This is a genomic window from Capnocytophaga leadbetteri (assembly GCF_003054025.1).
GTDB lineage: Bacteria > Bacteroidota > Bacteroidia > Flavobacteriales > Flavobacteriaceae > Capnocytophaga > Capnocytophaga leadbetteri.
Window position 1 is genome coordinate 1 of the sequence record NZ_QBKG01000016.1, and the last position, 44,440, is coordinate 44,440.

40 protein-coding genes and 2 tRNA genes are annotated in these 44,440 nt (G+C 39.7%); 4 read left to right on the forward strand and 38 right to left on the reverse strand.

Annotated features, from left to right (window positions below; translation table 11 throughout):
* Positions 1 to 1,157: 1,157 nt before the first annotated feature.
* From C8P65_RS10100 to C8P65_RS10150, 11 genes are all read right to left on the reverse strand, one after another.
* A complete protein-coding gene (locus C8P65_RS10100) occupies positions 1,158 to 1,484 on the reverse strand; it encodes a hypothetical protein (RefSeq protein WP_107782695.1) in 327 nt (108 codons plus the stop codon).
* A gap of 12 nt (positions 1,485 to 1,496) precedes the next feature.
* A complete protein-coding gene (locus tag C8P65_RS12010) occupies positions 1,497 to 1,943 on the reverse strand; it encodes a hypothetical protein (protein WP_146162932.1) in 447 nt (148 codons plus the stop codon).
* A 524-nt stretch (positions 1,944 to 2,467) separates the two neighbouring features.
* Positions 2,468 to 2,653 carry a hypothetical protein gene (locus tag C8P65_RS10110; RefSeq protein ID WP_107782697.1) on the reverse strand — a complete coding sequence of 62 codons (186 nt, stop codon included), beginning with the start codon at positions 2,651 to 2,653 and terminating at the stop codon, positions 2,468 to 2,470.
* Positions 2,654 to 2,660: 7 nt separating this feature from the next.
* Positions 2,661 to 3,617 (reverse strand): hypothetical protein, encoded by a 957-nt coding sequence (locus tag C8P65_RS10115; protein WP_107782698.1) that lies wholly within the window; start codon positions 3,615 to 3,617, stop codon positions 2,661 to 2,663.
* Positions 3,618 to 3,732: 115 nt separating this feature from the next.
* On the reverse strand, positions 3,733 to 4,053 hold the full coding sequence (locus C8P65_RS10120) for a helix-turn-helix domain-containing protein (RefSeq protein WP_107782699.1): 321 nt from the start codon (positions 4,051 to 4,053) through the stop codon (positions 3,733 to 3,735).
* A gap of 21 nt (positions 4,054 to 4,074) precedes the next feature.
* Positions 4,075 to 4,281 (reverse strand): hypothetical protein, encoded by a 207-nt coding sequence (locus C8P65_RS10125; RefSeq protein WP_107782700.1) that lies wholly within the window; start codon positions 4,279 to 4,281, stop codon positions 4,075 to 4,077.
* 35 nt (positions 4,282 to 4,316) lie between these two features.
* Positions 4,317 to 4,622, reverse strand: coding sequence for a hypothetical protein (locus tag C8P65_RS10130; RefSeq protein WP_107782701.1), 306 nt, complete (start codon positions 4,620 to 4,622; stop codon positions 4,317 to 4,319).
* 12 nt (positions 4,623 to 4,634) lie between these two features.
* Positions 4,635 to 4,931, reverse strand: coding sequence for a hypothetical protein (locus C8P65_RS10135; RefSeq protein WP_107782702.1), 297 nt, complete (start codon positions 4,929 to 4,931; stop codon positions 4,635 to 4,637).
* Between the two features lie 138 nt (positions 4,932 to 5,069).
* Positions 5,070 to 5,264: an SH3 domain-containing protein gene (locus C8P65_RS10140; protein WP_107782703.1), complete on the reverse strand. Its 195-nt coding sequence runs from the start codon at positions 5,262 to 5,264 to the stop codon at positions 5,070 to 5,072.
* Positions 5,261 to 5,461, reverse strand: a complete 201-nt coding sequence (locus tag C8P65_RS10145; protein WP_107782704.1) for a hypothetical protein — start codon at positions 5,459 to 5,461, stop codon at positions 5,261 to 5,263. Before C8P65_RS10145 ends, C8P65_RS10140 begins: the two co-directional genes overlap by 4 nt.
* 125 nt (positions 5,462 to 5,586) lie before the next feature.
* Positions 5,587 to 6,432: a hypothetical protein gene (locus C8P65_RS10150; RefSeq protein WP_107782705.1), complete on the reverse strand. Its 846-nt coding sequence runs from the start codon at positions 6,430 to 6,432 to the stop codon at positions 5,587 to 5,589.
* Positions 6,433 to 6,613: 181 nt separating this feature from the next.
* Between C8P65_RS10150 and C8P65_RS10155 the strand changes: the two genes are divergently transcribed.
* Positions 6,614 to 6,814, forward strand: coding sequence for a hypothetical protein (locus tag C8P65_RS10155; RefSeq protein WP_107782706.1), 201 nt, complete (start codon positions 6,614 to 6,616; stop codon positions 6,812 to 6,814).
* Between the two features lie 543 nt (positions 6,815 to 7,357).
* On the opposite strand, the gene uvrA is transcribed toward C8P65_RS10155, so the two are convergent.
* The 12 genes from uvrA to C8P65_RS10210 all read right to left on the reverse strand — a co-directional run bounded on the left by uvrA (position 7,358) and on the right by C8P65_RS10210 (position 22,909).
* Positions 7,358 to 10,117 carry an excinuclease ABC subunit UvrA gene (uvrA, locus tag C8P65_RS10160; RefSeq protein ID WP_107782707.1) on the reverse strand — a complete coding sequence of 920 codons (2,760 nt, stop codon included), beginning with the start codon at positions 10,115 to 10,117 and terminating at the stop codon, positions 7,358 to 7,360.
* 167 nt (positions 10,118 to 10,284) lie between these two features.
* Positions 10,285 to 10,358 (reverse strand) — tRNA-Asp (locus tag C8P65_RS10165).
* Positions 10,359 to 10,496: 138 nt separating this feature from the next.
* Positions 10,497 to 11,840, reverse strand: coding sequence for a dGTP triphosphohydrolase (gene dgt, locus C8P65_RS10170; RefSeq protein WP_107782708.1), 1,344 nt, complete (start codon positions 11,838 to 11,840; stop codon positions 10,497 to 10,499).
* A 196-nt stretch (positions 11,841 to 12,036) separates the two neighbouring features.
* A complete protein-coding gene (locus C8P65_RS10175; RefSeq protein ID WP_107782709.1) occupies positions 12,037 to 12,708 on the reverse strand; it encodes a hypothetical protein in 672 nt (223 codons plus the stop codon).
* A gap of 86 nt (positions 12,709 to 12,794) precedes the next feature.
* Complete coding sequence (gene proS / locus C8P65_RS10180; protein ID WP_107782710.1) at positions 12,795 to 14,273, reverse strand: proline--tRNA ligase; 1,479 nt, start codon at positions 14,271 to 14,273, stop codon at positions 12,795 to 12,797.
* Between the two features lie 3 nt (positions 14,274 to 14,276).
* A complete protein-coding gene (locus tag C8P65_RS10185) occupies positions 14,277 to 15,929 on the reverse strand; it encodes a S41 family peptidase (RefSeq protein WP_107782711.1) in 1,653 nt (550 codons plus the stop codon).
* Between the two features lie 10 nt (positions 15,930 to 15,939).
* Positions 15,940 to 17,949, reverse strand: a complete 2,010-nt coding sequence (locus tag C8P65_RS10190; protein ID WP_107782712.1) for a protein-disulfide reductase DsbD family protein — start codon at positions 17,947 to 17,949, stop codon at positions 15,940 to 15,942.
* A gap of 420 nt (positions 17,950 to 18,369) precedes the next feature.
* Positions 18,370 to 19,587 carry an RsmB/NOP family class I SAM-dependent RNA methyltransferase gene (locus C8P65_RS10195; protein ID WP_107782713.1) on the reverse strand — a complete coding sequence of 406 codons (1,218 nt, stop codon included), beginning with the start codon at positions 19,585 to 19,587 and terminating at the stop codon, positions 18,370 to 18,372.
* A gap of 153 nt (positions 19,588 to 19,740) precedes the next feature.
* On the reverse strand, positions 19,741 to 21,342 hold the full coding sequence (locus tag C8P65_RS10200; RefSeq protein WP_107782714.1) for an OmpP1/FadL family transporter: 1,602 nt from the start codon (positions 21,340 to 21,342) through the stop codon (positions 19,741 to 19,743).
* Between the two features lie 15 nt (positions 21,343 to 21,357).
* On the reverse strand, positions 21,358 to 22,413 hold the full coding sequence (locus C8P65_RS10205; protein WP_107782715.1) for a hypothetical protein: 1,056 nt from the start codon (positions 22,411 to 22,413) through the stop codon (positions 21,358 to 21,360).
* Positions 22,414 to 22,470: 57 nt separating this feature from the next.
* Positions 22,471 to 22,617, reverse strand: coding sequence for a hypothetical protein (locus C8P65_RS12115; protein ID WP_170069103.1), 147 nt, complete (start codon positions 22,615 to 22,617; stop codon positions 22,471 to 22,473).
* Entirely contained in the window at positions 22,601 to 22,909 is a 309-nt protein-coding gene (locus C8P65_RS10210; RefSeq protein ID WP_107782716.1) for a DUF4286 family protein, read from the reverse strand. Before C8P65_RS10210 ends, C8P65_RS12115 begins: the two co-directional genes overlap by 17 nt.
* 70 nt (positions 22,910 to 22,979) lie before the next feature.
* Between C8P65_RS10210 and C8P65_RS10215 the strand changes: the two genes are divergently transcribed.
* Both C8P65_RS10215 and C8P65_RS10220 read left to right on the forward strand, forming a co-directional pair.
* Positions 22,980 to 23,237 carry a hypothetical protein gene (locus C8P65_RS10215; protein ID WP_009389210.1) on the forward strand — a complete coding sequence of 86 codons (258 nt, stop codon included), beginning with the start codon at positions 22,980 to 22,982 and terminating at the stop codon, positions 23,235 to 23,237.
* Between the two features lie 69 nt (positions 23,238 to 23,306).
* Positions 23,307 to 23,380: transfer RNA gene (locus C8P65_RS10220), tRNA-Thr, on the forward strand.
* Positions 23,381 to 23,447: 67 nt separating this feature from the next.
* Here the strand turns inward: C8P65_RS10220 and mltG are convergent.
* From mltG to C8P65_RS10295, 15 genes are all read right to left on the reverse strand, one after another.
* Positions 23,448 to 24,473 (reverse strand): endolytic transglycosylase MltG, encoded by a 1,026-nt coding sequence (gene mltG, locus C8P65_RS10225; protein ID WP_107782717.1) that lies wholly within the window; start codon positions 24,471 to 24,473, stop codon positions 23,448 to 23,450.
* Positions 24,474 to 24,501: 28 nt separating this feature from the next.
* Positions 24,502 to 24,933 (reverse strand): HXXEE domain-containing protein, encoded by a 432-nt coding sequence (locus C8P65_RS10230; protein WP_107782718.1) that lies wholly within the window; start codon positions 24,931 to 24,933, stop codon positions 24,502 to 24,504.
* A 147-nt stretch (positions 24,934 to 25,080) separates the two neighbouring features.
* Positions 25,081 to 27,324, reverse strand: a complete 2,244-nt coding sequence (locus C8P65_RS10235) for a polyribonucleotide nucleotidyltransferase (RefSeq protein ID WP_107782719.1) — start codon at positions 27,322 to 27,324, stop codon at positions 25,081 to 25,083.
* Positions 27,325 to 27,439: 115 nt separating this feature from the next.
* On the reverse strand, positions 27,440 to 27,709 hold the full coding sequence (rpsO, locus tag C8P65_RS10240; RefSeq protein ID WP_009733893.1) for a 30S ribosomal protein S15: 270 nt from the start codon (positions 27,707 to 27,709) through the stop codon (positions 27,440 to 27,442).
* Between the two features lie 119 nt (positions 27,710 to 27,828).
* Entirely contained in the window at positions 27,829 to 29,634 is a 1,806-nt protein-coding gene (typA, locus tag C8P65_RS10245; protein ID WP_107782720.1) for a translational GTPase TypA, read from the reverse strand.
* Between the two features lie 102 nt (positions 29,635 to 29,736).
* Complete coding sequence (locus C8P65_RS10250) at positions 29,737 to 29,865, reverse strand: FeoB-associated Cys-rich membrane protein (RefSeq protein ID WP_107782721.1); 129 nt, start codon at positions 29,863 to 29,865, stop codon at positions 29,737 to 29,739.
* A 4-nt stretch (positions 29,866 to 29,869) separates the two neighbouring features.
* Positions 29,870 to 30,562, reverse strand: a complete 693-nt coding sequence (locus C8P65_RS10255) for an SIMPL domain-containing protein (protein WP_107782722.1) — start codon at positions 30,560 to 30,562, stop codon at positions 29,870 to 29,872.
* A 21-nt stretch (positions 30,563 to 30,583) separates the two neighbouring features.
* Complete coding sequence (locus C8P65_RS10260) at positions 30,584 to 32,626, reverse strand: HD family phosphohydrolase (protein WP_107782723.1); 2,043 nt, start codon at positions 32,624 to 32,626, stop codon at positions 30,584 to 30,586.
* Between the two features lie 41 nt (positions 32,627 to 32,667).
* On the reverse strand, positions 32,668 to 33,702 hold the full coding sequence (locus tag C8P65_RS10265; protein WP_107782724.1) for an OmpA family protein: 1,035 nt from the start codon (positions 33,700 to 33,702) through the stop codon (positions 32,668 to 32,670).
* Between the two features lie 82 nt (positions 33,703 to 33,784).
* On the reverse strand, positions 33,785 to 33,994 hold the full coding sequence (gene yidD / locus C8P65_RS10270) for a membrane protein insertion efficiency factor YidD (RefSeq protein WP_009733887.1): 210 nt from the start codon (positions 33,992 to 33,994) through the stop codon (positions 33,785 to 33,787).
* Positions 33,994 to 34,800, reverse strand: a complete 807-nt coding sequence (locus C8P65_RS10275; protein ID WP_009733886.1) for an enoyl-ACP reductase FabI — start codon at positions 34,798 to 34,800, stop codon at positions 33,994 to 33,996. Before C8P65_RS10275 ends, yidD begins: the two co-directional genes overlap by 1 nt.
* Positions 34,801 to 34,846: 46 nt before the next feature.
* Positions 34,847 to 35,260: a type II toxin-antitoxin system VapC family toxin gene (locus tag C8P65_RS10280; protein WP_107782725.1), complete on the reverse strand. Its 414-nt coding sequence runs from the start codon at positions 35,258 to 35,260 to the stop codon at positions 34,847 to 34,849.
* Complete coding sequence (locus C8P65_RS10285) at positions 35,241 to 35,489, reverse strand: hypothetical protein (RefSeq protein WP_107782726.1); 249 nt, start codon at positions 35,487 to 35,489, stop codon at positions 35,241 to 35,243. Before C8P65_RS10285 ends, C8P65_RS10280 begins: the two co-directional genes overlap by 20 nt.
* A 29-nt stretch (positions 35,490 to 35,518) precedes the next feature.
* Complete coding sequence (rocD, locus tag C8P65_RS10290; RefSeq protein WP_107782727.1) at positions 35,519 to 36,763, reverse strand: ornithine--oxo-acid transaminase; 1,245 nt, start codon at positions 36,761 to 36,763, stop codon at positions 35,519 to 35,521.
* A gap of 40 nt (positions 36,764 to 36,803) precedes the next feature.
* Positions 36,804 to 38,042, reverse strand: coding sequence for a sulfate adenylyltransferase subunit 1 (locus C8P65_RS10295; RefSeq protein ID WP_107782729.1), 1,239 nt, complete (start codon positions 38,040 to 38,042; stop codon positions 36,804 to 36,806).
* 393 nt (positions 38,043 to 38,435) lie between these two features.
* Here C8P65_RS10295 and C8P65_RS10300 point away from each other — a divergent pair.
* Positions 38,436 to 44,440, forward strand: a 6,005-nt coding sequence (locus C8P65_RS10300; protein WP_107782728.1) for a hypothetical protein, incomplete at its 3' end; no start/stop codon positions are given.

Genomic DNA, 44,440 nt, shown 5'->3' on the forward strand with positions numbered 1-44,440 from the left:
AAGTACCTGCTTCATTACAGGTTCCTGCTTGCTGATGCTTGGTTCTTTTGCCCTTGGTTGGTGATGCTTGTTGCTACTTGCTTCATTACAGGTTCGTGCTTGCTGGTGTGGTACTGATACCCTACGAACGAACCCGTATCGAAGTGCTTACTGGTGCTTGGTTGCGGTTTTTTGGTTTTTGGGTATCAATATTACTGTAAGTTATTATGCAAAACGCTGTATAATGCTTATTTTCAATAATTTATAAAACGTTTTATTTTTTGGGTATCAAAATAGTATCAAAAAACCGCTTTTTTGCCAAAAAAATACATTTTTGCACCCCTACCAAAATGAAAAATATACAGCTGGTTTAAATACAAAAATGAAAGCCCAATTTTAGGGACTTTCATTTTTAACTCTCTGAATAAAACCAAAATTAAACTATTTTTAAAATAAATATAAGCGTTGCGGTTTATTCTTATGCTGCTTTTTGTTTGCTGATTACGTTATACAAGTACTTAACGCCCGTTTTTTGCTTTCTGAATTACGGTATAATTACGGTAAATTACGGTATTTTGTTTTTGAGGTACGGGGCTAAATGTTTCAAAAACTCCTTAAAATACAGGGCTTTTAGCGGTTTTTTGGTTGCTGGTGTATAAGTATATGTTTTTTCTAAAAAACACACGAAAAAGCGGCACAAGTTAAAAAACTTATACCGCTTTTTGGGGCTTTCGCTTTGCGTGGAAAAATATATCGATGTAGGAATTTTTTTTGCAAAAGCGGGGGGAGATTGCACGCCCCCCGCTTATAAAGATATAACTTTATTAATTATTGACGCTGCAAAGATACGCTTTTTATTTGTTTTAATGGTAATTAATAGCATAAAAAACGGGCAAAAAGTCAATTCTGATGCATTTAACGGTAGTTATTAGTCAATTTTTCGGTAATTAATAGGACATTATTTGCATATTTTTGTATCATTTACGACATTTTGACAGGTATATTTTAAAACCTGTCATTTTGTCATATCTTTTTGACTGTCAGAATAATAGAATTAAAATAAGCCCGTTTTTAACTTTGTTTTTATCCTTTTGGTGTATATATACCCCCTAACACGAAAAAGCGCAAAAAAACGCCCTTTGTTTATACTTTTGGGCGTTTTTGCGTTGTGGTGCTTTTTAGCTTTGCGCTTCATTTATACTGTTATCATTGCTGCTATTACGTTTTTCCTTTTTGGGTGTAGGCATATGGTTTATTTTAGGTTCTGAATTATATTTTTGCGCCTTTTCCTTTGCTTGTATTACTGCTTCTATACGTTCCTCGCTGGTGTTATAAAGGGGCTCAATAATACTGTAAATTTGTGCCTCTACTGTAACCCTTTGTGCTTCGTACATTTCTAAATTTTGGCGTGCTTCTAATATCTCAAAATCTAAAGCATTTACCCTTTTGCCCAAACGTTGTGCTTCGTTGGTTCGTTTGTCTAAAAAATTAATCCAATGTTTCATACTAAAAAATATTTATTTGTTATTAGTTTCGTTACTTAGTTCCTCAATGCGTTTATATAGTTCCTTTGTGTGCTGTATATAGTCTTTGTACATTTTGCTGTATATCTCTCTTTTGCTGGGCTTTCTTAGTGGTATGTGTTTATTTATCCCGTGCTTCTTATAATAGGCGTTTAGCTTCCTAATAGTGTCCCGCTTGGTTGGAGGTTTTGGCGGTTTAATGTATGTTTGTACCTGTAATTTACCTGCTTCAAAATCCTGCTTTATTTCCTCTACAAGCAAACGGAGGTATTTATTTATTAGCTTATTACCTTTGTGCCCGCTGTTTAAATACCGCTTTCCTGCTTCTACTTTGCTGATAAAAGGTAATGTATAAATATATGCTTCAAAGGTTGGCTTTTCTTTTTCTGATACTACACGCTCTATAAATTTGCGCTTCCTTACTATATCGCTTAAATGCATTCTAAAATCTATCTTTGTGATGCTGAACTTTGTTGGAATGCCAAAATACAAGCTAATACAGAAAATTAAATCTTTTTTTGCTGGTGGAGGTATTTGCGGTGTGTTTTTCCTTATGTTTGCACTTCTTAGTATCTTATGCAAAGTTGTTTTACTTATCCCATACTTTGGTTTTATATATTCGTTAAGGGCTTTCCCTATTGTTATTCCCTTGTACTCCCTTATAAGCTGTTTATAATACTTTAAAATTTCCTTATTACGTTGCTGGGTACGGGTGTTTTTTTGGGTGCTTTTGCGGGTGTTTTTTTGACTAATTTTTAGTCTAATTTTTTTTGCCTTTCTTGTCATAATGTAATTTATTGATTATTAGATATTTATATTATAATGCTGTCATTCTGACAGTGGACGACAAGCTGCCTAACTTTAAAAAAGGCGGTATTTAATGCGCCTTTTGCTGTAGTTTGCGTGTCAAAATTAGTCATTCTTTTAAAAATGATTTTATAACTAATTGATTTACTTAATATTACTTACTTTGCCCACTGGGCATTTTCTATAAGTTTATAATCATTATAAAATTCTTTTGAAAACCAATCTCTAATAAACTCCCTACGTGTTCTGTACTCTCTTGGCGTTAAATCCTGTTCTTTTATCATTTGCATAGCTTTTTTAGTGCCTAATATTAGGATAACGCCTGCAAGTTCTTTTTTTATCATTGAACTTTTACCTTTGCCAATGTATTTTACTTTTAGGTGTGGCGGTAATACCTGCATTTGTAACATTTTCATTTCTTATATTATTTTCTTCTTTTGTTAGTTTATATTCTTTGTATAATTCTTTTGAAAACCAATCTCTAATGAACTCCCTACGTGTTCTGTATTCTTTTGGCGTTAAATCTTGCTCTTTTATCATTTGCATTGCTTTTTCAGTGCCTAATGTTATGATAACGCCTGCAAGTTCTTTTTTTATGGTTGAGCTCTTGCCCGTGCCTATATATTCTACTTTTGGGGCTGGTTGTAGTTCTTGTATTTCCTTATAAAAATCCTCTTCTAAACGCTTTAAATTTTCGTTGGTGATAAACTCCTGTAACGGTATATCCTGCCTTTTATAAATAGTTTCGTATCGTGTTAAGTTCTTAACGCCTGTTAGTGTTTGGCGCTTTTCTTTTAGTTCGTGTAGTTTGTCGTACATACGAAAAATACGCTTTTTGTCTTTGTCTGTTTCAGTTGTTTTTAAACTTTCTTTTTTAAAACGCGGGTGAAAATATAGCTTTTTACCATTGAGCGTTTGAAAGCGTTCTAAAATCTTATGTGTAGGCTCTTCTGTTTCGTGGTTTATACCTATCTCAAAATAATATACTTGTAATTCTATTCCTTTAAGCCCGTAATACTCCAATATTTTTGTAATGCTTTGTTGTGCCTGCTGCATCGTGATATTGTTGTAATTAGTTAGTTTGCCTGTTGCTTCAAAATTAAAAAATTTATGTACTGACCCTGATACAGTTAATGCCCCCCTTGTGTCTATCTGAATGAAAAAACCGCCGTTAAAATTCTTTGTATCGCCGTTATCATAGTAAATAGCCCCGTTTTTAGTATTTTTCTTTAGCCTTGATTTTGAGGCTATTTGCTTTAATTCTTTATCAGTAATGTTTTTTTTCTTTAAAGTTATTTTGTCAATCATTTTTTTTGTTATACTTTTGCAAAAACATTTAGGGGGTATTCCTCCAATTATGTTTTAATTATTTTAGCAAGAAGCCCCCACCTAATTAGGTGGGGGCTTCACCTTTTTTATTATTTTAGCAAGAAGCCCCCGTTTTTGGAATGTAGTATTTTGAACTACCTATTTTTTCATTATTTTCTATATATTGTTCTATTTCGGAGCGTTTAAATAGAACTTTTTTGCCTTTGCCGTCTGGCTGTATCTTTTTGATAAAGCCGTCTCTTACTAAGTCTTCTAACTTGTTACGGCTACATTTTAACAGCATTTGCACCTCTTTATGTGTTAGCATTTCCTGCCCTCTACGTGCCCGCAAATCCTTAATCATTACTTCTAATTTATCCATTTTTTTAAGGATATGCTCTAAGGTCTGATTTTGTACAATTGATATATTTTCCATTTTCACTAAGGTTTTAAGGTTTTATGCCTTTCCTACTTTGTTTATATACAAATGTGGCTCTTTTTCCTCCTGCCCTATGATTGTAAGAACGTGGTTTAAAAACGTTTCTAACTCATAGATTTTTAACGCTAAAATTTGCTGCGTTACTTCCTCTGTTTTTTGGCTTTCCTTTACCATTGTAGGTATAAGTGAAAGCATTTTTTTTACTGCTTGTTTCTCTACATTCATTTTAAACGTGTTTTAAAAGGTTTTTAAATTCTGTTTTATTTGTGTGCTGGTTCGTGGTTTAAAGCGTTATGTGTATGGCTTCTGATTAGGTTTAATGCTTCGGTTTCGTCGTGGATAATTAGCTGTTCGGCTAATCTCAAAACGTTGTACACGTCCCACGTGTTGCAGTCTATTTCGTTTTTATTACCTATCTCAAACAAAGCTGACATACATAATTTTAATAGTGATTTTGCCGTCTCTGAAAGTTCTGTGTAATCACTAAATGTTACCCGTGCTTCGCCTTTTTTGTTTAGCGTTACCATTGGTTCTTGGAGGTTTTCCAAATTTAATTCGTTGTACATACTTCTTTGTTTTTAGTTTATTGCTTTGCCAAATTTAATTTTTTCTAATACTTCAAAATCACCATAAGGTATTAACTTATCCGCAAGGTCAATAAGGTTGTATAAATCTATGTAGTTACTTTCGTTGCTGGAGTTACTCTCAATTGCTAATAAAGTATCTTTGCAAGCGTTTAATATTGCTTTGACACTGCAAAATAAATCCATATAACCTGTGAATTTTACAGGGCGTTCACCCTCTTGGGTAAATGCTTTTAACCATTCCTCTTTAAACTCTTTTAGCTGGTTTTTGTCTTGTTCGTTTGCTTGCATACTCTAATTTTTTAGTTTAACGATTTGTAACACTACCAAACCAAAAATAATTAGCTGGTACTTAATTTTTTGCACATTGCAAAAGCTGTCTAACACGATGGTTTTCTTTAAAAAAAATCTTTGCATATTGTTTTAAATTTATTGGTTTAACATTATCATACCTGCACGAACTGAAAAACGTTGCCCGCTTTTGTTTTCTACAATATAAACAGGCTTATGCTCTTCGCTGATTATCTTCAAAGGCTCACCTTTGCGGGCTTTTAAATCTTTGCGCAAATGCCCGTATATATCCTTTTTGGCTATGGCAGTGCCTGTAACTTGTAGCGTGCTCATTGTAATAACTCTTTAATGCGTTCTGTAGCTTGTTTTTGGCGTTCGTGGTACGAACTTAATAACTTTTCAATAGCTTCTAATACTAAGGTTTCTTTTTGCTTGTCACTACCTTTGCCTTTTGCATAATATCGCACAGCGTTATAACTTATATTTGTAGCTTTAGCGACTTCTTTAAATAATCCTTTTGGGTACTTCATATTTGTCGTTTAATTATTGTTATTTTGTCGATGCAAAACTACAAAAATATTTTTTACAAACAACAAAAAAGCGCAAAAAAAAAGACTTAAATTTATTAAGTCTTTGATTTTCAGAAAAATATTTTTTACTCAATTTTATATTTTTCTATAAAATTAGGGTCTGATATAATATTTTTCAACTCTTCTAATTGATATTTTTTTGCTTCTTGTTCCAAATTAATCCCCGCAATCTGGCTTTCTCTTATTATCTCTTTATCCCTTAACACAAAATTTACATACTCTTTTTTTATCTTATCAAAATCTAAAAACCATTCAAAAAGTGTTGTATCATAATAGCCCGTTTTTGCTTCTCTTTTTTCTGCAAATCTACTGTAACAAAAGTCTAAAAATATTGTTCTTTTTCCTCTTTCTGATATATTGTTAAATAAAAATTTGTTCTTTGGAAATCCGTCTAATAACGGGCTATCTTTTAAAATTTCTATTATATAAAACTTATTATCTTCATAATCTTTAAAGTTAAAAATATCGTCTAATTTCTTTTCTAATTCCTTACTTATAATATCATCTACATACCTGAATATAACAGGTATAAATGCAGAAGAATAAAAATTTATATATGAATTTAATAAGTTAAGATTTTGGTTTTTACTTGAATATGAATAAGAATAATCAAAATTTAAAAATTTCTTTGATACAGTATTATTTTCAGTATCTTTTTCAAACTTTTCTACGATTTTGTAAATTAAATTTAGTTCGTAATTTAGCCCCGCCTTTATAATTTTACTATATGTTTTATTATTAAAGTCCTCTTCTGTTACCCTATTAAAAAGCCTTAATATTATAGTTTCTTTCCTTATGGTCATTCTGTTAAAGATAATCATAAAAAAAATAGGGTATGTATCATTTCCTCTTTCGTCCTTTTTTGGTGCTACTCTTGTATTAAGATAATGTTTTACTGTTATTTTTCCCATCGCAAATATATTTTTAAGTAGGGTACAAAGGTACAAAAATTAGTCAAAATTAGTCAAAACGTGTCAAAAAATATTTTTTTTGCGGGCTGGTAGGTTGGTTTGTGGTCTGTATTAGCCCCGTGCCTTGCTGGTTCGTGATTTATTTTATACATTTGCACACTACAAATATTTTCTTTTTCGTATGCAACAAACACGTAAAAACGAACGCAAAAACCGCCTGCAAGAACGTAATATGAAAGTACGTACCCTTTTTAATGAATTAGTTAAAAAATACCCTCAATGGCGTTTAAATGCAGTTATAGATGAGGTTTCGGAAAGGGTGTTTTTGTCGCCCCGTACCATTGAGGCTATTTTATCTAATGAGGGTATTTATAAAGATTGATAATTTTATGTTAGTGTAGTTTTTTATTGTACTTGGGACAAGCATTTTTATAATGTTTGTCCCTTTGCTTTTTCTTGCTGATGCTTGTGTCCTACTTGCTGGTCTCTTTATTTTGCTGCAAAGCCCCTAACACTCTTTTTTGCTTATTAAAGCATCGAAAAAACTGCTGTTTTTTCAAATACCCTGTTCGCTGCTTTTCGTGCCTTGTTGCGGCTGCTTTGCGTTTGGTTCGTGGTGCTGATTTGTATCTTTGTTTGGTATTACTTCCTTACAGGTGCTTGTGGTTTTACATTTTACGCCTATTTTGGTGTAAAATCTGATTATCAATAAAATAGCTATAAATATAACTTTTACTTATAAACTCCTTTAAAATTATAAGAAAAAAGTATTAAACTTTTTTAGTGTTATAAGTTGTTGTAAATCAGTAAAATACGTATTTTGTTACCCTTTTGATACCGAAAAAACTTTAATCATCTTAAATCATTGATACATAGGCAGTTACTTACTAATGCAAAATAATTGTCAATTAGCAACAAACATTTGTCATTTGTCATTAGCTAAGGCGCTACCTGTATAGCTTTCTTTGCATTTGGCTATCTCTTCGGGGGTACCTTTTGCTATTATAGAACCTCCTTTTTCGCCTCCTTCTAAGCCCAAATCTATTATGTAGTCGGCACATTTTATCATCTCTAAGTTGTGCTCAATCACTATTACCGAATGCCCTTTTTCTATCAGTGCTTGTAGCGAGTCTAAGAGCTTGCGTATATCGTGAAAATGCAAGCCTGTCGTAGGTTCGTCAAAGATAAAAAGCACCTTTTCTTTGCTCTCCGATTTTGATAAAAACGAGGCTAATTTTATGCGTTGCGCTTCCCCACCCGATAAGGTAGAAGATGATTGCCCTAAGGTTACGTACCCCAAACCTACATCTTGTAGAGGTTTGAGTTTCTCTGCTATTTTTGTTTGCTTATGAGCAGCAAAGAAAGCCACGGCATCGTCAATAGTAGTGTTCAGCAGGTCATCTATGTTTTTCCCTTCGTAAGTTATTTCTAACACTTCTTTTTTGAAGCGCTTACCGCCACAGGCTTCGCAGGTTAGGTGCACATCTGCCATAAACTGCATTTCTATGGTCACCTCTCCTTCGCCTTTGCACACCTCGCAGCGTCCTCCATCTACGTTGAAAGAAAAATGCTTAGCCGAAAAGTTACGCATCTTAGCCAATTTTTGGTTAGCGTAAAGGTTGCGAATGTCGTCATATACTTTTAGATAGGTGATAGGGTTAGAGCGACTCGATTTGCCTATAGGGTTTTGGTCTACAAACTCTACGCTTTGCAGTTGCTTGTATTTGCCTTCTATGCGGGTGAATTGCCCTATTTTTTCGTTGCTGGCATTTAGCTCTTTTTGCATAGCAGGATAGAGCAGCTTCTTTATCAAGGTCGATTTGCCACTACCCGATACTCCTGTTACTACGGTCAGCATATCCAGCGGAAAACTCACATCTATATTTTTCAAGTTGTTCTCGCGGCAACCGATTAAACTGATGTAGTGGGGCGAGGTGCGCCTTTTCTTAGGCGGTTCAATGCTTAAGCGTCCGCTGAGGTATTTCCCTGTTAGAGTATCAGCTTTTAGCAGTTGTTCATAAGTGCCAGCAGCTACTACTTCCCCTCCGTGGGTACCTGCTTCAGGCCCTATGTCTATAATGTAGTCAGCGGCTTTCATTATGTCGGCATCGTGCTCTACTACTATCACCGTATTGCCTAAGTCGCGCAGCGATTTCAGTACTTTTATAAGCCTATGAGTGTCGCGTGGGTGTAGTCCTATACTCGGCTCGTCGAGTATGTACATCGAGCCGACCAAACTACTGCCCAATGAGGTTGCTAAGTTAATACGCTGACTCTCACCTCCCGATAGCGTGTTCGATTTGCGGTTTAGCGTTAAGTACCCCAAACCTACATCGCTTAAGAACTGTAGCCTGCTGTTGATTTCTATCAGTAGCCGTTTAGCTACTTCTTGTTCATAGGGCGAAAGGGTTAATTCTCTAAAAAATGCTTGTAGCTTTTCTATAGAAATTTCTACCAAATCCGAGATGCTTTTTCCTTGTATTTTCACGTAGTTAGCCTCCTTCCGAAGTCGTCTGCCGTGGCAGCTGTGGCAACGTGTTTTTCCGCGATAGCGCGCTAATAATACTCGGTTTTGTATCTTGTAGCTCTTTTCTTCTAATTCTTTAAAAAAGTCTGTCAGCCCTGTGAAGTATTTATTGCCGTCCCATACTAATTGTCGTTGTTCGGCACTGAGTTCATACCAAGGTTTGTGTATCGGGAAGTCGAATTTGTAAGCGTTGTTTACCAACTGGTCGCGAAACCAACTCATTGTTTCGCCGCGCCAAGGGTAGATGGCGTTTTCGTATACCGATAGCCCTGTGTTGGGTACGATAAGGTCTTCGTCGAGCCCTATCGTATCACCATAGCCATCGCATTCGGGACAAGCCCCGTAAGGATTGTTAAAGCTAAAAAGATGCACATTCGGTTCTAAGAAAGTGATACCGTCCATCTCAAAGCGGTTGCTGAAGTGTTTTAGTACTTCCGATTCCACTTCTTGTAGCATACATTCGCCTTTTCCTTCAAAGAAAGCGGTTTCTACAGCATCTGCCAATCGGTGCTGAAAATCCTCGTTGTGCTGCACCACTATCCGGTCGACTACTAACTGAAATTTGCCTAATTTCTTAGGTAGATTGTCTTCCTCTAATCGTATCACTTCTCCTTGGTGCAATATACGCGCATAGCCCTGCTGTAGTAGCAATTTTAGTACTTGTTCTACAGTGCGGTCTTTAGGGATACTAATAGGGGCTAATAGCAGCAGCTTAGTGCCGTCAGGGTAGGCGAGGGCAGTCTCTACCACATCAGTTACAGTGTGTTTTTTCACTTCGTTGCCCGAGATAGGGGAGTAGGTCTTACCGATACGGGCAAAGAGTAATTTTAGGTAGTCGTATATTTCTGTTGAAGTACCTACCGTAGAGCGTGGGTTAGAAGTATTGACTTTTTGCTCAATAGCGATAGCGGGCGCAATCCCGATGATGTTGTCTACTTTAGGTTTGTCAAGTCGTCCTAAAAACTGACGTGCGTATGATGATAGGCTTTCCACATAGCGGCGCTGCCCTTCAGCATAGAGGGTGTCAAAAGCTAAGCTCGATTTGCCAGACCCCGATAGCCCTGTTATTACTACCAATTGGTTGCGAGGGATACCTACCGTTATATCTTTAAGGTTATGTAGTTTGGCTCCTTTTATAAGTATTTCTTTACTCTTCATTGTCATCGTAATGATTCGGGCGACAAAGGTACGGATAATTTGCTAATTCACAATTTATAATTAGTACAAAAAATAAAAGCTCTCCTTACAAAGGAAAGCTTTCATTGGTTTACTATAAACCCGTGTAAAAATATTTACACAAAACAACACAACTAAATCTTATGAAGCGGTCTGGACGGGACTCGAACCCGCGACCCCATGCGTGACAGGCATGTATTCTAACCAGCTGAACTACCAGACCTTTAGTGATGTGCAATTCATTTCTTCATTGCGGTTGCAAAAGTACAACAATTTTTATTACCTGCAAATTTTTCGGCAAAAAAATTACAACTTTTTTTTAATTTTATTTTATTACTGCTGATTATCAGTATTTTATAAATTATATATTTTTAGCGCTACTCGCCGTTTTTAGGTGCAATTCTACCGCTTTACTGTCTGTCAAACTCGCTATATAGCAGGTGATGCCCATCACTTTGTCGTAAATACTGCCTTTTTTCTGATACTTTTCGGGCAATTTTTTTAGCAATAATTTATCAAAAGAGGTCTCTCTTTCGTTTTCGAAGTTGATAATAGCAGTAAAAAAGATGTCTAAAAGATGCTGCAAAATCACATACCCTTGCACTTCTTTCTCTACTACCTCGTCCGATTGGTAGATATGCTCCACACTACAGTCTATTACATCGGTTATTTGGTGGCGGTATTTGCTGAGCCTCAATAGCGATTGGTGGAAGTTGCCGTTTAGTATAGCGTCTTCATTTTCTATAAAAATCTCGGTAGCATCTTGCACTAAAGCACCTATAGCCACAGCTCTCAGATAGGCTATGCGCTCTTCTTTGGTCTGTAGTTTAGCGTATTTGTCGCGGTGTATTCTATCCGATATGATGCCCCCCATATATTCTAAGGCTACCTCTTCGCTGATAAGTCCTAAATTGATACCATCTTCAAAGTCGATAATAGTATAGCATATATCATCGGCGGCCTCTACTAAGAAAGCCAGCGGGTGACGTGCGTATCGCAATTCGCCTTGTTGGCTGTTAGAGATAAGCCCTAAAGTATCGGCTACTTCCTTAAAAAATGCTTTATCACCCTGAAAAAAGCCGTATTTCTTGTCAGCTATATTTTTAGTAGGTTGAATGGGTAGCGATTCTTTAGGATATTTGGTAAAAGCTCCTAGCGTAGCGTAAGTTAGGCGTAACCCTCCTTCAACCCCCAACCGCGATTCGTTTACGATTCTAAAACCATTAGCATTCCCCTCAAAATTACATAGGTCAGCATACTCAGCCTCTGTGAGCAGATGTTTAATAGCAGTGCCTTTTTTAAACTGAAAAAACTCACCTATAGCCTTTTCGCCACTATGTCCAAAGGGTGGATTGCCGATGTCGTGTGCTACCGAAGCGGCTGCGATAATAGCGCCAAAATCGTTGGTTTGGTAGCCTAAATCACGTAGATGAGGGTACTTCGTTAGCAGATGCTTTCCTACGGCACGCCCTAAGCTCCGCCCTACTACCGATACCTCTATACTATGGGTCAGACGTGTGTGTACAAAGCCTGTTTTAGAAAGCGGAATCACCTGTGTTTTGTCTTGCAGACTCCTAAAGGCACTCGAAAAGACCACGCGATCGTAGTCCATATCAAAGCTCAAGCGCGTTTCGTCTTCATTAATACGCAGTCTTGTAGTAGTGTCGCCGTATTTATTAAGCGAAAGTAGTTTTTCCCAAATCATATTTTTTTATTTATAGTTATAGTCTATTAGAATTGGTTTGTGAAAATTGAAGTAAGCTATCCGAAAACTTTTTTCGTGTATATTGACAGTCACATCTCCCCCTTTGAAGGGGGCTGGGGGGATGTTAATAATTAGTAAAGGCTGAATCTATAAAGAATCAGCCCTAATTTTTTAAAAGTCTAACAGACAGTATCTATTAGAAGTATGCGTTAAGAGTTGCAGAAATAACTCCAAAACCATTTGCATTTCCAATGTTAAAGTTTATTCTATTGTTGCTGTCGTTGCTAGCATATTCTAAACCTACACCATAAGTGTATTGAGCACCAAGAGCTACTTTAGGGAAGATAAAGTATTCAACCCCTGCAAAACCTTGTGCACCAATTCCGAATCCGAATTGTTTTTTAGCAGGAGAAACTAAACCTACTAAACCATCTACACCGTAGTAACCTTGTAGGCGGGTAGTACCTTTTCTCCACTCTTTACCATAGCCAGCTACTAAACCAAATTGAGAAGTACCATCAACATCTTTTTGTTTTTCGAAGTTGAAGTTAAAGCTTGCTGTGTAGCGAGTTGCAGTGTTGTCAGTATCAAACTTTTTACCTACAAAAGTAATTACTGAAGCAGTAGAAGAAAATACTCCTTGCCCAAAGTTAAGAACGTTTTGTCCTTCAAAAAGATCTGCAGAACTGTTACGAGTGTTAGCATTAAAAGCATTGCCAATAAAGTCCAAAGCATTACCTGCATTGAATCCAATAGACCAATCTCCTTGTTTTGGAAGATATTGTTCTCCTTTAGAAGATACTAAATTTTGTGCTGATACAGCACCAAAAGCAAAAACTGCTACTAATGATAAAATGATTTTTTTCATCGTAATTATGTTTTTTTAATTATTATAAGGCAAAGGTATACTTTTTTAGCATAACCACCAAATTTTTTCAGTATTTTTTTTCTCTTTTAATAGGCTTTCGCAAACAAAACTCTTTTGTTTGAAGGCTTTCCAGAGTACATACACACACCGCTTTCTTCTTTGGCATCTAAAGGAATACATCTAATAGTAGCCTTAGTTTCTTCTTTTATTTTAGCTTCTGTTTCAGCAGTGCCGTCCCAGTGAGCTGCAAAAAAGCCGCCTTTGGTTTCTAACAGTTCTTTAAACTCTTCGTACGAGTTCACTTCTGTTATGTGGCTGTCGCGGTAGGCTAAAGCTCTTTTGTACAAATTCTCTTGTATTTCCTTCAATAATTGAGCAATGTGTGCTATGATGTCATCTCCGCTTACGGTTTCTTTAGTTAGGGTGTCGCGTCTCGCTACTTCAAAGGTGTTATTTTCTAAATCGCGTTGCCCTACAGCTAAGCGTACAGGTACGCCTTTTAGTTCGTATTCGTGGAACTTAAATCCTGGTGATTGAGTATCGCGGTCGTCAAACTTCACACTAATACCTTGCTTTCTGAGAGCCTCCATTAGCGGACTGATGCGCTCTCTTACGCTTTCTAATTGCGTGGCTCCTTTGTAGATAGGTACAATTACTACCTGTATAGGGGCTAAGTTAGGAGGCAATACCAAGCCGTTGTCATCGCTGTGGGTCATAATTAGGGCACCCATCAGGCGGGTCGATACCCCCCAAGAGCTTGCCCATACGTACTCTTGCTTACCGTCTTTGGTAGCGTATTTCACATCAAAAGCCTTAGCAAAGTTTTGTCCTAAGAAGTGCGAAGTACCGGCTTGTAGGGCTTTGCCGTCTTGCATCATCGCTTCTATACAATAGGTTTCGTCAGCACCAGCAAAACGCTCGGTTTCTGTTTTAAATCCTCTGATTACAGGCACTGCCATAAAGTTTTCTACAAAGTTGGCATATACATTCATCATTCTTTCCGATTCTTCTATAGCCTCTTCTTTAGTAGCGTGGGCAGTGTGTCCTTCTTGCCATAAAAATTCTGCTGTGCGCAGGAATAGGCGCGTGCGCATTTCCCAGCGAACCACGTTTGCCCATTGGTTGATAAGGATAGGTAGGTCGCGGTATGACTGTATCCAGTTTTTGTATGTACTCCAGATGATAGATTCTGAGGTAGGACGCACTATTAGCTCCTCTTCCAATTTTGCTTCAGGGTCTACTATTAGCTTCCCTTTTTCATTAGGGTCAGTTTTTAGTCGGTAGTGGGTTACTACCGCACATTCTTTAGCAAAACCTTCAGCGTTCTTTTCTTCTGCCTCAAAATAGCTTTTAGGTATAAATATAGGGAAATAAGCATTAGTATGCCCTGTTTCTTTAAACATTCTGTCGAGTTCGGCTTGCATTTTTTCCCATATAGCATAGCCGTAAGGCTTAATTACCATACAGCCGCGCACGCCAGAACTCTCTGCCAAATCGGCTTTTACTACCAATTCGTTATACCATTTCGAATAGTCTTCACTTCTTGATGTTAGATTCTTACTCATATATTATTTTGTACTCTTTTTATTAGTTTTTGTTGCTTGCTTCTTCACTGCTTTCTTAGTAGCAGAGGTGCTTTTGTGGTGGTAGTAGTGCAGGCATTCATCTATGTAAAAATCGTGCTGATTTCTAATAAGCCCCGCTACGTTATTGTTAAACCATATTTCAGCCAAGCTGGCTTTCAGGTGTTTAGCTATCTCATTGCTGTTCTTGCTAAAATTTAGGTTGATGCGCCTATTTTTTAAGAATTTAGCAAAGGCCATTAGCATCTCTTTCGGCACTTTATAGTCGGTTATAAAGTATGCCTTATGGGGCTTGCTGTTTAGCGATGGGTGACTGTCTAAATACTCAAACAGAAAGAAATTGGTCAGTCCTGAGCGCAGTACTTCATTTACTAAATAGCTTTCGGGCTTCATATCTATAGGCACATATACATCGGGGTAAATACCGCCACCGCCATATACTACTTTTCCCTTAGGGGTCGTAAATTTCAGCGAGTCAGGCACGGTAGCATTGTCTATCTGAAAGCTGCCTCGCTGGTGTCCCAAACCGTAAGGCTTCTGTATAGACCGCCCTGTAGGGGTGTAATAGCGCGCAGTGGTTAGCCGTACTGCCGACCCATCGGGTAAGGGCATTTCGCTTTGTACTAATCCTTTCCCAAAGGTGCGTCTACCTACTATCACGCCTCGGTCGTTGTCTTGTAGCGCTCCTGCTACTATCTCGCTGGCTGAGGCAGTGTTTTCATTTACCAATATAAACACGGGCTTATCTTCAAATAGCCCCCCTTCAGTAGAGTAGGTCTCTTCTATCTCTTTGCGGTTGTTTTTGGTAAACACTATCATTTTGTTTTTAGGCAAAAACTCATCAGCTATTTGTATGCCTACATTTAAGAAACCCCCGCTATTGTTGCGCAAGTCAAGTATAAGGCTGTTTACCCCTTCTTTTTCAAGAGCTTTAAGGGCGGTCGAAAATTCGTTGTAGGTAGTCTCGGCAAATCGGTTCATTCGTATATACCCCAGCGTATCGTTCACCTTGTAAAAGCAATCTATACTTTTTATAGGTATAAATTTCCGCTCAATAGGAATTCTGAAAATACTGTCTTTGCTCTTTCGGTATATGGTCAGGTCTACCCTCGAGTCCATTTCCCCCTTCAGTATATTCTTTATCTTATCGATGCTTAACCGTTTCTTAAAGAGGGTGTCTTTGTTAGCCATCAGTATGCGGTCGCCAAAACGGATACCTTTCTTCATAGCATCACTTCCTTCTATAGGTCTGATAACGGCTATCGTATCTTTATACATATAGAAACTGATGCCCACCCCTACAAATTTGCCACTCATTGTCTCGGCTACTTCTTGTATATCTGTTTTCGAGATGTAGGTAGAGTGGGGGTCTAACTTTCGCAATATACTATTGATGGTCAGGTCTACTATACTATCGGTATTTACATTATCCACATAATCCTCCTCTATATAGTCTATCAGCCGTCCGAGTTTTACCTTATAAGGGTTTTCGGGCACGGTGTCTATATCGCTGATAGGGAAGGGGAGGGGTGGTGGCGGTTTCGGAATGTAAAAATTAGCTAACTGCCGTCCCAAGATAATCCCTATCGCCAAGGTTATGCCGATAAGTGTGGGGAGTATGTAGAGTTTGTTTTTCATTTAAATGCTATTATTTGCCAAAGGCGGTGATACCTTTTCTGAGCCATTTGTAAAACTCATCAGCATCATCGGTATCGGGGGTATACCCTATAGGGGCTACTAAATTTTCGCCCTCGTGGTTCATCAGCACATAAAAAGGCTGTGTGTTGGCTTTGTATTTCAGAGTCTGAAACTCACTCCATTTCTGACCTATAGTCTTAATGAGTTTGCCTTCTCTTATTTGCGATGGTTTCACTTCACTCTCTGGTAGCGGACGTTTGTCATCTACGTATAGCGAGATAAGTACTACTTCGTTTTTGAGTATATCTAACACCTGTGGCTTAGGCCATACGTTTTGCTCCATACGGCGGCAGTTTACGCACGACCAGCCTGTGAAATCTAATAGTACCGGCTTATTTTGTTGTTTAGCGTAGGCCAATCCTTTCTCATAGTCGTCAAAGGTTATGATATTATGTGGCTTAAATAGGTGGGCTCCTTCAGGTAGCGCGCCTTCTTCTGCCCCAACGGCTCCTTTACCTACTCCATATGGCGATTCGCTGTAGTGTTGTGGGGGCGGGAAAGCGTTGATAAGGTTCAGAGGGGCACCCCATAACCCTGGTATCATATAGATAGTGAAACTTAAAGTCAGCAGCCCCAAAATGAGTCGCCCTACTGATATGCGGTCAGAAGCATCATCGTGTGGCAAACGTATTTTTCCAAATAAGTATAACGAAAGGGCGCCAAATATAGCTATCCAAATAGCGATAAATACTTCGCGTTCTATCCAGTGGTATTGTACCACTAAGTCAGCATTCGATAAGAATTTAAATGCTAAGGCCAATTCCAAAAAGCCCAATACTACTTTCACAGTGTTCATCCAACCACCCGATTTTGGCAGTGATTGCAACCACCCAGGGAAAGCCGCAAATAGTGCAAAAGGCAAGGCTATAGCTAATGAAAAACCAAACATTCCCATAATAGGGGCGATACCCCCTTGCGAGGCTGCTTGTACTAATAAAGAACCTACTATAGGCCCTGTGCACGAGAAAGATACAATGGCTAAGGCCAGTGCCATAAAGAAGATACCTACAAAACCACTGCGGTCGGCTTGGGCATCAATCTTAGTACTCCACGAGCTGGGTAGGGTAATTTCAAAAGCTCCTAAAAATGAGATAGAAAAAACTACTAAAATAAGGAAGAATATAAGGTTAAATAAAAAGCTACTTGAAAATGCGTTTAGCACATCAGCTCCAAAGATAGCAGTTACTACCGTGCCTAATAACACGTAAATCACGATAATAGAAATACCGTAAGTTATCGCATTTCTGATGCCCTTAGCCTTTGTTTTACTTTGTTTAGTAAAGTAGCTCACTGTCATTGGTATCATCGGGAATACGCAAGGGGTCAGTAGAGCTGCAAACCCTGCCAAAAATGATAAAAGGAATATCGTCCAAATACCCTGATTGTGAATAGGGGTAGGGTTTATTGCCTCTGTTTTTGTTTCGCTTACAGTCGTAGCAGGCGCTGCGTTATTGTCTGCTGGCGGATTGTTAAAGGTGAATTGTGGACTAACACCTGCGGGGGCAGCGGCATTATCGGTTAGTTCAAATACCAAATCTACTGTATCTGGGGGCGAGCAGTTGTTGTCATTACAACTCATAAATTCTACACTCCCTTTAATGCTTGTCGCCGCCTTATTAAGCAGTTTTATGTGTTGTTTAAATACCGCTTGGTTGTGGAAATAAGAAATCTCCATATTAAACACCTTGTCGTGCTTCAGTATAGGGGTCGATTCTTCGGTCTTTCCTACAAGCTCAAAGTCAGTATTTTTTTCAAATTCAAAAGTAGTCGGAATAGGTCCATTGGGCGGGATATTCTGTCCATACAGCTTCCAACCAGCCTCTATAGTAGCCTTAGCCACCAAGTAATATTCAGTATCATTGATTTTCTCAACGCTGGTAGACCACTTTACAGGGGTATAAATTTGTGCCTTTGCTATCGCAACAAAAGCAATAAATAGTAATGTAATGAGTTTTTTCATTGGTCGTTCGTTATATTTAAGGGTGCAAAATTACAACAAAATAATGATTTGTACAATTTTTAAAGTTACTTCTATGTAAGGTGTATTTTTCCATTATAAAGCTCGTGTATGAGCTCCCCCTTCGGAGGAGGGGGCAGGTTTCTATTAACCATTATTAATGAGCCTCGCCATATAGAAACCATCGTAACCTGTTTCAAAGTTACTTCGATGTAAAGTTTATTTTTCCATTATAAAGCTCGTGTATCAGCTCCCCCTTCGGAGGGGGCAGGGGGGAGGTTTCTATTAACCATTATTAATGAGCCTCGCCATATAAAAACCGTCATAACCTGTTTTAAAGTTACTTCGATGTAAAGTGTATTTTTCCATTATAAAGCTCGTGTATGAGCTCCCCCTTCGGAGGGGGCAGGGGGGAGGTTTCTATTAACCATTATTAATGAGCCTCGCCATATAAAAACCATCGTAACCTGATTGATGCGCAAAAATCACCTCTTCAGCCTCTAATTTAAAATCCTTGCCAGCTTCCGAAGCTAAGAAAGTCGCTACTTGCTGGTGGTTTTCTGAAGGCAATACCGAGCAAGTCGCATATACCAGTTTACCGTCTTTTTTCAGCAGTTTGCTGTACTGCTGCAATATTTCTTGTTGGGTAGTGCGTATCTGGTCTAAAAACTCAGGTTGCAATTTCCATTTAGCATCAGGGTTGCGGCGCAGTACACCCAAGCCACTACAAGGCGCATCTATCAGCACACGGTCGGCAGTGCCTTGCATACGCTTCAGTTGCTTAGGGTCTATCAGCTTAGTTTCTATGTTGAAAGCTCCATTGCGGCGTGCTCTCCGTTTGAGTTCTTGCAGCTTTTGCTCGTAAATGTCCATCGCTATAATCTGACCTTTGTTTTGCAAGAGAGTTGCCAGATGAAGCGTTTTACCACCAGCTCCAGCACAAGTGTCAATAATGCGTTTTACGTTATTGTCTATTTGCATAAACGGAGCTACCTTCTGCGAAGAGGCATCTTGCACCTCAAACAGACCGTCTTTAAAAGATTGACTTTTGAAGATGTTGCTGCGCTCCACCAATTGCAAAGCATCAGAATACTGCTGTAGCGGATAGCTTTCTACTCCTTCCTCGCGGAGGAGTTGCTGCAGTCTATCACGACTTATTTTCAGAGTATTTACACGCAATACTACGGGGGCTAAACTATTCAGACTGTGTAGTTCATCTGTCCAGAGAGCCTCTCCTAATTCTTGTTCTCCCAAAGCGTCTAACCAGTCAGGCACCGATTCGCGGTATTTGCGTATTTTAGAGAGCTCGTCAAATTTCCCTTTGATGCGTCTAGTAGGGGTATCTTCAAAGTAGTTTCCCCAGTTCGGCAGCGCAACACCTTTCAGGGTAGCCCATACTGCAAAAAGGCGACGTAGGTTATGTATGCTGAAAGGCTCATATACTTCAGCTATTTCCGCATAAAGGCGTTTCCAGCGCACTATATCGTAAATCGTTTCAGCTACAAAAGCTCTATCGCGAGCCCCCCAACGCTTATCTTTTTTCAGCAGTTTTTCTACTACCTTATCGGCATACTGATTTTCGGTAAAAATAAAACCGAGACCCTCAATTACCGCATCCACTAAATTTCTGTGTAATTTCAAAATACTTTTTTTGAATGTTGTTTTATACTAAATTTGAATATTGCTTTTATACTAAAAATGAGACGGTGCTTTTCTCATCACCGTCTCTTAGTTATCTGCCTGTGCGGCTCGCACTCTACTTGTGCGGCTCGCACTTTACCTGTGCAGCTTGCACTAAAAAAGCTGCGCCGTGAAGGTAAACAAGAAGTTACCATAAGTAGATTTTATGTGTGCAGGAGTTGTCAGCACATTCTCATATATTTGGTAGAGGTTCGTTTGTTTAGCCACATCGTACGAAGCATCTAATCTGATACCACCCAAGGTCACACCAGCTCCAAACGAATACCCTGTCAGATCACCTACTACAGCTTCTGCTTTTCTATACGGACTTTGTTCGTATCTATAACCTGCTCGCAAGCTTACAAAGTTAGTACTCTTAGGGTCTTCTTTTACTAATTTAAAAGGTATTCTATACTCGCCCCCTATGCGTAGGGTCGAGGTATCACCCATTTGGTTTTCAAAAGCACTATTATAGCCTTTCATATTATTACTTCTGAATTTCAGATTATCGTAGGCTCTGTAGGTGTAATCAATGCTTAAGATACCTCTTTTCTTTATCAGGTAAGCAGCGCTGGCAGTCCACGCGCTGGGGGTGCGGAACTTGTACTCGCGTTCATACCATATAGGGTCGCCATACCTATTCACCAGTTCTATATCACGGTCATAAGTAGTAGTAGCCACTCCTGTAGTAGCGTAGAGCACTTGGCGCGACTCCTCTTTCATCCTATACCACGTAGGCGATTGGTAACTTACCCCTAAACGAAACTCATCAGTTACTTTGATAATACTTCCTAGCTGTAGCGAAAAGCCTTCACCTGTTGTATTGATGTATTGTTTGTGGTTCGCATAGCGTAGGTAAGGGTTTGAACTTCTAAAATTGTCTTCTTTTACACTATACAACGCCTTTTCGTTGATGTTGTGCGCATTTAAGTTCATTCCTAAGTAAATAAAATCCCCTATTTGCGAAGCAAAGTTGAAATTGTATTTATTCACATAGCCCGAACGCTCTATTTTATAGGTTTGCAAACGCTCCAGATTATCACCACTAAGGTCATATTCTGTATTGTCTGCCGAAAGCGTCTTAGGGTTGATAAGACCAGCCTTCAATCCCAAATAAGCCATCTGGGCAGCATAGCCCTCTCTACGTCCTAAAGTAGCATAATACTCTCCTATCTCTTCCTGCTGGTTTAAATTATATCCTCCTGCAAAAGTACCAAAGCTAAAAGGATTGCCATTATTACCTTTGGTAGCGTAGTCCAAAAAGTAATCGTCTAAGCCCGTAGTATTGTAAGCCGAATAAGAAAACTTGTCATTGTCAAGAGTTTTGCTTAATTGATAATTAAACCCAAAACTCAATTTCTTCACAGTAGGCGATACATCAGGAATAGCAAACACAACCCCGAAATGATTGAAATTAAAATCATTGTTATTTTTCTTATCACTTCGGTCTAAGAAGTTAATATCTCTCTTTTGGCTGTTGTTATTAAGGCTAAACGAAATTTCGCTTGCGTTGAAAATAGCACTCCCTGCCGGATTGATATTTATGGCTGAAGGGTCGCCACCTAAGGCACCAAATGCTCCGCTCATAGCCTTAAAACGGGCGGTACCTGTCAGTTCTTCAGTGCTATAGCGCAAAGCATCAGTATAATTCTGAGCTTGAGTACCCATAGCTGCTAAAGAAAATCCTAAAAATAATATATAATTGATTTTTCTCATTTTTCTTAATATTTTTTAATCGCGATTTGAACTTCTGTATCCTCCACTGCTGCTACTACTGCTGTTAGAAGACCCACTGCTGTAATTGCCGCCAGAGCTGCTGCTATTGCTATAGTTAGAACTTCTACCAGAATAGTTAGAGTTCGATTCGTAGGCTCTTCTGGTCTCATAGCCTGTTGGCGGATTATTGTTATATTGCTGATTTTGGTAAGAAGGTCTACCACTATAGTTGCCGTTATTATTGTAATATCCTTGGCTTTGCGAACGACTATAAGAGCCTCTACCATCTTCATAACGGTTAGCGTTACTTCTGTAGTTGTCATCTCTTATAATAGCACGTCCTCTGCCGCTATAAGACCCTCCATTGCCGTACGAACGACTCGGTTCGTAATAGTAATCTCTTGGGCGGTAATCGTAATAATATCCGTAATAAGGATAGTAGCCTCCGTAAGGATAATATCCATAATAAGGGCTATATCCATAGTAAGGACTGTATCCGTAATAAGGGTAGTAATCATAGTACCCACCGTAGTACGGACGATAACCGTAGTAGCCACTATAGCCCCAATAAGGGTCGTAATAACTACCCCAGCCCCAGCCAAATGACAAGCTCCAGCGAGCTCTATTTCTGTAGTATGAGTCATAGCCGTAATTAGGGTACCAATTATTGTAGCCCCAGCTATTATATCCCCACGGACTGTTGTTGTACACATTCACATTCACTTGCGAAGGGTTGCTACCCCAGCCTCCGTAGGCAGGTGCCCCCGAAGTCGCGTTAGAACGATAGCTATTTACATCAGTGAAATGTGTAAACGAAGTGTCAGGCACTTGGCGGTATTGCTGTGCTTTTTCACCGAAATAATCTTTGTAGCGGTTAGGTGCATACCTATTTTCTACAGGCGTATAAGCAGGTTCTTCTACTATTTCCAAATAGCTAGGTCTTTCAGGTACGGGGTCGTAATATACCCCATCAGCGTAATAATAACCACCACAAGAAAGTAGCGCAAACGATGCCACGAGTAGTAGTAACGCGTGCATCCATCTTTTGTTGATTTGTAAGTTCCTTTTCATATTGTATAAGTTTTTTATAAGTCAAACCAAACTTTTACTATAATTGTATCACAATTTTTATGCCATTTTTTTTGAAGCTATCTTCACTATACACTGAGCGAACGATGAGCGAACGATAAGCGAAGGAAAGTCGGCGAGCTGGCACAGCCGAGTATGTGACGAACGAAAGTCGGCGAGCTGGCGTAGCCTAAATATCCCCTTCATCACTTATCATCAATCTTGTCCCAAAGAAAAGTGCCTTCTCGCCAAAAGTAGCAGCAGCCTCTTCTAAAAGTTGTGGCATTTTCTCTTCTAAAAAAGCTGACAAATTAGCAGCAGAGCTAATCTCGTGATGGATAGCATAATGCCTTTCAGTCGAATCTAATACCCTCATTATTTGTACATTGTCTACTAATGCAGAGGCGTTTACAGCAGGCAGGTAAGAGTGTGCCAACCACTGTTGCCACGCCTCGAAAACTCCTTCGTCAATGACTGCTGTCAAATTATAGATATACATATATTACTTTATTTTTTGCAAAGATAAGAAATATTTCTTAGCTTTGCACTCAAAATAAATAATTTAGACTATGGCAAGTATCCGCGATTTAAAGAAAGATATCAACTATGTTTTAGGTGATATTATTGATGCTGTGTATTTTACAGGCAAAATGCAAACAGAAGAAGGTAAGGCTCTTATAACTGAAATTGTCAATACTTTCGATACTCTAATCGATAAAGTAGCTGATAGAACTGTTGAAAGCAGAGGGGCTCATTTAAAGCAAGTTAGAAGAGAATTTGAAGAAAGAGCAGGAGCATTTATACAAAAGCTAAATCAATTAGCTTAAAAAAATGTTCAAAAAACTTTTGCATATTTACAAAATGGTGTTATTTTTGCACCCGCAAATAAGCAGAGTGCCGGTGTAGCTCAGTTGGCTAGAGCACGTGATTTGTAATCTCGGGGTCGTGGGTTCGACTCCCTCCACCGGCTCAAATAAATAAAAAAGTCCGGAAAGTTTGTCTCAAACTTTCCGGACTTTTTTATTTGTCATTGGTTATTATTTTACTCCTTGCTCATTAGCCCAATTCCAGTATTTTTTAGCACTTTCAGTATGTTGCAAAAAAGTGCGCGAAAATTTGTGGTAACCGTAATTCTCAGGGTCTGCTACAAAAAAGTAGTAGTCGTGTTGTTCAGGTTTTAGCACAGCCTCTATTGATGATAGGTCAGGCATTGCGATAAGTCCTATTGGCAAACCATAATTTTGATAAGTGTTATAAGGGTTTTCTAGACGAGTATGCGTTTCAGTTACTCGTTTTATTACCATATTATAGTCGCCTGTATGGTTTTTCATCGCAAAGATAGCGGTAGGGTCAGCCTGCAATAGCATATTGATATGCAGACGGTTCAGATAAACGCCAGCTATACGAGGGCGTTCGTCTACCTTAGCACTTTCTTTTTGTACTATTGAAGCTAAAATACTCACCTCTATAGGGCTAAGACCTTGTGCTTCAGCTTGTGCTTTGCGTTCTTTTGTCCAATAGCGATGGTATTCTTTCAGCATACGGTCGCGGAACTCCTCAGCAGTAGTATTCCAATAAAATTCATAGGTATTAGGTAAGTACATAGCAAGGGCAGTAGCCTCAGTAAACCCGTTTTCTTTCAGAAAAGTAGGGTCTAAAAAAGCGCGTATTAGGGTAGTGCTATCAGGCTCTATCTGCTCAGCTATACGAGCGGCAAGGTCTTCCAATCGCTCCTGATTATTAAATTTTAGTTTTATAGGGGTATTTCTATTGCGAAGAGTACGTACGATTTCAAGGTTGCTTGCCCCCTTCTTGATGATGTATTTTCCTGCTTTTACGTGTGTGGTATAGCCGCGTTGCTTAGCTACTTGCTCAAAAGCGAGACTACTTTTTAGCAACGGACGTAGTTTGTGCAATACATCACCAAAGTCAGCCCCTGTAGGTATGTATATTACTACTTCTTTTTCACTAAAAGCGGTGTTGCTAGCAAATACAGCGCGATAAATAAAAAATCCTGCTATACTGATAAGGGCTATTACTGCCAATATTATCCATTTTTTCATTGTCTATATATTTGTCTGTTTATATGTTCTATTTTATGTTGAAGTCCCCGAAAACATTAGCGATCCATTTGGGTATTGAGTAAATACCTATTAGGCAGGTTACCATTACGGGGGAGTAGGAATGGGTGAAATAGCTTATCAAAATATGCCATACCAAAAAGAAACTCAATCCTGCAAGGTATAGACTAAGTGCTATTCTTGTAGCTTTTTCACTCTTTCTACACAAAAAAGCAATAAGTGCTACAAAAGCAATTTGCCCTACAGAAGCCCATATAAAATATTCGGGGTGCTCATTAGCTAAATGAGCATTCTCAGCAATTCTGGGGAGTTGCAACCATTGGGGTATCTTATCTACAAAGTCAATATACCATTGCCAGAATGAAATACTCTCTTCTACTTGGTGCAATGCGTGCAGCCCTATTATGGGTAGCCACAAGTGTATGTATTTATTGGTTTTCATATTCTTTAATGGGAGTTCTTTTTTAGAAAGACTTTATTTGACCGCAAAGATACTAAAAAAAGAAAAACCGAAAACTTTATACTATAAAAATATAAAATCTTCGGTTTTATAAAATATTATGAATACAAAAATTCTTATAATATACGCCTATTCCTGACGTGGTTTTTGGTTATTGTTGTGTCCTTTAGGACGGTCATTGCGGTCGCCGCGAGGTTTTCCATTGTAAGGTTTGTCTGACTTAGGTCGGTCTTCTCTCGCTGGGCGGTCAGGACGCTCTTCACGTGGTGGACGAGGCAACAAGGCTTTACGCGATACTCTCGTCTTCTTAGTTTTAGGGTCGATGCCTAGGTATTTTACTTCTATAATATCACCTTCTTTAAGAGCATCTTCTATTTTATCTACTCTGTCCCAAGATACTTCTGAGATGTGGAGTAAAGAGTCTTTACCAGGTACAAACTCTACGAAAGCCCCAAACTCTACTAGACGTACTACTTTCACAGTGTAAGTTTCACCTTCTACAGGTTCAAATTTCACTGCATTTACAGCTTCTATAGCTTCTTGTATACCAGCTTCATCAGTACCTAAGATTTCTACGATACCCAATTCACCTACTTCTTCTACCACAATGGTAGTTTTAGTACGAGCTTGTAGGTCTTGAATGTTCTTACCTCCTGTTCCGATAAATGCTCCGATAAATTCTTTAGGCATATCCATCTTCACAATCTTAGGAGCGTGAGGTTTCACAGTAGGATTAGGTTGTGCTATAGTGTCAGTTATTTTGCCCAAAATGTGCATACGTCCCTCACGTGCTTGGTTAAGGGCTTTTTCGAGGATTTCGTATGAAAGACCTTTTATCTTGATGTCCATTTGGCAAGCGGTGATACCATCAGCAGTACCGGTTACTTTGAAGTCCATATCGCCTAAGTGGTCTTCATCGCCTAAGATGTCTGAAAGTACCGCATAACGATCGCCGTCGCTGATAAGTCCCATAGCAATACCCGATACCGGTTTTACCATTTGTACCCCTGCATCCATTAGTGCCAAAGTACCTGCACACACAGTAGCCATTGATGATGAACCATTAGATTCTAAAATCTCAGATACTACACGTACTGTATACGGACAATCTTCTGGTATCATACGTTTAAGGGCGCGTTGAGCTAAGTTTCCGTGTCCTATCTCGCGGCGTGAAGTACCACGCAAAGGGCGAGCCTCACCGGTTGAGAATGGAGGGAAATTGTAATGTAGGTAGAAGCGCTCTTCGCCTTGTTCTGAAGGTAGGTCGATAACGTTTGCCTCGCGTGAAGTACCTAAGGTAACGGTAGTAAGCGACTGGGTTTCGCCACGTGTAAAGATAGATGAACCGTGGGCTGAAGGCAAATATCCTACTTCGCACCAGATAGGGCGTATTTGGGTAGTATTACGTCCGTCTAAACGAATATTTTCCTCTAAGATAAGGTTACGAACAGCCTCTTTTTCTGCATCCCCAAAATAACGAGTAATAAGAGGAGTTAGCTCTTCCAATTCCTCTTCGGTAAAAAGTGCTAAGCACTCTTCTCTCACCGCATTGAACTTTTCTCCGCGTTCTTGTTTAGTAGTATTTTCTTTAGCAATAGCATAGCATTTTTCATAAGCCAATGGGTATACTTTTGCTTTTACTTCTTCATTTTCTACTTCAGGCTCATAGGTGCGTTTTTCAGTCTTACCTACTTTTTCAGCCAAACGCAATTGTGCTTCGATATGTGGTTTGATAGCCTCGTGAGCAAATTTGATAGCTTCTGCCATATCTTTTTCGCTCACTTCGTCCATTTCACCTTCTACCATCGCTACGAAGTCTTTTGAAGCTCCCACCATAATATCGATGTCTGATGCTTCTAACTGCTCGCGACTAGGGTTTACTATGAATTTGCCATTCACACGTCCTACACGTACTTCAGAGATAGGTCCGTCAAATGGTATATCTGATACTGCCAAACACGCTGAGGCAGCAAGACCTGCTAACGCATCGGGCATTACGTTTTCATCGTGCGAGATAAGTTGTATCATCACCTGTGTTTCAGCGTGATAATCTTTAGGGAAGAGCGGACGCAATACGCGGTCTACCAAGCGCATTGTTAAGATTTCTTGGTCGCTAGGGCGAGCTTCACGTTTGAAAAAGCCCCCAGGGAAACGACCTGCTGCCGCAAACTTCTCACGATAATCTACCGTTAAGGGTAGAAAATCGGTTTCAGGGTTTATATCTCTTGCAGATACTACTGTTGCCAATAGCATAGCATTGCCCATTTGCACCACCACAGCACCGTCAGCTTGTTTAGCTAACTTGCCAGTTTCGATAGTAATGGTACGACCATCACCTAAATCGATAATTTCTTTTTTTACTTCTGGTATCATTCAATACTTGTTAATTGATAAGTGAAAATTGTTAATTGAATAGTTGTGTTGTGTGGTTTAAAAAGGCTACCAATGAAAACATTAAGCAAAAGGAGGCACTAAGCCTCCTCTCTTTTTATTTTCTAATGTTAAGCTCTTTGATAATTGCACGATATCTTTCAATATCGGTATTCTTCAAATAGTCTAGCAAACTTCTACGCTTACCTACGAGCTTTACTAACGAACGCTCGGTGTTAAAGTCCTTGCGATTCACTTTTAAGTGCTCTGTAAGGTGGTTGATTCTGAGGGTAAAAAGTGCGATTTGCCCTTCTGCTGAACCTGTGTTGGTTTCTGAACCTGCGTACTTTTTGAAAATTTCCGCTTTTACTTCTTTAGTTAAATACATTCCAATATTAATTTAATGATTATTATGTACAAATATTTTGTGGGTGCAAAAGTATTACCTTTTTTTTAGATATGCAAATTTTAGATGAAATATTATTTTGCCGCCCATTGCACTAACTACTAACTAAACTCTCGTTCGTGACGTTTGCGCTCGTTTTCATCTAAGTAGATTTTGCGCAAGCGCATATTTTTAGGGGTAACCTCTACGTATTCGTCTTTTTGTATGTACTCTAACGCCTCCTCAAGTGAGAATTTGATAGGAGGTGCCAATTTTACTTTTTCGTCAGACCCTGCTGCACGTACGTTAGTAAGCTTTTTAGTCTTAGTTACATTTACTACGATGTCGCCACTGCGTGAGTTTTCGCCTATTACTTGCCCTGTGTAGATATCTTCACCTGGGAAAATAAAGAACTTACCTCTGTCTTGCAGCTTGTCTAAAGAGTAGGGGATAGCGGTACCTTGTTCCATAGAAATAAGCGAGCCGTTGATGCGTCCTGCTATTTCGCCTTTGAAAGGTTGAAACTCTAAGAAACGGTGGTGAATGATAGCCTCGCCAGCAGTAGCCGTAAGCAGTTGGTTGCGCAAACCGATGATGCCACGCGAAGGAATCAAGAATTTGATAATCATTCGTTCTCCTTTAGGCTCCATACTTAGCATCTCGCCTTTGCGAAGTGTTACTAAGTCTACCGCTCTACCACTTACATTTTCGGGTAGGTCTATAGTCAGTTCTTCTACAGGCTCACATTTTACTCCGTCTATTTCTTTGATAATAACTTGTGGCTGACCAATCTGTAGTTCATACCCCTCGCGGCGCATTGTCTCTATAAGTACAGAGAGGTGTAGCACCCCACGTCCGTACACTACAAATTTGTCTGCACTATCAGTAGCCTCTACGCGTAGAGCTAAGTTTTTCTCTAGTTCGCGTTCTAAACGTTCTTTGATGTGGCGTGAAGTTACAAACTTGCCGTCTTTACCAAAGAAAGGAGAGTCGTTGATAGTGAAGAGCATACTCATCGTAGGCTCGTCAATAGCAATGGTAGGTAGCGCTTCAGGATTTTCGTAGTCGGCGATGGTATCACCTATTTCAAAACCTTCTAACCCTGCAATAGCGCAAATGTCGCCTGCTTGTACCTCTTCTACTTTTTTGCGACCTAAACCGTCAAAAGTGTGTAGTTCTTTTATTTTTGATTTTACGATAGAACCATCGCGTTTCACTAATGAGATGTTCATACCCGCTTTGAGTACGCCGCGGTGTAGGCGGCCGATAGCGATACGTCCAGTAAAAGTAGAATAGTCTAATGAAGTGATGAGCATCTGTAGGCTACCTTCTTCTACTTTAGGAGCAGGGATATGTTTTACAACCATATCCAATAGAGGCTCGATGCTGTCGGTTTTTTTGTGCCAATCTTCTGACATCCAGTTTTGTTTGGCTGAACCGTATACCGTAGGGAAGTCTAATTGCCAGTCTTCAGCCCCAAGTTCGAACATAAGGTCGAAAACCGCCTCGTGTACCTCATCGGGGGTACAGTTTTCTTTATCTACTTTATTGATAACTACTATAGGTTTGAGTTTCATCTCTATAGCCTTTTGTAGTACAAAGCGCGTTTGTGGCATAGGCCCCTCAAAAGCATCTACTAATAGTAGTACTCCGTCAGCCATATTCAGCACTCGCTCTACTTCTCCACCAAAATCGGCGTGGCCAGGGGTATCAATAATATTGATTTTGATATCTTTATAAATTACCGAAACATTCTTAGATAAGATGGTGATACCGCGTTCGCGTTCCAAGTCGTTGTTGTCTAAGATAAGTTCTCCCGCATCCTGATTGTCACGGAACAAAGCACAATGGTGCAAGATTTTATCAACAAGGGTAGTTTTTCCGTGGTCAACGTGAGCAATAATTGCTATATTTCTAATAGCGGTCATAGGTGCAAATAGTGTTTTTAAAAAATTGAGGGTGCAAAATTATAAAATAATTAGCAAATGACCAAATTTGCTAATTTACAAATTTTCTCATTCGCTAATGGTTTAGTGTCCGCATTTACAGCCTGCTCCCCCGCCACAGCTGTTTTTCTTTTTAGTAAAAAAAAACTTTTTTACTAAGAAAATTACTGCTGCAGCTACCAATATGTAGGCTATGATTTCTTGTATTTCCATAGTATTATTTAGTAAGTTCAAAAGTAACTATTATCTGACTATTGACTGAGATACTGCCAAGAGCTAAAGTAGTATTGCTAGGGGCAGCCCCTCTTATCATAACACTAGCAGGAGTGTCTCTTAAGCTCGTCTCTCTGATAGTTAGGGCTTTACCGATATTTTGGTCTAAGCTGGTAGCGTAAAGCAGTGCTTTTTTGCGAGCATCATCAATAGCTGCAATGCGTGCCTCTTGTTGTAGTTTAGCTCTTACACTGTCTTCTATGCCGAAAGTTACACTATTTATCTGGTTAACACCTGCTTCGAAGAGTGCATCCATTAAGGTTTCGTATTTTGCCAAGTTGTCCAATTTTATTTTGACAGTTTGCGAAATGCGGTATTGGTAGGTCTTGGTGTTGTAATCGTAATTCTTGTACAACGATACGTAGTCGGTCTGAAAATTCTTCATCGGCACTTCCTCTTTGTTGATAGCCTGAATTACTCTGGCTAACTTCTCTCCATTTTCTTGGCGTAGTAGTTTTGCATCTTTCCCTTCGCCTTCTATACTTACTGATATATTTACAAGGGTAGGAGTCGCCTCGATACTTGCTTCGCCTACTACATTCACAGTAGGAACTACAGACTGTACAACATCTTGTGCCGCCATCTGTGCCATACCCATATAGGATATGAATGAAAATAATAAAATGTAACGCTTCATATTTCTCAATTTATTTACTACTTATTCAGGATACGCGATTCTCACGTGGTAAATATTTGTTAGTTTGCTCTTAAATACCTTCTTAATGGCTTCTATTTCTTTGAATGAAATGTCTGAATTAGCAAACTGATTATCGTCTAACTGTTTTTTGATGATGCGGTCTACAAACTCTCCTAAGGCTTCGTAGGTAGGGTTTTTAAGACTTTTGGTAGCAGCTTCTACCGAGTCTGCCATCATAAGGATAGCCGTTTCTTTAGAGAAAGGAATAGGGCCTGGGTATCTAAAATCTTCCTCTTTTGCATTGGGGTTAGTGTCTAACTCTTTGCGGTAAAAATAATAGGTCAGGCTGCGCCCGTGATGGGTGCGTATAAAGTCGATAAGGCGCTCAGGCAATTTGTGTTTGCGAGCAAGTTCTATCCCGTCAGCTACGTGCTTGATGATTACCTTAGCACTCTGCAAAGGGGTTAGCTGGTCGTGTGGGTTTAGGCTTGTCTTTTGGTTTTCGATAAAGTACAAGGGGTTTTGCATCTTTCCAATATCGTGATACAAAGCTCCAACACGTACTAATAGCGTATTAGCTCCTATTTCGGCAGCAGCAGCTTCGGCTAAATTGGCTACCTGCATAGAGTGCTGGAAGGTACCTGGCGCTTTTTCAGAAAGTTGTCTTAATAGTGACGAATTGGTGTCGGACAACTCTAATAGCGAAACATCGGATACTAACCCAAAAGTGCGCTCGTATATATAGGTGAAAGGCTGTGAAAATAGAATACCTATACCATTGAGAATGAATAGGGTGAGCAGCGAAAGGTCTAAGCCTTTGAGGGTGCCCTCGGTAATAGTATGAAAGGCTATGTAGATAATTAGGTAGGCACCTGTGATGAGGGCTGCTGAAATAAAACTACTCAACCGGTAATGTACATTCTTAGGCGTTAGAATAATAGTCATAGCAGCTATTATCTGTATAAAAACAAACTGAAAGCTGTTAGGCACTATAAAACCTGTGATGAGAATAGTGCAGATAAAGACAAAAAAGACAGTACGCAAATCAAAAAACGACTTGAGTATGAGCACCATCATCGCTACAGGCACTATGTAGATGTATTCTGGCAGGTGTTTTACTACGATACCTACAAATAGTATCATACAGAGCATATTTAGTAGTACCACTACCAATTTTAGGTTGCTCTTATAGATTTTCTTCTCGTAGAGCTTTAGATAGAGAGCCATCACTGCCAATACGATAGCTACCAATACGTAATAGCCCAAAAGCGACCAGTTGTAGTTATTCTGGTTCCAAGTCTGTGTTTCGTACTCGTCTTTTAGCGATTGTAGGGTGTTTAGCTTTTCGCCCTCTACTAATTCGCCTTTGGCTATAATGAGTTTCCCTTTATTTACCCAACCTCTAGTAAAAACGATTTCTTTCAGATTTTGGTCTAACGTTTTCTGAGTGAAATTCTGGTCTACCGTTAGGTTAGGAGTGAGTACATCGAAAAATAAATCGCAGTAGTTTTTTGCGTATTCGTTATAAGGAGATGAGTGGAAATAAGCCTTTACACTCGCGCTGAGGTGTTGCAATGAGAGTATTTGGGCAGTTGGCAGTTCCTCTATTTGGTTGTTATGCCTAATAACGGCTATTTCTGAAGGGCTATTGTCTGGCATTTTTAGTATAATCCCTTTGTGATAGCTTTCTTTTAAGAAAGTTTCGGCCTTTTGTAGCAAAACCTCCTTACGAGCAGCGGGTATATGACTAAAATAGTCGTTTTTCTTCTGTTGAAACTTCTGTAATGCCGATGTAAAGGCTGTTGTATCTTGTCGATAGTACACCGTAGAGTGCTCTGTAATTTGAGCTTCTTCAGCTTTTATCTGTTCAGCCGTTTTCTTTAAAGGAAAATCAAAAGGAGCATAAAGGTTTTCGTGCTGCCATAATTCTCCTTTGCGAAACTCGTATTTGAACTTCGCCTTTTCGGGGAAAACCTGTAGTATCAGTACTAAAGCTACAGCAAAAGCTAAGCCCTTAAATACTACTGACTGTTTTGCAAAGAGTTTGATATTATGTAGTTTCATCGGTTTGATGGCTTTGAGAGGGCAAAGGTAGTAAAAAATACCTACTTCACAATAAACTCTACTCTTTTGTTTGCTTGGTGTTGTTCTTCAGTACAAGGAACTCCGTTTTCACAGCCATTTACGGGCTGTGTTTCTCCATAACCCTTAGCGGTAAGCCGTTCGCGCGAGATACCTTTATCTATTAACCATTGCTCAATAGCTAGGGCTTGAGTATTTGAAAGCGACATATTGTAATCGTCATCGCCTCTACTATCGGTATGCACCCTTATGTCGAGTGCTACCTCAGGATGCTCTTCTAAGAAAGTTACTATTTTTGCTAATTGCACCGAAGCATCATAGCGTATGTTAGTACGACCATAATCAAAATGTATATTGTCAATTTCAAAAACAGAAGCTAAATTGTCCCCTTGGTTTATTGTGCTACTTAACGGAATTAACTGTATAAACTGTTGCATCTCACCAGGTGTTGCAAATATTAAAGGCAATGTAAAAACTTCGTAATTAGGCTTTATTATTTGCAAGTAGCCATTATCAAAAGCAGTACCACTGCTCTTATTGCTCAATACGAAGAATCCAATTTCATCAGTAGTGTCGGTCAGTAGCGTTTGCATACCCTCATCGCAGAGGATAATCTGAGCATCACTGATAATACTGCCGTCAGAGGCGTCAATTACCATACCTATAAATTCTTTCTGAGAGTAGTTATTAGGATTGGCAATCTTAGGAGCGCTAGGCAATAGCTCTGCAAACATACGTTGCGAGGCAGGAAGAAACTGAGCTAATAAATGTTTCGCTTCTTTGTCTTCACCCATATTTTGTAGAGTTTGACTGTAGTGGTACAAATCAATGGGCGAGGGCGTGTAGCCAGTAGTAGTGGTTAGCTTTTCATACCAAGTAAAGGCACGAGGGTATATCTGTGTAGAATAATAATAGTTAGCCAAACGCGTTACTACCTCTTGTGTTTGATACCCTTTCTCGGCAATGGTTTGGTATATTAGGGCAGGGGTTATCCGTATTTGCGAAAAACTTAGCGCCACCGAGCCTATTAATAGGCTGAAGAATACTTTTGTTTTCATACTATTACGAATTTTAAGACTTTTATCGAGACAAATGTACGAAAATAAAGTTGAATAACCAAACTAAAAAACAAAAAAAGTATTACGGTACGGGGTCATACCCACATCCGCCCCAAGGATGGCATCTGGCGATGCGTTTTAGGGCTAACCAGCTTCCTTTAAAAGCACCGTATTTCTTTAGCGCCTCCAGAGCGTATTGCGAACAGGTAGGGGTATAACGACAAGTGGGTGGTTTCAGAGGAGAAACCACCACCTGATAAAATCGTACTAAAAATATAAATAAATATTTCATTAACTGAAGCGCTCTATTACCTCATTGCTTACGCCGGTGCTTGAGAAACCACCATCGTGGTAGAGGTTCTGCATTGTTACTTTGCGGGTAAGGTCAGAGAATAGACTCACGGTATAGTTAGCACAATCTAAAGCCGTAGCGTTGCCTAGTGGCGACATTGCATCAGCATAAGCTATAAAGCCACCAAAACCTTTTACGCCTTGTCCGGCAGTAGTAGGGGTAGGCGATTGTGAGATAGTGTTTACGCGTACTTTTTTGTCTTTGCCAAAGAAATAACCAAAGCTGCGTGCGATAGACTCTAAGTAGGCTTTGTTGTCAGCCATATCATTATAGTCAGGAAAAGTGCGTTGTGCTGCCATATAGGTGAGGGCTACAATACTGCCCCACTCATTCATCGCATCGTTTTTATAGAGTACTTGGCACAACTTGTGAAAAGATAGGGCTGATACATCCCAACCTTTTTCGGTATTTGCGTAGTTAGACTCGGTGTAAGGTATATTCTTGCGCACATTTACCGACATACCGATAGAGTGCAATACGAAGTCTAACTTACCGCCTAATATTTCTACTGATTTGGTAATCAGGTTTTCGAGGTCGTCCATATTAGTAGCATCAGCAGGGATAATTTCAGAGCCTGTTTTTTCGGCTAAGTTTTTTATTTGTCCCATACGCATAGCTACAGGGGCATTGGTAAGCACAAACTTACCACCTTCTTCGTGTACACGCTCAGCGGTCTTCCACGCAATTGAATTTTCGTCTAAGGCACCAAAGATGATACCTCTCTTTCCTTTTAATAAATTGTACATTTTTTTTTAGATATTTGTTAGGTGTTAGTTGTTTTATTTTTCAATATTAAATTAGCTCTTTCAGAAACTGTTCAGGGGTTACTACTGAAATATCATCTACTAAAAAGTCCTTTACATTACGAGTTATGATAATAGGTATACCGTGTTCTTTAGCAGTAAAGTACTGATAACCGTCTTCTATATCTTTAAAATTAGAATATAGCGACTTCTCAATGATATGCTTATCAAAAGGTAGTATCTTTACTATTTTGGCAAATTCTTTCAGTTTGTACTTAGTTTGCTCTTTATTAAATTTTTGTTCTAAAAAGTAAGTAACTGTACCAAAAGAAAGAGCTGAAAAATACAACGTAATCCTTTCTCTATTAGCCATAGTAAAAACAGCTTTAGCAAGATTAAAAAACTTAGGTCTTTCAAATAGCAAATCTAAAGCTATATTGGTGTCAATAAATATCTTCTTCATAATACTTTTCTAATATTCCTCTACATAAATCTCTTTTCCAATCATTTTTATCAGATGTATCTAATTTTTGAAGAAAGTCTTTGGGAGTCCCTAAAATACCACTTAGATTTTCTATTGCAGCTAAAAACTCACTGTCTTTATCAGTCTCAAAATCATTTTGATACGCTAAGTTACCCTCAAGCAGCCCTGCTTGAGGGAGTGTTTCTTCTATGATAGTGTTTGTATTCATAGTTTAGGTATTAGTTATGTTACTAAGAACTAATTTTCAAATTCCTTTAGGGTATTGATAATGATGTTAATACACTCTCTTAATTCTGTTTCGTTCATTACTAATGGAGGCGCAAACCTGATGATATTACCGTGGGTAGGTTTAGCTAATAGTCCATTATCGCGCATCCTTAGGCAGATGTTCCAAGCGGTATCGCTATCTTCAGTATCATTGATAACTACTGCATTCAGCAGTCCTTTGCCGCGTACTAAAGTAGCAACCTTTGAGTTTTTGATATAGTCGCTGAGCTCTTTGCGGAAAATCTCACCCAAACGAGCTGCATTTTCAGCCAATTGTTCGTCTTTTACCACTTGTAGCGCTTCTATAGCAACAGCCGCTGCCAAAGGGTTACCCCCAAAGGTACTGCCGTGTTGCCCTGCTTTTATCACACGCATAATGCGGTCATCGGCAAGTACTGCACTTACAGGATAAACGCCTCCGCTGATAGCTTTGCCAAGTACTAAAATATCGGGCTTAACATTCTCGTGGTCTACTGCCAAACGCTTGCCAGTACGTGCTACGCCTGTTTGTACCTCATCGGCTATAAAAATGGCATTATAACGTTCGCATAAGGTTTTAGCACCACTTAGGTAACCTTCAGAAGGCACATATACTCCCGCTTCGCCTTGTATAGGCTCTACTAAAAAGCCTGCTACGGTAGCCGCATTTCCAGCCAATACTTTTTCTAAGGCTGCTAAGTCGTTATATGGTACTGATACAAAGCCCGGTGTATAAGGTCCGAAGTTAGTACGCGCGTTCTTGTCAGACGAAAAAGAGACTACTGTAGTAGTGCGCCCGTGAAAGTTCTGCTCGCATACGATGATAATAGCAGCACTTTCGGGTACGCCTTTTTGTTCGTAAGCCCATTTGCGGCATATTTTGATAGCTGTTTCTACCGCTTCAGCCCCTGTATTCATAGGAAGGACTTTCTCAAAGCCAAAATATTCAGTAACGTACTTTTCATATACGCCTAATTTGTCATTATAAAAAGCGCGAGAGGTAAGGGTAAGCGTTTGTGCTTGTTCTGTTAGCGCTTTGATGATACGTGGGTGGCAGTGCCCTTGGTTTACAGCAGAATAAGAGGAAAGGAAGTCGAAATAACGTTTTCCTTCCACATCCCACACGTATACGCCTTGCCCTTTGCTAAGCACTACTGGCAGAGGGTGATAGTTATGCGCTCCGTACTGGTCTTCTAGAGCCATAGCTTGTTCTGAGGTTAATGTATTCTTTGTCATATTATTTAATATTTAGTTTTTAGATTTTAGGTTTAGGGGGTTATGCTATCATTACGGCACCTACGGTAGCGTTGCTGGTTTCGTCTATGAGAATAGCGCTGCCCATTGGCGGATTGTCAGCAAAAACATCATATACTAAAGGCGCAGCTGCTTTTATACGTATTTTGGCTATCTCATTGAGTTTTACGCTTTCTACCTCTTCTTCTTGGTCGAGGGTATTGACATCTATCTTATAGGCAATCTCTTTTACTACTACCTTCACCAATCGGCTGCGCTGCTGTAGTAGGTACTTGTTGCCTTCTTTTAAGGCGCGCTTGTCCATCCAGCAGACAATCGCTTCTATCTCTTGACTTTGAGTGGGTTCAGCCTCTTCGCTGGCAAAGTAGTCACCGCGCGAAATGTCGATATCGTCTTTAATGTGCATCACTACAGGCTCGCCAGCCTTAGCTTCGGCTACCTCCTCGCCATTGCGCTCTATTTTGCTTATCTTAGTGCTGATACCTTCGGGTAGTACCACTATTGCATCGCCTTTGCGGTAAGTGCCCGAAATGATTTCGCCTGCATAGCCTCGATAGTCGTGTAGGGCTTCGGTCTGTGGGCGTATAACATATTGCACCTGAAAACGCGGTTCTTTGTAGCTGTTCTGACTGATTTCTATTGTCTCTAAAAAGTCTAAAAGCGAAGTGCCTTTATACCAAGGCATTGCCTCAGTGGTATTCACGATATTATCGCCTACGAAAGCCGAAATAGGGAAGTAATGCACGCTTTTCAGTCCCAAACGTTTGGCAACGGTCTCGTATTCGCGTTTGATGCTTTCAAAAGTATCTTCGGCATAGCCTACCAAGTCCATTTTGTTCACAGCTACTACCACTTCAGGTATGTTGAGCAGTGAGGCAATAATAGAGTGGCGACGTGTTTGTTCGGTTACCCCATTGCGGGCATCGACTAAGATGATGATAAGCTGCGAGTTAGAGGCGCCAGTTATCATATTGCGGGTGTACTGAGTATGACCAGGGGCATCGGCAATGATAAACTTGCGTTTAGGGGTAGCGAAGTAGCGATACGCTACATCTATAGTGATGCCTTGCTCACGTTCAGCACGCAGACCGTCGGTTAGGATAGCGAGGTCTATACCATCATCGTTTTTATTTTTTGATTGTTGTTCAAGGGCTTCTAATTGGTCAGCCAATATGCTTTTGCTGTCGTATAACAGTCTACCGATGAGGGTACTCTTGCCGTCATCTACGTTTCCTGCAGTTATAAATCTTAATATATTCATTATACCTAATTTGTCGATGTCAATTTGTAAATTTGTTGCAAAGGTACAAATAATTAGCGAATAAACAAATTTGTTATCTTCCTCCATCAGAAAATTATTCTATAGCCACTTACCCTATACAAACAATATAGGAAGGATATACTAAGAGCGAACGATAAACGAACTTTTACCGAATAGTAGATGTCCAATAAACTACCCAAAAATAAAAAAATGTACTAATTTCTCCAATAAAAATAGTTTTTTATACAAATTCCCTTTGATGTGTATATAATATAAAAAATGTTAAAAAAAATACTCGCTAAATAAAAAGTTGTATTTTTGCCAAAATTTACCTTTAACTAAGTTATTTCACATATAAAAAAAACTATTTTATTAACTGGAAAAACAAGAGAAATGAACGAGAAAAAAATGTTGAAACACCTATTTAAGTGGGTGACTTTTATCTTATTATCTTTCCCTATTGCAATGTCTGCACAGATAGCTGTTAGTGCATCAGCCGAAAACCCTGTGCACTTCGCTAATACCGACGACTTTTCAGCGGGAATACTAACAATTCAGTTCAATATGCCAGCAGGAAAAACTTCTGCAGAAGTAGAGGTTACGCTCGCTGACGGAATTCAGTACGTAGCAGCTTCAGAAACTATTACGGGTGGTTCTGTTACTCTCAAAGCTGGCTCAACTAACACAAAACCTGTGTTTACAATCTCCTCTACAGGGGGTACGCTTGTAACCTTGCAAATCAAACGAAAGGTTACCAAAGCTGCAATGGCTAAATTGCGAAATGGCGATAACTTCTCCGATGCAGTAAAACTTACCATAGCGGGCAATACCGCTATCGATAATGACAACACCTACAAGTTGCCCATACCTGTATTTACTGTACAAGTACCCTCAAGCCACAATAATGCTTTGGGTACCAGTACTCAAACCTTTACTATCCTCAATGGGGGTGAAGGAAAGGTAAAAGAAATTTATTTTTCTATTGATTACCCCGCTAATGTTACAGGTAATAGGGTTGTCTACAATGGGGCTACCCTCACGCAGGTAGGTACTGTCCCTGCAGGTTTGCCTAATGCAGGCAAACCTCTCTACAAAGCTACCGTACCTGCTGGTCTGCCTAAGAATGGTACTATTACCATTTCCGAAAATTACACCGTAGCTAAGTGCGACCCTAACCGACAAATAAAATACATAGCCTACTGGGGCGCCGATAAAGACAATCTATTTGCCAGCGCTAACAACGCAAAGGCTATTAATATCAATATGGGTACACCTAATATAGTATTAGACACTAACAACCAGAATACTTATTTTGAGTGGCGCGATGGTTTGTGCGGTAATACCGTAGGTACTTTCTATGTTACCTACGAAAATAAAGGTACTCCTAACGGAACTGCCTACAACCTCAATACTTTGCTCTACGAACTACTAAGCTGGAGTAGCGACCGCGAGTTTAAGCCCGCTAATGTCAATATTATTGATAGCAACGGCAATAAAATCCCTCTGCCATTAACAGGTCCTAATAGCTCTGTTTATTCTATAGATTATAGCAATGCTGCTGCTTTGCAAGTTACCGCTTTAGCAGGCAAAAATATAGGTCTTACCGATGAAGACGGCGATGGGTATGCCGATGATATGAAAGTAGGTGCCAAAATAAAAATCTGCTTCGATTGGGTCAAAAACCAAGGTATAAAATGCTTGCAAAAAGGCAAGGGCGCCGAAGCTTTTAGTATTCAGCCTCAAACCCAATTCCAATACGATGATGTCTGCAAAGGTACGCGCATTACCTCTGCTGCTCAAAACGTACGTGATAATACCTTCAGACGCTCTTTCGACAATGTTTCCGATGGATCTAAAATACCTGTTCAGTTAGTACAAAATGTTCCTGTTGAGGGCTATTTCTACGCCGCTATCAACTTCTCTGACTCAAGTATAAGAGAACGCGTGAAAGGAAGTTCAATGACTGTAAACGAACATCGTTTCAGATACCACGTACAGTTACCTCCTGGTGTAGCTCTCAAAAATGTGAAATATCATAAAACCAGAACCTATGGTACAGAGATCTCAAACACACCCCTCAGCAATGTACCTGCTGGTGGAGTGCTAGATTATACTACTAACTCTCGAGATAGAGGCTACATTAGCTATGAAATGGTATTAGAAAACTGTCACGGAACTGGCGGTAATATCACATATAGCCTTTATTATTTAGACAGAATAGGTACTACCAATAACTTCTGCGAAATTCCAGTAGTGTGCGAAACTAAAAATATACCTACAGTTTGCCCTAGCCCTTGCTCGGCTAATGGTCCCGTAATGAACCGCACTTATGTAGAACGCGCCGATAATTCCTATGGGTGGACTGACCATAATATGACTGCCCGCGTAGCACGTGCCGCTGTCTCTGCTATAGACCGCCAACGCGCTCTGTACTTAGACGATATCGAAGTGTTTGCCGAAGGAACGCAAGCCAATATTGCCTCTGATAACCTCTATTACTACGCTGCCGTAACTTCTGAAACTGTATTAGAACCTAAATTTATCAAAGTAACCATAGGAGGTGCTACTACGGTGTTATCAGCTAACGATTCAGGTGTTCTAACCAGAGCAAACGATGCTTCTGGTAACTATTTCCGTTGGAACCTTACCAGTGCTTTGCCTGGTGGCAACCTTGCTGCTAACCAAAACTTCTCTGTAGTGGCTACCTACCAAGTGAAAAGCGGTAATGTAAGCAATGAAGATGGTACTACCCGACAAGCTGGAGACGAATCCTTCTTCTACACCTTAGCTAATAAAAATGATACAGCTATCAATGCCGCAAAAGCACTGCATACCAATGCAAGAGCTTGTGGCACTAAGTTAGTGCCTACTTTCTATGTCGCTGATACCAGAACTATCTTGGCTACTAATAATTATGATATTAGTGGCTGTGAAGAAACAGAGTTAGGCTATAACCTTATATACGCTTCTCGCCGTTTCAATACCGATGGTACTTACTTTACTAACGAGTTCCGTCCAGGCCGCCTTATCAAGAAAATTACTATCAAAATGCCTTTGGCTTATAGTATTACACAGCCTGTTGTTTACGAATATTTGATTAAGGCTCAAAGCAGTAGTGTTGTTAAAAACACTATTAACATTCCTTTAGCCGATTTCCAAGTTACTGAAGAAGGTAACTTCAGAGTCTATACCTATGTGAATAAACCTGAAGGACAAGCAGGTCACTTACCTCCTGGAATGATCGCCGTAAAGAACGAGTATAGTGAGTGGATACGACCAAAAATTCAAGCCTCTTGCAAGGCAAGAGAGAGAAGAACTTTCAACAATAATGATCAGGCTGCAGCGGCTGCAGGCGAAAGAATAGATTCTCATATAGAATTCGAAGATTTCTATTACCATTACCGCGGTACAACAGAAAAACAAGAAGTGACCGATTATCTGTATAACCGCCCTATTCGCTATACCAATAAACCTACAATAGCTATACAATCAGGTGCTTATTCTGTTAAAGCTATACAACGCGAACAGCAATTAGAATTCCAGCTAAAATCAGGCCTTATACCTGCTCCAAATGCGTGGGTATCAGTACCCGATGCTACAGGTATTAGCATTGTCAAATTAGAAGAACTAAGTGGCGCAGGTGGCTCTGTGGTCAATACTTACACTCCTGAAGCATCTCTTGCTAACGAAAAAATGTTCTTCCTAAATCAAACTATCAACAATACAGGTAAATACTTCCGCCTTACCTACGATGTAACAAACTGCAGCTTTAATAAGTTGCCTTTCGAGTTACACGCCGGTTGGAACTGTTCAGGCAACCCTACTAAGGGCTACCGAGAGGCTTGTAGCGACGATAAGAAAAACTTTGAGGTAATAGTTGCTAAAACCTATAAACAGATAACCCCTGCGAGCACTAACCCCGGACAAGGTGGGCATAGCAACACTATCCCAATGTGTACCGCTACTCCTTATAGCTACGTTATCAATAGTGCCGATGAGGGGAATATTTACGATGTGAAATTAGTAGTTACCCAAGGAGCTGGTATTACCTTCTCCGATGTCCAAATAGAGTACCCCCTCAATAGTGGTACTATCTATACCGTAGGTACTGGGGCTAATAAAATTATTTATAGCCAAAATGGTAACAAACATATTTACGACCTGAGTGCTGTCTTGCCTAATGGTGCTTTGAAAGGTACACTTTCAGCTGCTAACGGAAATGAACGTCAGCTAAAACTTACTTTCAAAGTAACTCCCGATTGCGACTTCTCTGCTGGTTCATCTTTCAATATAGAAGTCGATGGTAATAACCTTTGTGGAAAACCAGCCCTTGGTGATAGAAGTAGTGCTATTATTGCAGGTATCAATAATGTAAATATTAATGACTATAAAATAGCTCTAACACCATTCCAAAAAATAAGTGGTAATGGCTCTGCTTGCAGTGCCGGAGTTACTTATCGTACAAGACTTACTATTAATGCTATTACAAACCCTAGTTCTTTCGAAACCGGTGCTAATGGGCGTTTGCGATTCCGTATCCCTCAAGGATATGAGTTACTATGGCTTAACATAACACAACGCAGTGCACAATACAACCCTCCTGCTGTAGTTTGGGCTAATCCTAATCGCCAAACAGCTGAAGAAAGAATGGTAGGAAATGAATATGAAGTCGTAGTCAATATACCTCAAAAAATGAAAAATGCCGATTGGTTTGACTATGACATCCGTATCCGACAAAAAGCTGACGCCCTGTTAGGTTGTGATGACCCTAAAGAACTAAAAGCCTTTGCAACAGGTTCCATCTCTGGGGTAATGTGTGGCGCAACAGCTTGCCCTTCTTTTGTCGTAAGTACTTCGCCCGAACGTACTATAACTGTTGATAACGAACGCCCTTCTCTATCATTTACCGATGTAAAGGTAACTTCTAAAGCCCTAAGTGGAAAAGAAGAACTGAGCATTAAATATAAAATTACCAATGCGGCTACTGCTTCAGCTACTCTTAGCAATAAGCCTGTCGTTGTTAATCTGTACTACGATGTGAATAACAATGGTTTAGTCGATGCAGCCGACACCTTAGTGGCTACTCATACTACAGCTACTCTAAACTTAACTGCAGGAGCTACTTCTGCCGAACAAAGTTTTACACATCTAACCGATGCCTCACAAGTATGTAGGTTATTATTGGTGATTAAAAATGAAAACAACGTATGCCTTTGCGATGATGTTAATAGCACTTTCTTAGCACCTACTCCTATAGAAGGCCTGACCCAAAGTTTTACTACTTGTGAAACTAGTAGCCTTACCCTTGCGTATCCCGCTGCTGCAGCTACCTATACTGGCTATAATTGGACAGCCGTAAGCCCAGCAGATGCTACTAATTACTTGTCTGCTGCCAATGTAGCTACACCTACATTCTTGTATAACGGAGCAAAACTTACTACTACCCTTACAGTTACCTATGCCTTTAAAGTAAGACGCAACTATGGTTGTGAGGCTACCCAAACAGTAACAGTAGTAGTAACCCCTCAAACTATGAACTTTACACCTCCTACTCCTTTAGTGGTGAGCTGTAATAATACTGCAGGTATCAATACTTGGCTTAATAGCGCTACCGCTACCGATAGCTGTGGCAATGTAATGAGTATTACTAATGACTACAACGCTGTAAAACCTGCCGACCCTTGCAACGCTCCTAACGGAGGGGTCGTAACAGTTACTTTTGTAGCAAAAGATCCAAATGGTAATACGCTTACTAAAACAACTACTATTACCTTAGTAAATATAAAAGCTGAAAATGATACCTTTACCGTTACCCACGGCGCAGTAGCAACTACTACTACCGGTACTGTTTTAGATAACGATAAGGTAGGAACTCAAACAGCTACTGTAGGTACTGTGAGCTTGTCGGTAACTATACCTGCTAGCGGAGTAGCAGGCTCGGCAACCCCAACACTTAATAGCAATGGTACGGTAACCGTCCCTGCAGGCACTGCATCAGGCACTTATCAAATCGGTTACAAGATATGCAAAACAGTAGCAGCAGTTACTGTTTGCGATACCGCTACGGCTACTGTAGTGGTAGGCGCAGTACCGATAACAACAGTAGGCGAAGAATATACCGTAACGGGTACTATTACCACCCCAACAACAGTAGGTAATATCCTTACTAATGATGGTATCGGCGGACAAACACCAACGGTAGCGAGTGTAACTATCCATACGGCTACACCTACAAGCGCTACAACGCCACGTATCGACCCAAGTACTGGTAATGTCATTATTCCAACAGGCACGTCAAGCGGTACTTATACTATGACTTACTACTTGTGCGAGCGAGCTAATAGCAGCAATTGTAGCACACCTACAACAGTAACAGTAACCGTAGTAGGGGTAAGCAC

Excerpts from the sequence above, each read along its gene's own strand:
- C8P65_RS10120 (WP_107782699.1), bottom strand. The coding sequence starts at position 4,053 with ATGGAAAATATATCAATTGTACAAAATCAGACCTTAGAGCATATCCTT.
- C8P65_RS10265 (WP_107782724.1), bottom strand. The coding sequence starts at position 33,702 with ATGAAAACAAAAGTATTCTTCAGCCTATTAATAGGCTCGGTGGCGCTA.
- C8P65_RS10145 (WP_107782704.1), bottom strand. The coding sequence starts at position 5,461 with ATGAAGTACCCAAAAGGATTATTTAAAGAAGTCGCTAAAGCTACAAAT.
- C8P65_RS10115 (WP_107782698.1), bottom strand. The coding sequence starts at position 3,617 with ATGATTGACAAAATAACTTTAAAGAAAAAAAACATTACTGATAAAGAA.
- C8P65_RS10140 (WP_107782703.1), bottom strand. The coding sequence starts at position 5,264 with ATGAGCACGCTACAAGTTACAGGCACTGCCATAGCCAAAAAGGATATA.
- C8P65_RS10210 (WP_107782716.1), bottom strand. The coding sequence starts at position 22,909 with ATGTATATCTATAATTTGACAGCAGTCATTGACGAAGGAGTTTTCGAG.
- rpsO (WP_009733893.1), bottom strand. The coding sequence starts at position 27,709 with ATGTATTTAACTAAAGAAGTAAAAGCGGAAATTTTCAAAAAGTACGCA.
- C8P65_RS12010 (WP_146162932.1), bottom strand. The coding sequence starts at position 1,943 with ATGCATTTAAGCGATATAGTAAGGAAGCGCAAATTTATAGAGCGTGTA.
- C8P65_RS10260 (WP_107782723.1), bottom strand. The coding sequence starts at position 32,626 with ATGAAACTACATAATATCAAACTCTTTGCAAAACAGTCAGTAGTATTT.
- C8P65_RS10125 (WP_107782700.1), bottom strand. The coding sequence starts at position 4,281 with ATGAATGTAGAGAAACAAGCAGTAAAAAAAATGCTTTCACTTATACCT.
- typA (WP_107782720.1), bottom strand. The coding sequence starts at position 29,634 with ATGACCGCTATTAGAAATATAGCAATTATTGCTCACGTTGACCACGGA.
- C8P65_RS10275 (WP_009733886.1), bottom strand. The coding sequence starts at position 34,800 with ATGTACAATTTATTAAAAGGAAAGAGAGGTATCATCTTTGGTGCCTTA.
- C8P65_RS10250 (WP_107782721.1), bottom strand. The coding sequence starts at position 29,865 with ATGGAAATACAAGAAATCATAGCCTACATATTGGTAGCTGCAGCAGTA.
- dgt (WP_107782708.1), bottom strand. The coding sequence starts at position 11,840 with ATGATTTGGGAAAAACTACTTTCGCTTAATAAATACGGCGACACTACT.
- C8P65_RS10130 (WP_107782701.1), bottom strand. The coding sequence starts at position 4,622 with ATGTACAACGAATTAAATTTGGAAAACCTCCAAGAACCAATGGTAACG.
- C8P65_RS10200 (WP_107782714.1), bottom strand. The coding sequence starts at position 21,342 with ATGAGAAAAATCAATTATATATTATTTTTAGGATTTTCTTTAGCAGCT.
- yidD (WP_009733887.1), bottom strand. The coding sequence starts at position 33,994 with ATGAAATATTTATTTATATTTTTAGTACGATTTTATCAGGTGGTGGTT.
- uvrA (WP_107782707.1), bottom strand. The coding sequence starts at position 10,117 with ATGAAGAGTAAAGAAATACTTATAAAAGGAGCCAAACTACATAACCTT.
- C8P65_RS10190 (WP_107782712.1), bottom strand. The coding sequence starts at position 17,949 with ATGAAAAAACTCATTACATTACTATTTATTGCTTTTGTTGCGATAGCA.
- C8P65_RS10215 (WP_009389210.1), top strand. The coding sequence starts at position 22,980 with ATGGCAAGTATCCGCGATTTAAAGAAAGATATCAACTATGTTTTAGGT.
- C8P65_RS10110 (WP_107782697.1), bottom strand. The coding sequence starts at position 2,653 with ATGATAAAAAAAGAACTTGCAGGCGTTATCCTAATATTAGGCACTAAA.
- C8P65_RS10185 (WP_107782711.1), bottom strand. The coding sequence starts at position 15,929 with ATGAAAAACAAACTCTACATACTCCCCACACTTATCGGCATAACCTTG.
- proS (WP_107782710.1), bottom strand. The coding sequence starts at position 14,273 with ATGAGTAAGAATCTAACATCAAGAAGTGAAGACTATTCGAAATGGTAT.
- C8P65_RS12115 (WP_170069103.1), bottom strand. The coding sequence starts at position 22,617 with ATGAAGGGGATATTTAGGCTACGCCAGCTCGCCGACTTTCGTTCGTCA.
- C8P65_RS10280 (WP_107782725.1), bottom strand. The coding sequence starts at position 35,260 with ATGAAGAAGATATTTATTGACACCAATATAGCTTTAGATTTGCTATTT.
- C8P65_RS10205 (WP_107782715.1), bottom strand. The coding sequence starts at position 22,413 with ATGAAAAGGAACTTACAAATCAACAAAAGATGGATGCACGCGTTACTA.
- C8P65_RS10235 (WP_107782719.1), bottom strand. The coding sequence starts at position 27,324 with ATGATACCAGAAGTAAAAAAAGAAATTATCGATTTAGGTGATGGTCGT.
- C8P65_RS10175 (WP_107782709.1), bottom strand. The coding sequence starts at position 12,708 with ATGAAAAAAATCATTTTATCATTAGTAGCAGTTTTTGCTTTTGGTGCT.
- C8P65_RS10150 (WP_107782705.1), bottom strand. The coding sequence starts at position 6,432 with ATGGGAAAAATAACAGTAAAACATTATCTTAATACAAGAGTAGCACCA.
- C8P65_RS10295 (WP_107782729.1), bottom strand. The coding sequence starts at position 38,042 with ATGAATATATTAAGATTTATAACTGCAGGAAACGTAGATGACGGCAAG.
- C8P65_RS10285 (WP_107782726.1), bottom strand. The coding sequence starts at position 35,489 with ATGAATACAAACACTATCATAGAAGAAACACTCCCTCAAGCAGGGCTG.
- C8P65_RS10155 (WP_107782706.1), top strand. The coding sequence starts at position 6,614 with ATGCAACAAACACGTAAAAACGAACGCAAAAACCGCCTGCAAGAACGT.
- C8P65_RS10255 (WP_107782722.1), bottom strand. The coding sequence starts at position 30,562 with ATGAAGCGTTACATTTTATTATTTTCATTCATATCCTATATGGGTATG.
- C8P65_RS10100 (WP_107782695.1), bottom strand. The coding sequence starts at position 1,484 with ATGAAACATTGGATTAATTTTTTAGACAAACGAACCAACGAAGCACAA.
- rocD (WP_107782727.1), bottom strand. The coding sequence starts at position 36,763 with ATGACAAAGAATACATTAACCTCAGAACAAGCTATGGCTCTAGAAGAC.
- C8P65_RS10230 (WP_107782718.1), bottom strand. The coding sequence starts at position 24,933 with ATGAAAACCAATAAATACATACACTTGTGGCTACCCATAATAGGGCTG.
- mltG (WP_107782717.1), bottom strand. The coding sequence starts at position 24,473 with ATGAAAAAATGGATAATATTGGCAGTAATAGCCCTTATCAGTATAGCA.
- C8P65_RS10135 (WP_107782702.1), bottom strand. The coding sequence starts at position 4,931 with ATGCAAGCAAACGAACAAGACAAAAACCAGCTAAAAGAGTTTAAAGAG.